This window comes from Acutalibacter sp. 1XD8-33, from assembly GCF_003612555.1.
GTDB lineage: Bacteria > Bacillota > Clostridia > Oscillospirales > Acutalibacteraceae > Acutalibacter.
On record NZ_RAZF01000014.1, the window covers coordinates 1 to 57671 of the forward strand.

Genomic DNA, 57671 nt, shown 5'->3' on the forward strand with positions numbered 1-57671 from the left:
CATGCGCCAGAAACAGCAAATCGTGAACACTCTTTTTGAGCAAGGAAACGCTTAGTTTTGTTACCCCCCCCCCGCCGAAAAACTACAAAATTTCTTCGGCGTTTTCTTACAATTTCAAATTGGCGTTGACACCCTATCCTGATGAATGCCTTTATAGTATCTTCTGCCGCTATTTTGTGCGGAGTGGCAGTACATCGAATAAAAGGACGGTTTTTGAATTATTTGGCGAAGCACAGAACCTTGCTTCATTAGTGTACCTTCCCCGCAGGCTGGAATTGGTTGATGGATGGGTTGGCTCAGGCAGCCTAATCACAAGGGAGGGACTTGCCGATAACAACAGCTGCTATGGCTATTTTTCCGTTGCTTTTACTGAGACGATGCTACAGGAGATGGAGGAAAAAATCGTTACAGGAGGAAGCAACCGCAGCCTGGAAAGGCAGATGATCCAGAAATGCAGTAGGAGCTATTGGCCGGAATATCTGCAGTACTGCCCGGAATGTACGAAGGAAGACATTGAAAGCTTCGGGGAGACATACTGGCACAGGCTGCCTCAACTGCCAGGAGTCGAATACTGCCCTAAGCATGGTAAAGCAATCCAGAATAGCAGCGTCTATTTGAAAGAAACTACGATGCGGTTCCTGCCGGCATCCCATACGTTGCGCAGGATGGATGAGAAAGAAAAAGCCGAGAAATGGATGCACAAAGAGAAATATCTTATGATAGCCAAGGACAGTGAATGGCTTCTGATGAATGGGCGGAGGCTGAAGGGATGCAAGGAAGTCGCCAGAAAGTATAAGGAACTGTTTATGGAAAAGGGGCTAACAACAGCGCAGGGCATACGCTACAGCTTACAGTGAAGGAATTGAATGAGCTGGTTCCGGGAGCTTATGCATGGTTTAGTAAAAATGATTTCCAGTGGCTAAAGGATCGGTTGGTAACGGATCAGGAAAAAGTGTACTGGGCAGAATGGGAACAGGAACAGCTGGAAAATTTAAAAGAGGCGTATGCAACAATCCAAAAGGAAGGAGATCCGAACAGACGTGTCACGATTGGATGGCTGTGTACAGTTGCTGGATTGAGGGAAAGTGAGATTAAGGGGCGTTTGCACCGTTTTGCAGATATCCGTGCCTTTATAGGAGAAGTAGTTGAAACTAAAGAAGAATGGCTGGGGCGTAGATTCTCTAAGATTGCAGAAAGAAAGAGTAGGGCCGGAGAAAAGATAGGTATTAATGATGTACGGCAGGAGATGAGTTTGAAGCCAAACACATATCATAAATATAGTGAATTTATCGAGAAGCTGATTAAAGAACTAAATGGAGGTGTTCATAATGGATTTATTTGATTATAGGGATTGCTTTACTGGAAAGAATGGAGTATAATTTCAAAAAATAATCATTGGTAGTACAAAAGTAATTTGTATTATGTACATAGGACAAGGAGGATAAATATGGCACAGAATAGTGATAGTGTTGAATTTGTAACATCAAAATCTTTAAGGGAGATTGAAAAGGCTCTTCAAAAAGCGTATAGACGGGCTGGAGTGGAAAGTGTAGAACAAAAACCAGGGACATCATCTTACAGTGTTGCCTTATATGGAAAACCAGCACCCCTTTCTCCCTTCGTTTTTGAAGTGGATGTAACAATATGGTCAGAGAATGATGGAACATATACAGTTGAGTTGGAAGCGGTTGGTGATGGTGCCGGAAAATATTTTGGAACAGCATTGACAAGAGAATATGGAACATATAGGGAATTGAAAGCCAGTAAGAAACGGAGAGATATTATACTGAACGAATTAAAGAGGAACCTATGAGTGATGAAATTTGTAAGAAAATTAGCAATATATGCAGTTTTATAGGCGTGGTGTGGATGACTTATGGAGCATGTTATAATGTCCTGGTGTATAATATAACATTTCCCCAGATATTTCTTTGGGATCCGATAAGCTATGCCACGGGGTTTATTCCAATTATTGCTGGAGGTGTATTAAGAGCTTGGTATGTTGTCCGAGAAGGATTTCATGGATCTTCGACAGTAAAGTTTGTTTGTGAACCTCTGACATACCTGCTTTTTTTGTTCATTGACCTATTGATTATAAGGCATTTCGAGATGCATAGAGGGTTTGCCTTGGCTTTTAGCTGGAATTTTTTTGTTGGCTTTGTTCTTCTTCTTATTTTTGCTGTGATACAGGCTACTGTGTTCGCATATTTGGAACACGAGAGCATACATGAGATTTTTTCGGGTAGAACGTTATGGATTGCATGGCTTACGCTTGCTGCAGTTAACGGATGTGTGGAAGCATATGAATACGTCAAAGGATATGGTGAATTACTCCAGGAAACTATTCAAATGTGGGTAGTTGTATCTATTGTTTTGACTTTGCTCTATATGGTATGGATAATTATATATTTAATATTTTCAGTTCCGTTTGCATTGTTTGGAATGTTAGAGTGAAAAAGTTCTTGTTCTCGAAGAAAAAGGAAGGCAGCCAACTGTATTCGAGCAAGACAGCGAGTGAATTAGTCGGTATTGTGAAGGTCGTAATTATAATGACGGTGAATAGTTACCCCCAAAAATTTACGAAAGACTCGTTGGAGATTTCAGCCCGATAAGCAGATGTTTCGTAGAATTTATAAGTTTACTAAAGTTATTGGGATGTTCAGTGAATACGGGCAGGTAATATAATAGAATAGTGAAGCTGCACAAGGCTTGGAAAAGATGCTATTACTGTAAAAAGTAAGAGCATCTTTTTTTGTACAAAGGAGGCGATGCCATTGAATGTTCAAAGTGGATAGTATGAAATTTAATTTACAAAAAGAAGGTAATTAGTATGAAACTTATTTTTGAAAGGACAGTTTATTCGATGGAATAGGTGTGTTTCCCCTGGCGGCTAAACTGAATGGAATCGAGCCAGTCTGGGCCAGCGAGATAATGAAAGCGCCTGTTTCCATCACCAAGCGCCATTTCCCCAACATGGCGCACTTGGGGGATATCACCCTGCTGGACGGCGGGAAAATCCCGCCTGTTGACATTATAACCTTCGGCTCGCCCTGCCAGAATTTTTCACAGATTGGCGACCGTGCAGGGCTGGCCGGGAAGAAATCGAACCTGTTTTTTCAGGCTATCAGAATCATAAACGAAATGAGGGATGCCACTGGAAATCTATTTCCAACTTTCGCTGTTTGGGAAAACGTCATGGGAAGCCTTTCATCCGGAAACCGGCTGGATTTTGGAGCCGTGCTCACAGCTTTCGCGGGGTGCCCGGTTCCAATGCCTGCTTCCGGGAAGTGGGCAAACGCCGGGATGGTTAGAGGGGGACAGCCTGATCTGGCCTGGCGGCTTATGGACGCCCAATATTGGGCAAGGCCCCCTCTGGCCCGAAGAAAGCGCGTGTTTCTCCTGGCAGATTTTAGAGGGCGGCGTGCTGCAAAAATACTGTTTAGGCCCCCGGGCGTGCGCCCAATTTCTGGAACTGGCGGCCCGGGCGGGAATCCCGCCGCCCCCGGAGATAGAAGCCCTTTTCTTGAAGCAGGGGGGCGTGTACCCATCGTCTACCCTTTTCAAATGTATAGAATGAGGGCAGCAGCAGCAAACCAGAACCATGCGCAGTTTATAGGCGGCTTTGGCAGGAGAAACGACCCGTTCCCCACCATCCTTGCCAGCCGAAACGCGCCTTTTGCCTTTTGGTACGAGGATGACCCGGCGGGCGGTTGTGTCCGCTATCTGACGGAGCGGGAAACCGAGCGGGCTATGGGCCTGCCCGATGGCTGGACGGAGTTCGGCGCGGCGGGCGAGAGGATAAGCCCGGCCCAAAGGTATATGGCTTTGGGAAATTCTATCGCCCTGCCCTGTGCTTTTTACATTATGGAAGGTATCAAAAATTCAGTAAATTAGCGTGGAAATGCGTCCCAACTTGGGACGCATTTTTGCTTTATCCAGGAGGTGCATTTTATCCGAATCATACGAGAAAAAGACCCGTCTATGGTTATTAAGGCGAGCGCCCCTGTTAAGAAAAAACAGGGTGAAAGCGTCCTGCCAAAGCAGCGGGCGATGAAACTTGCCAGAGACAAGTTTACAAAGAAAATCCGTGATTCTGCCCAGCCGAACGATAGGGAGCAGCAGGACAGGCCCGCCGGCAATTTTGCCGTTGACAGCACCCAGCAGGCGGCTCAATTTGTAAGTGATAAAGCCGTGAATGGCAGTATGCAGAAAGCGAAAATTGCCATTCAGCAGCGGCAGAATTTCATTAAGGAACGCAAGGCTCAGGCCGCGGAGAAAAAAGCTCAGGTGGTGGAGGCTGTTCATAAGGGGCAGGATATTAGCAGGGCTGAATTGTCCCGTGGTATACAACCTTCCCCCACTGAAAACAGGGCAGGAATTTACCGCAGTGAATCTTCTGTACACATAGGGATAGATTATGCCCCGTTCACCCCTCAACCGAAGTATGCCGCCCATGACCCGGTACAGCGGCCAGCAGCCGAATCCGGTTTTTCGCAGGCTGCCTATAGGGAAACTCCTGTGCAAAAATCAGAACCATTCACCCATCGCCCCATAGCCACAAACAGTAACCTACACAAAAATCAATCAATCCATCGATCCGTCCAGCCGCCCGCCGGGGAGGCTGGACGTTCCTCTATTAAGGAGCACAATTCCGACGCTTTTGCCCCCAAAGAAAAGCCGGTTCGCGGCCCCTCTGCCATTAAATCCCGCCGCGCCGAGGAAACCGTGAAAAATTTGACTGATCCCATCAAAACAGATATGATTAACACAAATAGAGCTGCAACTTTCCCGAAACTGAACAATTCTGTGAAACCCGTAAAAAGCGCAGTGCCGCGCCGTTCAGCAGGCAAGGCCCTGATGGAGCGCGCCGCCCGGAAAATGAAGCTCCACAGCCAGAAACAGCTCGCCCAAAAAGCAGGTAAAACCGCTAAAGCCACAGGAGCCGCCACGAAAAAGGCCGCTGTCGTTACCGTCCGGGCCGCACGCGCTCTTATAAGTGCCCTTGCCGGGCTTGTAGGCGGGACAGGCGTTTTCATCCTCCTGGCCGTGGTACTGCTGGGCGGTGCATTGTCGGCCTTCGGTGCTTCTCCTGGTACTGGTATCTACACACCTGTCAGCGCAGAGGTAGAAGCCTTCGAACCCACCATCCGTATATACGCCACCCAGCACGGAATCCCCGAATACGTGGACTTGATAAAGGCCGTGATGATGCAGGAATCCGGCGGCAATGTGGAGCTGGTGGGCGGCGATGTTATGCAATGTGCCGAGGGAATGGGCCTGCCCGTAGGGACGCCGGTTGACCCGGAGCGCTCTATTGATTTCGGGACAAGCATTATCGCCAACAACCTACAGCTTGCGGGCGCCACAGGCCCTGGAGATATCCCGCATATAAGCCTTGCTTTGCAAGGCTACAACTTCGGCAACGGCTACATATCCTGGGCGCTGGCCCGGGGCGGTTACTCCAAGGAAAATGCCCGGGAGTTTTCTGTCTGGCAGGCAGGAATCCATGGGTGGAGTGGGTACGGCGACATCGACTATGTAGACCACGTCCTGCGATACTATCCTCTGGCAGCAAATCCTCTGGGCGGGGCCAGCGCCATAGCCGAGGGCCGGTTTGCTTTCCCGTTCCCTGGCCACACCTGGGACACCTATTCGGGGCACAACGGCATAGATATTTCCTTTGCAAACTGCTATGGGGAGCCGGTCTATGCCTGCGCCCCCGGCACTGTCCGCTATATCCAAGATGGGTGGACGCCTGCCCATGGGGTAAATAATATGTGGTCTTTTGGTAACTGTGTGGTGGTAGACCATGTGGACGGGTGGCAGTCTGTCTATGCCCATCTATCCAGGCTGGCGGTTGTCCCCGGCACGCCTATCCGCCAGGGGCAGCTTGTGGGGAACATTGGTAGCACGGGCAATTCTACCGGGCCGCACTTGCACTTGGCGTTGTACTATCACGGCAGCCCCGGCGAGAATGGCATGAACTATGCGGAGATGGCGTGGCCGCAGTATAGGGGGTAGGGATGTGGCCTGAGCTGGGCAATACCATTAAGTTTAGCCTAGCAAACATAATCCGTTCTGCATCCACAGCACCGTAATCATAATTGATTTTTACTATAGCACAAATGGATCATAAATATAAACAAGCCGCCTGCCTTTCCCATTTCTTTAGAAACTCTTTAGAAATCCCCTCCCACCCCGTAAAAACGCCGAAACATTTCCTTGTTATAATAGTCACAAAGGAGGAATGACTTATGTACCATATCCTCGTGGTAGAGGATGACCAGGAAATCAATCGTCTGCTATGCCGCTTACTGGAACAAAACAATTATTGCCCTATCCCAGCCCTCAACGGTTTGGAGGCACTTCAAACCGTTGAGCAAGAGACCGTTGACCTGATACTATTGGACTTGATGCTCCCCGGCCTCCATGGTGAGCAGCTTCTGGCAGAAATCCGCAGAGCGAGCACCGTGCCTGTCATCATCGTTTCCGCCAAGACCAACATGGAGGGTAAGGTGGAACTGCTCCGGCAGGGTGCGGATGACTACATCACCAAGCCCTTTCACACAGGAGAGGTACTGGCCCGTATCCAGGTCTGTCTGCGCCGGGCGCTTAGGGATAATGCCCCGCCTGCCGTTCTGCATACCCATGGCCTGACTTTAGACACCTGTGCTAAAGCGGCCAGCGTGGAGGGCCATACCGTCCCCCTCACTGCCAAAGAGTATAAGCTGTTGGAAACCTTGGCGCTAAATCCCCATATGACTTTTTCCAAGCGCCAGCTTTTTGAAGCCGCTTGGCACGAGCCATACTTAAATGGGGACGCACTCAATACGCACATTAGCAACCTGAGAAAAAAGCTGAAAGCCAAAGGGGCTGACTGCATAGAGACGATATTCGGTATTGGCTACAAGCTGCGGGAGGAGGAACACCATGGCAACGGTATTTGAGGCTCAGGCCCTCATCAAATGTTACCGGCGGCGTACAGTGCTGGATAACCTGCATCTTTCCATCCCCCAGGGGAGCGTCTATGGCTTGGTGGGGGGAAATGGTGCGGGGAAAACCACCCTTATCCGCTTGATGGCCGGGCTGGATTTCCCTACCTCCGGTGGCTTCTCCCTTTTCGGGAAAGCGGAAAATCAAGTGGAACAACGCCGGCGTATGGGCTTTCTCATCGAAAGCCCGGCCTTATACCCGGATATGACCGCCCGGCAAAACCTGGAGCTGGTGCGTATCCAAAGGGGCATACCAGAAAAGAACCAGGTGGATGAACTGTTAGAGCGTCTGTCCCTGCAGGACACGGGCCGCCAGCGAGTAAAAAACTTCTCTTTGGGGATGCGCCAGCGGCTGGGCATTGCTGTGGCGCTGTTAAATGAGCCGGAATTCCTGGTACTGGACGAGCCCATCAACAGCCTGGATCCCACAGGCATTTTGGAGATACGCAGGCTGCTGCAGGAGTTGAACCAGCAAAAGGGCACCACTATTCTGATTTCCAGCCACATCCTGCCGGAACTGGAGAGCTTGGCCACCCGGTATGGGTTCCTGCATCATGGGCGGCTGGTTCAGGACATCTCCGCCGGGGAACTGGGAGAACGCTGCCGTCAGTACATCCTTCTTCGCGTACCTGACCCGGAGCGGGCGGCGGCCCTGCTGGAATCGGAACTGCATACGGCGAAATTTACTGTGTATCCTGATCGTTCCTTGCACATTTACGACCTTATGGGGCGCACCGTGGAGATCAGCGCCTGCTTGGCCCATCATCAAATCCCCGTCCAGGAATTGACCACCAAAGGCGATGACCTGGAAACCTATTTCCAACGGTTGATAGGAGGTGGAGCAGAGTGAAAGCAATATGCTACCGGTTTTTCCATAGCCCTGGGGTGGGCGTGTTCTTCCTGCTTTATGGGGTGGTAAGCTGCCTTTCCCTCATCAGCGACTTTTCCTCTCCGGGGGAGCTGTTTGTCCAGAATTTGGGGGATATGGGTCCGCCCGGTTTGGGGCTATCCGTATTTTCAGCGGTATATATGGGGGCGGCATTTAGCCGCCGCACTTTCCAAAGCCAAATTGCCCATGGAGCGTCCCGGATAAAGCTGCTGAGAAATCACTTTCTGCTGTTAACACTGGTATTCTTGTTCCTGGCCTATCTTAACGCCGGGCTGCCTGCCCTGCTTTGGGCTATCTGGCGGGGCGGTATGGGCGGCGCGTATCCAATGGAATATTTGCTGCGCCTGTGCCTGCCCGCTGCCCTGCTTACAACAGCCAGGGGCGTGGGGCTGCTGATATTCCCTTTCCTGTTCCGGGACTCGGTCAAGACCCTGATGATATCTCTTGTGTACACCCTGCTGGTATCCGTGCTGACCCAAAGCGACCGGCATACCTTCCCATACAGCTTCTACGGTCTGGCACCTTTCCCTCTGTGGGCAGATGTTACCGTAGCCATTTTGTCCCTGGGCATACTGGCCCTAACCTTCGGCCTGCTGGCACTATACTTCCGCCAGACGGCTTTGAGGTGACGCTATGCGGATACTTCTTACAGAATTGCGCCGGGTACTTTTTCAGCGTTTTACACTGCTGTGCATTTTGGGAGGGACGGCCCTTGGCGCGCTTTTCCCTTGCACAAACCTACGAAACCCAGACCGCACGATAGAACAGCTTTTTGGCACTCCGGGGATTATATACGGCCTGTTCCTTGTCATGGCAATGATGGTAGTCCCCTTAGGCCGAGATTTTACTCAGAGGACTTTCCAGCAAAAAATCGCCCAGGGCGGCAGGCGTGTCCCTTTGGTGTTGGCTGCCTTTTCTGTTTCTTTGTTGGGTGCTGCAGGCGGAGCGCTGGTTTTCCCTGTCAGCGCCGTCCTGTTCACCCGGATTTACAGCGGGTGGCAGACTGTACATGGCCAAAACTTAGGTTATCTGCTGGCAGACAATCGCTTCCACACCTGTCTGCTGGCCTATGGCGCGGGTTTACTGGCAGCAGGGACAGTGTGTTTTCTCATTACGTCCTTATGCCGGGACTTGGTAAAAGCATTGGGCATCTCCACAGGATATGTGGTTTTGCTGGTAATGCTTTCCCAAAAAGCCTTGGACGGGGAAAGCCTGGCCGTCTTTCGCAACTTTTTCAAGTGGACACCCGTGTACCAACTGCTTGCGGGCATCCGGCAAGTACTTATCACCTCGGCGGATATGCAGTTTTTGCTGGTTATCTCCGGACTGACCTTACTGGTGACAGGAGCAGCATCTTGTGTGGCACTGTTCCATGCTAAGCTGAAATAGGAGGGCGGAATGATACTCTTTTTGTGCATTTCCTTGCTGGCAGTGTGCCTTATCTTTTTGTCCTACTGCTGGGAGATAAACAGCCTGTGCCGTCAGCTTCATGCGTATAATCAGGGCCAGCGCCGTGCCAAGCTGTCCAACCGCGGTCTATTCCCTGGTATGGGAAAGCTGGCAGGGGAAATCAATCAGGGACTTAGAGCGAGTGAAAAACTGCGGGAGGATGCCGCCTGCCAGGAAAAACGATTGCGGGAGTCCATAGGTAGCTTGGGCCATGACCTGCGCACTCCCCTGACTGTCCTCCAAGGCTATAGCGAACTGCTGGAGAGCAATCCGGAACACCAACAGGAATATCTTTTCGCCATGCGGCAAAAGTGCGCCCAGTTAACCGAAACCATCGACCAGTTTACCCAATGGCACAAGGCTGAAAACCCGGAGACTCCTCTCCATATAGAGAGACTTGATTTAGCCGAGCTGCTGGCTGTCTGCTTGATGGAGCAAGCACACCTGTTCTGTAACGCTGGGGTGGAGCCGGAGGTGGAACTGCCGGAGCAGCCAGTATATATATATTCTGATAAAGGAGCCTATCGGAGAATATTGGAAAATCTGTTGACCAACGCCCACCGCCACACCACGGGGCAGGTATATATCAAGCTGGACCCTCCGGGAGAATCCGTACACCTTGTAGTTGCTAATCAAGCAGAGGGGCTGAAGCCGGAGGAAGTGCCCCTGCTTTTCCAGCGCTTTTATCAGTATGATTCTGCCAGGAGTAAAGGCGGCAGTGGACTGGGGTTGGCGATTGTTAAGGCATTGACGGAAAGGCTGGGGGCCGGGCTTGATGCTGGGGTGGAGCGAGGATGGTTTTGGGTACAGATCAGGTTATAGGCGGCGGACGTTTAGGGATTTTCCTCAAAGCGGTATAAGTGAACTCTTGTACAATGAATAACTTTTATGCGATTGGGTACCTTTATACAAAAAGATTTCGTGAAAGTGGCTAATCCACAAAAGCAACCATTCTAATCAAGGCGCCCCAAAGCGTATCAAAGAGTATGCTTTGGGGCTTTTCTTTATAGAAATGAAATTGTTTTCAAATACAGCCTAAGAGATTATTTATTTTCGCCGATATCCCTAAATTCAAGCGCGATAGCCCTCGCTGAAGCGAGGATAGCCCGTTGGCCTTCTTCAGATGAATTTCGATAAAGCACTGCAATTTCTTGAATGTTCGATTCCTCCGTTAGGTTCGCGCAGGAAAACAAAGAGTCAAAGGATATTCCTAAAAACCGCACCAATATAGAAAGAATTTCATAAGACGGATTCATCTTTCCTCTTTCAATTTTAGATATCGTTCTTACGGCAATCCCAGAGATATCTGAAAGAGCTTGTTGGGTCATATTGCGGTTTTCCCGCGATATCTTTATATGGCGGACTAACTTGACCAAAATATCCTCTGGCACTATTGTTCACCTCAACCATATTCTATCGGTCAGGCCGTGTATTATACAGAACCTAATCGTGCTAGATAACTAGAATTATAATTCTATACAACTCAGAGAGTCCAAAACTTGTCAAAAAAACGGCAGCTTTTTGGATTGCTCACCCGTGTTCAAAAGACATAACTGCCATTTGAGGAGGCAATTATGTCTTTTTCTTCTAACTGGCTAAGACTAACAGGGTATCGTTTCACAAAAAAATATGTAAAATTTCTCGGAACACTATTGTTTCAATTATAGTATTATCGTTCCATAATTCATGCACTAATAAGCGTATACACAGTAAAAAGGCAGGGTTTCCTATAGGGGCACCCTGTTTTTTTCATAAACTCAAGAAACTTTCCCCCTGCGCCAGCTACTGGCCCAGAGGCCCTCCATTTCATTTTCTACTTTTCATCAAAAGACAAAAATGAAATGGAGAGAGCAAAATGTATGACAGAAAAAGTGACTATGCCTTAAACAAAACCGACCCTGACGCTATCGTATTCAAGACGGCGACCGGGGCCTACATACGCTTGCACCGGGAGGACTTTTCCTCAGAGGAAGAATTTGACCGATGGAAAGGCTGGTCTGACGAGGACTATAGGGTTGTGGATGTTCAGAACAACGCCTATACGAAACAAACCGTAAGCCTGGAGGGTGTCCCGGAACAGGCAGACAGTTTGTCCCCGGAGCAGCTTTTAATCGAGCAGTACGATCAACTGGACAGAGAGCAGTTTTGCCGCCTGCTTTCGGAGGGTATTAACACCTGTTTGTCCGAAACCCAGCGCCGGAGACTCTTGAAGTTCTATTTTGAAGGCCAGTCAGAGGCGGAAATCGCACAGGCTGAAAAGGTTGCACAGCCGAATATAGCGGAAAGTCTGTGGCGCGCAAAAGAAAAATTAAAAAAATTTTTCAAAAAGGCCATATAGTTAGCCGCTACTTTGACGGTAGGTGAGGGACATTTTTCCTGCCTGCTGTTTGGCAGGGGTAATGCGTCCCAACTTGGGACGCATTACTTTTTGTCCTCGTGAACTTTGAAAACTGAATAAGGCAAAACAGACACATTCCCTGTGCGGGGAGCTATACCGCAAGGTGCGCCAAGATGTTTCGTGAGCAGAAAGGTGGTGAACATAGCCACAGAAACGGAGCGACCACACCAAGCGGCAAACTGCCCTTGCAAGGCAGCAGGCCATAATCCGCACCAGGGGGACAATGATACTTGCGCCGGCTGTCCGTCACGGGACAGGGCGCCCCGCCACAAGCATGGGGGGAGGATGAAAAAACTATGGAGCGGCTGCTACCCGCCGTCTGTATGAGCCTACAATTTTTCTTTAGGAGAACTCACTATGCAGAAAATAGAACCAGAAACTGGCGTGACCTTTGTGGATAAGGCCCATAATACGATATATTTAAGCGTATGCGGCTGCCAAGTCATCGCCACCTGTGCGGAGCACGATAACACAGACCTGTACGAACAGGTAAAAGATATCCTGGTGGACTCCTTTTTCCACTCCCCCACCAACGAGCGGCAGACAGGTATTCCATAAATATGGATAAAAACCTTTCCGCATTTTCGGCAATATAGCTTGCAAACCAGCCCCAAAGATAGTATACTATGAGTAAAGGAAGTGGTACCCATGCCCATCAAGCCATTTAAGGATCTAAGCCTTGTGGATGATTTCATGTTCTCAGAAGTCATGCGAAGGCCGGAAAATATCAAGCCTTTCCTGGAGGCCCTGCTTGAAAAGAAGATAGAGAGTGTCGTGACCATCGACAAGCAGAAGGACTTGAAGGACACCTATGACGCCCACGGCATCCGATTGGACGTATACCTGGAAGATGAACACCAAACCAAGTACGATGTGGAAGTCCAGGCCCGCCTGCACCGCAAGCTGGAAAAGCGCATATGGTACTACACCAGCGGCATCGACCGGCACAGCCTGGAAATGAACACGGACTATGAAGAACTGTCCGACTGCTTTGTGATTTTCATTTGCGTGGAGGATTATTTCGGCGCTGGCCTAGCCGTCTATGAGCGGGAGAGCCACATAAAGGGTGCGCCGGAGATTCCCTATGTGGACGGCTCCCATGCTTTCATTCTCAACACGGATTTTAAGGCAGAGAACGGCAACCCCGCCGTGATGGATTTTCTTAGATATATTCGGGCAAGCTATAAGGGCGAGCGGTACGATATTTCAGAGTCAAGCTATTTGCGGCAGATAGATGAAGCGGTCAGCGAGATCAAAGAGGACAGCGGAAGGGAGATGGAATATATGACCATAGCCATGAAGATGATGGACGAACGCAAGGAAGCCTTTGAGCAAGGCGAGGCCAGGGGCCGGGCTGAAGGTGAACGTGCCAACCAAATCAAGACCATCAAGCGTATGCTTTCCCGTGGTATGAGCCTGGAGGACATCAGCGACATGATCGGTCTTGAACTGGAAGAAGTCAAAAAGTTGGCCGCACAAGAATAACTCCCTGCATTTTGTTTATATGAGCACTCCACAAAGAGTGCTCTTTTCTTTTGTGAAATTTGACAGAATCCTCATAATATGAGATAATACTATTGGAGGAATACTCCATCTGTACCTTGACAATTTCATATTGGGATATGCTGGTCTGTCATTTTTCATGGATTAGAAAAGGATGGACTGTATATGAAAAACACAAGCATTTTCCCAAACCATGTTTCAGAAACCCTCATTTTTGATAAAGACACTGGCTGGCGGGAGAATATGCCCACCTACATTGAACCGGGTACAAGGGTGCTGTGCCTTTACCGTGTGTCCACTGACAAGCAGCTATACCACACGGACAACAACGAGGCGGATATCCCCATGCAGAGAAAGCGCTGCCGAAAATACTGCGAGTCCATGGACTGGACGATAGTATGTGAGTTGCAGGAAGAAGGCGTTTCCGGGCACAAGGTTCGGGCCGAAAACCGGGACAAGATACAGCTTATCAAAGAGTATGCCAAGCAAAAAAAGTTTGATATCCTGCTGGTGTTCATGTTCGACCGGATAGGCCGTATCTCCGATGAAACTCCTTTTGTAGTGGAGTGGTTCGTGCGCAACGGTATCCGCGTTTGGAGCACCCAGGAGGGCGAACAGCGCTTTGACAATCATACGGACAAGCTGACAAACTATATCAGGTTTTGGCAGGCAGACGGTGAGAGCGAAAAGACCTCTATCCGTACTGCTAACAGCATGGGCCTTTTGACCGAGGACGGATGCTTTACCGGCGGGCGCTGCCCCTATGGGTACAATTTCGTGAAAACTGGGCGCATGAATAAGCGCCGCCAAGAGGTCAATGACCTGGCTATCTGCGAGCCAGAAGCCGAAGTTGTTCGTACTATGTTCCAGCTTGCCGCAAAAGGAGGCTATGGGGCGCAGCGAATTGCCAATTATCTCAATGAGCGCGGTATCAAGAACCATTCTGGCAAGAACTGGCACCCGGCTTCTATCCAGGGAATGTTGCGGAATATCCTCTATACTGGTGTCCTGCGAAGCGGGAAAAGTCGTTCGGAGCCGCTGGAACGGTTGAAAATCGTCGAGGACAGGGACTTTCAAACTGTCCAGGATATGCTGGCAGCACGCTCCCGGGCCACTGAAAAAATACGCTCTAAGCCACTGAATACACGGGGTCAATCGCTGCTGTCCGGGAATATATTTTGCGGGCATTGCGGGGCGAGGTTGTGTATCACCACCAGTGGAAAAGGGCGGCCCAAGGCTGATGGCACGGACACCGTGCGTATGCGGTACACCTGCCAGACGAAAAGCCGCACCTATGGCGATTGCGACGGCCAGACCGGGTACACGGTGGAAAAGCTGGACGGTATGATTGATTCTATTATCCATACCATTTTCGCCAAGGTAAGCAGCTTGAGCCGTGACGATATTATAGCGGAGCGGTTCCAGTATGACCGCGCCGCCAGGAAAGCTGCTCTGGACAAGGCAAAGAAAGAATATGAAAAAGCCGAAAGCGAGTTGAAAAGCCTGAAAGGGGAAATCATCAAGTCCATTTCCGGCGAGAGTCCCTTTGCCCCGGAGCTATTGAACAGCGTAATTGGGGAGCAGGAGAGCAAATGCGGCGAGCTAAGACAAGCCTGCATACTCGCCCAGCAGGAATTGGACGACAACGACTCCGCCCTTGCCAGTATGGGGCAGCGTTATGACGATATCCTGGAATGGTCTGCGGTCTATGACCATGTGACGATACCGGCGAAGAAAATCATTGTCGCCCATATCATTGAGCGGGTGGACGTTTGCCGGGGGTATCAGCTCCATTTGAAGCTGAACCTAAGCGTTAAGCAATTCCTCTGCGGGCTGGACTGTATGCCCGATGTGGAAACTGCCCTGCGCACATCTGCATAATTTCTCCATAGAACATATTGGCTTTCAAACAAGGAAACATCCTTTCTGTAGTGGGGGCGTACATGATACGCCTGCACGATGGGGGCATAGAAAACATGATTTGGGAGAGCGCTTGAATGGCATTCAAGAGGTCAGCGGTTCGATCCCGCTTATCTCCACCAGAAAGTAGAGAGGGATTTTGTCCCTCTCTACTTTTGTACACAAGGGAAAAGGCTTGTTTCAAAAGGAACGAGCCTTTTTTCGTGTGTGTGTTTCGCAGACTGGCATATCCCGGCCACGCAAGCACACTCCCTTATGGGGCGTTCAGACTTTTTGAACGCCCCTTTTTGTCTATCGAAACCCACTCGCTTTGCGAGTGGTTCAAAAGAAGGCTTATGGAGATGATGTAGAAAGGAAAACTCCTTTTGGTGTAAAAAAACTTGCGGTCTGGCAGCTGCAAGAAAAAAGACCAAAAGGAGGACATACAGATGGATGTCACAAACAGTTTATCACACACAAGATGGAATTGCAAATATCAAATCGTATTTGCGCCGAAGTACAGAAGGAAGGTATTCTATAAGGAAAAAAGGGGAGAGGTAGGAAAAATACTGAGGACCCTTTGCGAGTGGAAGAAGATAAAGATAGTGGAGGCGGAAGTGTGCCCGGATCACGTACATATGCTGCTGGAAATACCGCCCAAGGTATCGGTGTCCAGCTTCATGGGGTGCTTGAAAGGGAAGAGCAGCTTAATGATCTACGAGAAGTATCCGGAGTTAAAGTATAAGTACCGGAACAGAGAGTTCTGGTGCCGAGGGTACTACGTAGACATGGCAGGCAAGAATGCAAAAAAGATACAGGAGTACATCCAACACCAGCTGGACGAGGATAAGGCAGGAGAACAACTGACGATGGGAAACTTCTAAAGAGCCCGTTTACGGGCGGCAGATAAGGACTATACGCAGGTGTCAGACTGCACCAACGTGACGTGACGCGTGGCTAGCATCATGGGGTTATACCCGCATATGAAATCCCCCGGCTCCGCCGGGGAATTTTTATTCATGCCCATTTTTTAGATACCATCATAACAGAAAGGAGTTTTCCCTATGAAAGACCGCCCTGACTTTGAATATTTTTACGGCGGGGAGTCGGAACAATTCAGCTTCTACCGCATCCCTCGGCAGCTCATTGTGGGCTCGGAGTTCAAGCACGTCTCCACCGACGCCAAGCTGCTTTACGGCCTTATGCTTGACCGCATGGGGCTTTCCGCCCGTAACGGCTGAATAGTAAACGTGCTTGAAATCCGAAAATCGTGATTTCAAACAGCGGTAATACCGCCAGGGTAAAAGAATTATAAATTCTTTTACCCTGCGTTAACTATATGACGATGAAAACCGGGTGTTCATCTACTACCCACTGGACGCAATCAAGGTGGCCCTTAATTGCGGCAACGATAAGGCGGTCAAGCTGCTGGCAGAGCTGGACAGCAGCAAGGGCATTGGCTTGATACAGCGGGTAAAGCAGGGCCAGGGCAAGTCTGCCAGAATTTACGTCAAGCGGTTCACGACCAGGGAAACACCTGATAGTGATAACTGCCCCCCTCGCCCCGAAATCCAGACTTCGGAAAATCGGAGTGTAATTATACTTACAAGAATCAGACCGAAAGGAGCTATACCGATCCATCTATCCAGCCATTGACCGATGGGATGGATCAGCAGGCTTGCCGGGAGGGGGTGATGGAAAATATTAGTTTCGACCAGCTTCTGGAGGAATATGGCAGAGAGGATGTGGAGGGCGTTGCAGACCTGATTACAGACAGCTTGCTGGGTCTCAGAAACGTTCCGACCAGTAGGTGGACAAAAAGGAAATGCCATTTAACACGGCGGTAGAACTGTCTTACCTCAAGCCCGAGGAACGGGAAAAGGTGGTGGATTTCATCAAGAAAGAGGGCGTCGTTCCTACCATGGCCCAGGCCACGGAGGTAAAAAAGGCCAGCCAGGATGCCGCGAAAGCCGCTCCTGCGCCGGAGAAAACAACCTCTGCCCCTAAACTGCCTCTTGCGGGTAACTCTCCCCAGGCTACAGAAAAAACTGCTCCCCCTGCACCCACCAAGCTCGCCAAGGCCCCCGCGGTCAGCGAGGTTAAGCGCAAAGTTTTCAATGCCCTTGATTTACAGAAAAAGGCCGAGGAAAGGCAGAAGGCTAAGCAAGTGGTAAAAGACGCCGCGAAGAGAAGGTGATAGCCTTTGGCGGATAAAGAGAAATTCTATACTGCCTATAGCCACGGAGATGAGCGGCCGGGGAGTGAACTCAAATATAGCTCCACTATCTATCTTCAACGATACTGTGGATTTTTTGCGGCCCTTTGCGGAGGAATCCATGGAAACGCTTACGGCCTGGACGGAGAAAAGCATTTCCACTGAGAAAGCGATTTATGAAGAATTGCAAGAGGTAGCGGGGAAATGGCGGGAACAGGCGGCAGTCACCTTGCTTTTGCAAAAGGCGGTGGAGTGTCTGATAACGCCCCAGGTGCAGCATACCGGCAATGTGTGGGAAAAAGACTCTGATATATGGCCCCGGCTTTTGGCTCAGCGGAGAGGTTCGGAAAAGCGCTGAATGAGGAATGACAAGATACCCATTATTGCCGCGTCTATAAGCCGGTATGAGGGGATGGACGTGTTAATCGGTAAAGACGAAAAGCTCTATATAGGCAAGCAGGAAAATTACCATACTGTCATGTCTGAACACACCGCTTACTATGACAATTCCGACGGCAGCCTGCGCTTTGTTTCCATAAACCAAAAGCTGTTTCATATTTTGTCAGGCAGTGATGGATATGTCTTGAGCCAGGATGAAATGGTACGCCGCGGATATTTCAGCGTACATGATTATAGTGAATTTGCGGCTTTGCAAAATGGCACACTATCAGACCTTGTTTTAACAAAGCTGTTGATGTTTGATGGTATACCTTTCAAGCCGCCGGAAAAATCATCTATGAGAAGGAAGAAAGGCGCCCCGAAAAAGTCCAGAAGCCGAGGCCAGCCCATGGAGCGTTGACACTGTCCGCCGCAGCTTTCCCTGCCAACACCTTTGGTGTTGGCGTCCCAGCAAGTACGGGATTTTGACAGCAAAATCCCACTTGTTAGGGGAGCGGCTCGCCTGCCGGCTCGGTCAGTTGCTGGACGCGTGCTACTGGCACGCAGCAACCCCCTAAGACCCCGGTTTCCATAGCGCCTGGAGTGGCGCGTCAGCCGCAAAAGCCCGCTGTCCTCTGGATCACCCCGCAGGCGATTTTGGTGCCGGAGTTGCCGGAGGGCTGTGTTGTGAAATCGTCGGGGTGGTCGTGTATGATAACGACTTTCCCAATGACATCTTCCACCAAAAAACGGTCAGTCAAAACGGCGGACACCGCGAGACCCTTGTTTCCAAACAGCGGCGGCAGGTCACCCGCATGGTAGGGGTGTTCACATTCCTTTGGGTTATAGTGGGACATGGCGTAGGGGAACGGTTCGTCCCCGCTACCGCCGCAGTCCGTCCCCTGATGGATGTGAAAGCCGAAAATCCTCTCCTGGCAGGGCTGGCCGGAAACAGGCAGGCCGCTGACCTCGGCATAGACGATAATGCCTTCGTTCGTCTGGTAAAAGCGCACCCAGCCGGTTATGTTGGGGAAGTTCTCGCTGCCGGAGATATGGGCTTCTGCCTGGGGCCTGCCACGCAAGGCGGGAATGAGATGTACTCTGGGGGAATGATTCATATGCGACGCTCCTTATCTGCAAAATATTCGGTAAAGTATCTTATGCAGGTATGGGGAGCAGTGTCAGCGAAATGCGTCCCAACTTGGGACAGATTAGCAGTAAAAAAGAAGGGTGTTGATAGGTACACATAATTATAGATAAAAACCTTTCTTCATTTTTGTCAATATAGCTTGCGAACCAGCCCCAAGGTAAAGGAAGTGGTGCCCATGCCCATTTAAGCTTGTGGACGATTTCATGTTCTCGGAAGTCATGCGTAGGCCGGAGAATAGTAAGTCTTTTCTGGAGGTTCTTCTGGAAAAGAAAATATAGCGGGTCGTAACCATCGACAAGCAGAAAGACTTGAAGGACGCCTATGACGCCCACGGTATCAGATTAGACGTGTACCTGGAAGATGAACACTACACCAAGTACGACGTGGAAGTCCAGGCTCGGTTGTACCGCAAGTTGGAAAAGCGTATACGGTACTATACCAGCGGTATCGACCGGCACAGCCTGGAAATGAACACGGACTATGAGGAACTTTGTCCGACTGCATTGTGATTTTCATTTGCGTGTAGGACTACTTTGGCGCAGGGCTCGCCGTCTATGAGCGGGAGAGCCACATAAAAGGCGCGCCGGAGATTGCCCATGAGGACGGCTCCCATGCCTATATTCTCAACGCGGATTTTAAGACAGAGAACGGCAATCCCGCCGTGATGGATTTTCTCAGATATATTCGGGTAGGCTATAAGGGCGAGCGGTACGATATTTCAGAGTCAAGCTATTTGCAGCAGATAGATAAAGCGGTCAGCGAGATCAAAGAGGACAGCGGGAGGGAGATGGAATACATGACGCTGGCAATGAAGATGATGGACGAACGCAAGGAAGCCTTTGAGCAAGGCGAGTCTAAAGGCCGTACAAAGGAGCAGATTAAAATTGTTAATCGTATGCTTTCCTGTGGTCTGAGCCTGGAGGACATCAGCGACATGATTGGTCTCGAGCTAGAAGAAGTCAAAAAGTTAGTTGGGCAAGAATAACTCCTTGCATCTTGTTTGTTTAGTTAATTCAGTTCAAAAGAATCTTTTGAATCGGGCGGTAAAGCCGCCCAGCTTTAGAATAGGCTTAGCCGGTTCTAAAGTGAATTTACTATTGAGCACCTCCACAAAGGGTGCGCTTTTCTTTTGTGAATTTTGACAGAATCCTCATAATATTATCTTGCGTTTAGGGGATTTCTATTCTGACAATATTCCTTCAACCTGCCGGCCTCAGCTTCTGTCGGAGAAATGCCCCGCCGCCCCTCTGCCGTGGGCAGTTCCGTCCAAAATCACACCCCCATACACCTCCGGCGACCTGAGAATGCCCGCGGGCTTCAGCTGGTACTCGTAGCACCACAGATCCCCGGCGCTGCGCCAGGAGTTGGGGCTCTGATAGAAGTACACCCCCTGGGTGTGGTGGAGCTGGCCAAAGCCGTTCTGCCTTGTGCCATAGAGCCGCAGCACCACAAAATGTTCCCCTGGCGCGGCCTTGACCCGCAGGGCGTAGGGCGAGAACGCGATGTTCCCTCTGTCCTCTCCGTCCACCAGCACCTTCACGAGCCCGCCCCGGTAGTGGGGCACACGGAGGGTAAAGTCCCCCTCGCTCCGCACCCGAAAGCCGTACTCCACATTGCCCGTGTAGAAGGGCAGACCCTGCCGGGTGATGTCCCCAAAGGCCAGACTGCGCACTGGGGCGGTCAGAAGTTTTTTGCAGCCGTTGACCCCCACGCCGAAGTCCCCCAGCAGGTAGAAGGCCTCCAGGTTCGTGCGGGGGCCGATGGGCACCGTGATCTCCAGCCGGCTCTCCCTCGCGCCCAGCTCCGGCAGGGGGACGGTTTTTATGCTCTTGTCCACGAACCAGCCGTCAGGCCGCAGGGTAGGCACATGCAGGCCGTTCAAAGCGACCCGGGCGCTCTCAGGGCACTCCAAGGCCAGCTTCGCCCCGGCAATGTGTACCTCGCTGCGTATGCGGAACAACAGCCGCAGTCGGTCCTTCGGCTCCTCCTTGGGCAGCAGGTAGGGCTGGACCACCTCTTTGCGGCGCAGGGGAATGCCCAGCTCCCCACGGATGATATTGTCTATACGCAACAGCTCCTCCGCTGGTCGGAAGTCCCCGTCGTTCAGGGCGTACTCTGCCATGTCAAGCAAAAGCATATTGGGCTCGCTGAGCCGTATCTCCACTGGTTCCAAGGTGACGGCTGGCGCACTCTGGCTCTCTGCCCGCTCCGTAGCGCCTGACGCGCCCCAGCCCGGAACCAGCTGCAGAAGCAGGCTGTCGTGGATGTGCCAGGGGCGGGAGAACACCGTCCAGCCGTTTTCATATTGAGCGGGCAGGGGCGCGGTCTCCCCGGTGAGGGTGTCGAACACCTCCAAAGCGTACTCCCTCCGCAGGGCAAAGCGCAGGGTGGGCGCCGGGTCCACGTCCGGGCTCTCGGGTGTCTTGCCGTTGCAGATAAAAAGCCATTTGCAGTCATCGTCCTCACGCAACTGATAGAGCAGCCGGTCCGCCCGCTTGCCGTCCTCATGGCGGATATCTATCGTCCGCTCCGGCTCCAGTGCCGCCAAAATGCTCTCTCGGTCAAAGCCCAAATGCTCCGCTCGGCTGAACAGCTCCCGGCACCTGTCGGAGGGTTCACCGTCCACATACGCCGGGCAGGGGCCCAGGAAGATCACCCGCCCGCCGCCATTTAGCAGGGCCTCCAAACGCTCAACGGTAGAGCTCCGCAGAGTGCGCACCGGCGGCACCAGCACCACCGAGTAGGCGCACTCACCCACCTTTAAGGGCGCTCCAGGGGCCGGGCACTGCTCCGGGAACCGGGCCTCATTGATATAGTCAAAGTCTATATTCCCGAACAGCAGCCACTCACACAGCCCCGCGAACTGCTCCTCCATCTGCCCCCTGGCCCCGGCGGTCTGGGCGGCGGGGCCGAACAGCAGCCAATAGCTCTCGATGGGGTGGACCACCCCCACCGTCACCGCCGGGCGGCCCCGGGTCAGGGCCGTGTTCAGCCGGGCGAAGTGGTCCTCGATAAGGGGGAACTCCTCCCACCAGGGGGACTGATAGCCGATGGACGCCGGGTAGTCCCGCTTTGCCTCGCCCTGCATGGTGTACCAGGAGAGATGCGGCACCCGCAGGGTCACCCCCTCCGCCCCCTGCTGACGGGCCATAGACTGGGCCTGCTTGGCGGTGGTGTACTCCCTGAAATCGCAGAGTATGTCGATGCCTGGCAGGCCGAACTCCGGGTAGCAGCGCATGGCGTCCCCCACGGCCTGGGTCTGACTCTCCAGGGTTGGCTCGCCCATCAGGTGGCCGGTGAGCAGTAAATTGTTCTCCCGGCACCAGCGGCCGATTTGCTGGCAGTAGCTCTCCAGAAACCGGTCTGTGACCAGGTTCTGATACCGCCACCGCGCCCGGGAGAGCCTGCCCCCGGGCAGCTCCCAGATGAGCTCGGGCAGCACGTCCAACAGTTCTTCATCATAGCGGACCCGGTACAGCTCCGGCAGGCAGTCCGTCCAGGAGAGGAACAGGTCTTTTTGCTGGGTAGCAAAGTCCAACGCCTGCTTGGGGGCGAACTGGGGCTCGTCTGTGAAGATGCCCAGGGTCGTGCCGCCGAAGTCCCCGCCCACCCATGTCTTGTAGGCCTCGTGGGTAGTCTCGATGAACTCCCGGATGGCCTGGGGGTTCAGGGTGTCTACATAGGCCTGGTCGTTGAACCAGGGGTCAGCCGCGGCGTGCTCTATGTAGGCGTACCACTTTGCACCCTGAGCGGGGTCGCACTCGTCGACGCGCCGGTATTCCTTTAGACAACCGTTTCCGTCCAGCACAATATCAAAAACCGCAAGGAGCTCCCCGTTGTCCTGGCGCACGCTGTTTTGCCCCCGGCCCGGCTCGGGCTCCTTCGCCTGATGGGCGCGCCCCGGTACTCGCTGGCGGGATTCTTGAACAGCTCCGGCGAAAGGGCCTTTTCCTTTGACTTTGGGTACAGCATCCTAACACATCCTTTCCTTCAGCAGCGCAAGGCTGGCCCTCGCGTCCTCCTCAAAGCGCTCACAGCCCGCCTCAATGCTAACGCGCCCTGCATATCCCGCTTCATTCAGCACCGCAAACAGCTCTCCGTACTCACCCCGCCGGTCTGCCGGGTCGCCGTCCTTGGGGAACAGCCGCCCCTGGGGGCAGGCGGTGTGTACATGCCAAAGAAGCTCCCCCGCGTCAGCTAGGGCTGTCAGCGGCTCGCCCTCACAGTGCATATGATAGGTGTCGCCCAGCACGCCCACATGGGGCAGGTCCAGCAGGGCCGCCAGCTCCACCGCCTCGCCCACCCGGTTCAGGATATTGCACTCCTCCCGGCGCAGGGGCTCAATGGCGATGCACAGGCCGTGTTCCCCGGCAAGGCGGTCCGCCAAGGTCAGGTAGTCCCGGAGCTGCCGCCAGGCCTGTGCCCAGGAGAAGCCTTCCGGCACCCGCCTACTTCCCCCGGACCCAAAGACGATGACCCGCGCCCCCAGTAGTTCCGCCCGGGAAAAGGCGGCGCATAGATAGCTTTCTGCCCGGGCAAGGTCTGCCGCCCCGCCCACCACAGGCAGGTCTCCCGGGAGCATACCATTCACGGCTTCGCACCGCAGGCCGGACCCCTCCAAAGCCCTCCGGGCATTCTGAAATTCCTCCTCAGGCATGCCGGCCACTGCCGAAAGGCCGGTCTCTATGTAGTCATAGCCCAGCCGGGCCAAAACCCCGGCGTTATCCAGGGACGTGCAGACTCCTAATTTCATTTTATTCACACTTTCCGGCTTATGCCGTTTATTATTTAGGGGGAAGTTCCCCGCTAGAGATATTATAGCATAGCTCCAAGCCGCTTTGCGTCTTGGGAAATCGCTTACACGATTTCTGGAACTGCTTCGCAGTTCTGCTCTACTGAAATAGCCTGTGGCTATTATAGCATTTTCCATAGAATTTGTATATATGGAACCGCTTTAGCGAACGCAAAACCGCTGGTAAAATCCCGTGGGATGTGGTATAATAGCTTCAAATCATCCTACATACAAAGAAGGCATAATCATGCAAAATTTGGAGGTTCAACTGACAGAGATCACACCGGATGGAGTCACCGTCACCTGGGAGCCTGTCCCCGGCGCGCGCACCTACCGGCTCCTTTGGAGCGACCGTAACATCCCCGCTCAAATCTACAAGAAGTCCGACGAGACCAATGGGACCAGCCTCCGGTTTGACAGGTCCACTCACATTCCATACTACTTAAAGGTGCAGGCTCTGGATGATTCCGGGGCTGTCTTTGCGTCCGGCGGGCCTGTCCCCACGCCGGTAAATCGCACGCTCCGCCCCCAGTTGGAGAAGCGGCGAATTTCCCCCGGGCTGCTTGACTTTTCTGGGTAAAACAGGTATAATAAGAAAAGAAAAGCGGTGTAGGGCACTCCTTACACCGTTCCTTTTTTCAAATATCAGGAGGAAGAAGCATGGTTCATATTGGCGTGTTGGGCGCCGGAACATGGGGAACGGCTCTGGCAAGAATGCTGGCGAATACCGGGAACCAGGTAACGGTCTGGTCTGCCATAGAGAGCGAAATTCGGGATCTGGCTGCGGGGAAGGCGCACCCCAACCTGCCCGGCGCGGAAATTCCGGAAAGCATCCGGTTTACCACAGAGATTTCAGAGGCCTGCGCGGAAAAAGAGATGATACTGTTTGCGGTGCCGTCTCCTTATGTAAGGGAGACTACCAGGCGCGCCGCCCCCTATATTGCCCAAAAACAGATTCTTGTGGATGCGGCAAAGGGAATGGAATCTGGCACTCTTTTCACAATGACCCAGGTAATACAGGACGAGCTGTGCCGGGAAAACCCCGCCAAGACCGTGAGGCTGGTTGCTCTTTCAGGCCCTACCCACGCGGAGGAGGTGGCCCGGGACATGCCCACCACCATTGTGTCCGCCAGCGGCGACCCAGCCGCCGCGAAAGCGGTGCAGGACACCTTTATGAATACCTGCATGAGGGTTTACACCAACCCGGATATCCGCGGGGTGGAGCTGTGCGGGGCGGTGAAAAACATCATTGCCCTGGCGGCGGGCATGTCCCGGGGGTTGGGCTACGGCGACAACACCAAGGCGGCCATCATCACCCGAGGGCTGGCGGAGATCACCCGGCTGGGCTGCGCCGTGGGGTGCCAAGAGCAGACCTTCACCGGTTTGGCGGGAATTGGCGACCTGATTGTCACCGCGACCAGCGTCCACAGCCGGAACAACCGTTGCGGCGAGCTGATTGGCCAGGGAATGCCACCCCGGAAGGCAATAGAAAAAATCGGCATGGTGGTGGAGGGGATCAATGCCATCCCGGCCGTGCGGAAGCTGTCGGAGCTCTATGGGATTGAGATGCCCATTGTAGAGGCGGTGGATTCCATTGTCAACGGCGGCGTGGCTCCAGAGGCGGCGGTAGAAGAGCTGATGGGCCGGGGCAAAAAGGGAGAACGAGGCCTGTAGGCACAGACGGGAAAGAGGAGGAACCCAATTGTATCAATTGCTGAAAACGGAGGGAATGGCCCGCCGGGGCAGGTTTGTCACGGTCCACGGCACGGTACAGACTCCGGGCTTTATGAACGTAGCCACCGCCGGAGCCATCAAAGGGGCGGTTTCGGCCTATGACCTGAAAGAGCTGGGCTGCCAGGTCCAGCTGTGCAATACCTACCACCTCCACCTGCGCCCTGGGGACGAGACGGTGAAGGCTCTGGGGGGCATCCGGAAGTTTACCGGGTGGGAGGGCCCGGTCCTCACGGACAGCGGGGGGTTCCAGGTGTTTTCCCTGGCAAAACTGCGGAACATCCGGGAGGAGGGAGTGACGTTCGCCTCCCACATCGACGGCCGGCGGATCTTTATGGGGCCCGAGGAGAGTATGCGGATTCAATCCAATCTGGGCTCCACCATTGCCATGGCCTTTGACGAGTGCGTGGAGAATCCCGCGCCATACGACTATGCCAAAAGCTCCTGCGCCCGCACCGCTCGGTGGCTCCGGCGTTGTAAGGAGGAGATGGCCCGGCTCAACGCCCGGCAGGACACCCTGAACCCCAGCCAGCTGCTGTTTGGCATCAACCAGGGCTGCACCTACCAAGACCTGCGGGTGGAGCACATGAAGGAGATCGCTGCCCTGGACCTGGACGGCTACGGGATCGGCGGTCTGGCGGTGGGGGAGACTGCGGAGGAGATGTACGCCGTGATCGAGGCCATCGAGCCCCATATGCCCAAGGATAAGATCCGCTATTTGATGGGCGTGGGGACTCCGGCCAATATCCTGGAGGCGGTGCGCCGGGGGGTAGACCTGTTCGACTGCGTGATGCCCACCCGGAATGCCCGCCACGGCCACGCCTTTACGGCGGAAGGATGCCGGAACCTGATGAACGCCAAGTACCGGTTGGACCAAGCCCCTCTGGACGAAAGCTGCGGCTGTCCGGTGTGCCGCAGCTTTACCCGGGCCTATGTCCACCATCTCTTGAAAGCGGGGGAGATGCTGGGGATGCGGCTGGCAGTGATGCACAATCTCTATTTTTATAACCATCTGCTGGAACGGATCCGCGCCGCCTTGGACGAAGGCCGGTTCGAAGCGTTTTACCGGGAAAACATAGAGGTTATCAGCCGGAGAATCTAGGGTATGTTCACATAAGCGTTCGCACACGCCTTTTTGGCAGATTCAAGACAAAAATCCGCTCAAAAATCCGTATACTCAGCATATGTGAGCATGCCCTGGGCGGCGTCGCCAGGAGAAAACACGCCTGGGAGGAAATAATCTGATATTTTGCTTGCAACTTGGCGTGTTTCCTGTTATAATCTGAAGTAATTATTGGAAGGGATGTGTTCACACAAGATGTACAATCTGAAATTGATGGACGCGGCGGCCAATGCCGGCGGCGGGATGAGCCTGATTATTATGCTGCTGGTATACGGACTGTTTTTTGCGGCGCTGTATTTCATTTTCTTCCGTCCCCAGAACAAGAAAAAGAAAAAAGAAGCTGAAATGCGCAAGAACGCTCAGGTCGGGGACGAGATTACCACCATTGGCGGCATCTGCGGCCGGATTGTAGCTGTCAAGGAGGAATCGGAGTCCGTGATCATTGAGACCGGCAGCGATAAGTCTAAGCTGCGGGTAAAGCGCTGGGCAATTGGCAGCGTGGATACTGTGCATGAGGATGACGCCTGATCTCCTCGGGAATCCCATGGAATAAAAAATCCCCTTTGCTCATAGGTATAGTTAACGCGGTTTATAAAGAAGCAAATCGCCTCTTTTAGATAGGCGGCATAGCCGCCTACGGGAGTCTGGTATCTGCCGGATTTCCGGCGCGTTTCCGATATTGGGATATCCTATGAGCTGAGGGGTTTTTTCTATGAAATGGATTCGGGCATTGATTTTATCCGGGGCGGTCACCGCCGGAACCAGTCTGCTGCTGCTGTCGGTGCTTGCGTTTGCGGTGTGCAGGATGGGCGCGCTGCCTAGGGGGTCGCTATCCCTCATCACCACCCTGGCGGCCTGTGGGGCGGTATTTCTGGGAGGCTTTGTCCCCGCGCTGTCCCTGCGGGAAAAGGGGATCTTTTTGGGCCTGGGGGCCGGGGCTTTGTTTTTGGTCTGCGCGGTTTTGGTATCGGCTCTGGCATTTCAGCTGGAGGCCGGCCCTGCCAGCATAGGAAAAGGGGCGGCGGTCCTGCTCAGCGGTGCAATCGGCGGCATACTGGGAGCCAACCGCAAGCACAAGGTGAGATTTTAGATGCCCGCAGACCCCTTTCCGCCGGCGTTACAATTCTGTAATCCCAAGTTACAATTATGCAATAGGTCTTGAAATTCCTTCTTGATTCGGCTATGATATTGTTAAATTACCCAGGAATTTAAACAATAGGAATATTACGCGGTCCAGGTACGGAAAACTTGGCCATGCCAAGTTTGGCGCCTGGTAGGGTTCTTAGGGTGACAATCGCCGGCCGAGCCGGCAGGCGAGACCAAAGCCACTAAGCCGCCAGAGGCCCAACCGTACTTTTACGGGCCGTGGTCCTGACAAGGGAGTTCCTATCGTTTGTTGGCGAAGTAATATAACGAATCAGCGGGTGAGGAGAGGATTTCGAATGAAAAAGGCGGTTTGGGAAAAGTGTGGTATTTTGCTCTTGGCGGCGCTCCTGCTGATAAATTTGGGGGCCTGCGGAGGCCAGAATGGAAAAGGCGGGGATTCTTCCAGCAGCCAGGCCTATAGCCAGACCACAGATTATGAGTCTCCCGCTGTGGAATCTGAAGGGGGCGCCCCTGAAAACGGAATGGAGGAAGGCGCGCTGGGGGAGAACCCGGTTCCCAGGGGGGAAAACCGTAAGCTGATCACCACGGTGAATCTGGAGGCGGAGACAAAGGACTATGATGAATTTCTGACTTGGCTGGAGAACAGGGTGGCAGAAGCGGAGGGATACATCGAGTCCTCAGACATGTACGCTTACAACGAGGAGAGCCGCAGTTGCCAGCTGAAGCTGCGGATGCCAGCGGAAAAGCTGAATGGGTTTCTGGCGGCAGTGGGGGAGAACTGCCATGTGCTTCAGCGTTCTACCCAGGAAGAGGACGTGACCCTGGAGTATGTGGACGCGGAGAGCTACCGGGACGCGCTGCTGGCTGAGCAGAAGCGTCTGATGGAGCTATTGGAGCAGGCGTCCAGCCTGGAGGATATTCTCAGTATTGAGGACAGGCTGACCAATGTGCGCTATCAGCTGCAAAACTATGAATCCACGTTGCGGGTGTACGACAGCCAGATCAACTATAGTACGGTGAACTTCTCTTTGAATGAGGTCCGTGAGCTTACCGAGCCGGAGCCGGAAAGCTGGGGCAGCCGGGCCTGGGCTGGCATGAAGAGCAACGCAAAAGATCTGATGCGCTTTTTCCAGGAGCTGGGATTGTTCATCGTTGTCCATCTGCCTACGCTGATTTTCCTGCTGGCTATCGCCGGGACGGTCCTGCTTTTGACCGTGAAGCCCCGCCGCCGGGCCAAAGAGCGCAGGAAACAACAGAAGGCCCTGGTTCAGGCGCGGCAGCGCGAGGCCATGGAGGCGCTGAAACAGGCCAGAGAACGGCAGGGGGAACAGGAGAAGGAATAGACCACTGATATGCTTCCAAAGCATAGGTATCTATAGCCTACGGGTATTTGCATTTTTGGGAAAAGTGGAGTATAATGGTAGACAATCAAAAATGCAAGAAGCTGTGCCGATAGGATTTGTGTTCCGATTTTCGAGCAAGTTCAGTTGGGAGCAAGGCGTGGAGATGCCGGCAATCTGGCGATTGGCAAGTTTTCACAACGCCGCTTCCCGGCTGAATTTGCCGGAAAAGGGAATACAAATCCTATTGGTACGGCTTCTAAACCTCTGATAGGAAAGGAAGCGGAAAGATGGATTTTATAGAGAATAAAACCCTGGATGAGGAGCGGGCTCTGTATGGCAGCCAGGAACTTACTGTGCGGAACTGTTCTTTCAACGGCCCCGCCGACGGGGAGAGCGCCTTCAAGGAGAGCCGGGACCTGACGGTGGAAAACTGCTTTTTTAACTTGCGCTACCCCTTCTGGCATGACAGCGGGGTGACAATTTCCGGTTCTGAGATGACAGAGCTCTGCCGGGCGGCCCTCTGGTATTCCCAGAACGTGGAGATCTGGGACACCAGGCTTCACGGCATCAAGGCCCTGCGGGAATGCGGCGAAATCAGGATGCGGGACTGCCATATTGTTTCTCCGGAGTTTGGCTGGTTCTGCCGCGGCGTAGAAATGGCGGATGTGTACGCGGAGAGCGAGTATTTTATGATGCGTTCCCGGAACCTGCGGTTCAAAGACGTGACCCTCAAGGGAAAATACTCCTTCCAGTATATTGAGGACTCTGTGTTTGAAAGCTGTACTTTTGACACAAAAGACGCTTTCTGGCATGCCAGGAACATAACGGTACGCAATAGTACCGTCAAGGGGGAATATCTGGCCTGGTACTGCGAGAACGCCACCTTTGAGAACTGCAAGATTCTGGGCACCCAGCCTCTTTGCTACTGTAAAGGCTTAAAGCTGGTAAACTGCCAGATGATAGATACGGATCTGAGCTTCGAGAAATCAGAGGTGGAGGCCAGTCTGACCGCGCCTATCCTCAGCATCAAGAACCCGCTGTCCGGCCATATCTGCGTGCCCGGAGTGGAGGAGATCATTCGGGATGACCCTGCCTCTCAGGGAGAGATCATCGTTTGCAAAGAATGCTGCCGCGTATAAGCAGCATTGATAATCAGAATCATCCTATTAGGTAAAAAGCCGTCCTGCATAAAAAGCGGGCGGCTTTTTTGTGTGGAAAGGCCTGGAGGGCGGCAAATCTCACTTGGGGTGGGATTGTCGCCCTGCCGCTTTTTCATCGTGCACACCAGGGATAGCCAGGGCTTTCATTGGGATCCTGGCAAAAGAATCCGGAAAATTTTACGGAATTCAAAAATACCGGTGGACTTTTTCTGGAATTATGCTAAAATAGTAAACAGGAACGCTTTTTGGAAGAAGGGAGATGAGAGAAAATCCGTTTTTTGGACTTACCGGGGAGGAAAAGCAGGAGTCTAATAGGAAAGGCTCCGTGTTGATAGGAAGCGAAAATAGTTTTGGGAAAGGAATGAATACAATGAAAAAAAGCGGCTTTGGGAATTGGGCTTTTGGAAATAAAGCGAGACAGCACGGCAAAAGAGGCCTGGCACTGTTTCTGGTGGGCTGCGCTCTGACAGGGGCCCTGTCTGCCTGCGGCAAAGATGAAGAGGGAGAGGACAACAGCGGTACGGGCAGCGGGCTGTCCTCTCAGGCTCCCATTGCTACTCCCGCGCCGACTCCGGCTACGGCCAAGGGTGTAAAGGTGACGGGCGACGTGGTGAACGTGCGCAAAAGCGCTTCTACAGATAGCGACGCCTATGGAACGGTAGAAGAGGGGGACATCCTGGCCCTCCTGGCGGAGACGCCTCAAGACGGCTGGTATCAGGTGCAGTTTTTGGGCGGGCCGGCCTATATCTATGCGGAGTTTGCGGAGGTGGTCACCATCACGGTGGAGCAGTACGCGGCATTGATGGCCAGCCCCACAGCCACTCCCACTTCCACCCCCGAAGCCAACGCCAGCCCGGATCCCAACGCGTCCCCGGCCCCCAACGCCGGCGGCCAGGAGGGAAATGCCGGCGGCAGCCCCACGCCCTTCATTGACAACGAGGACGGGGAATGAATGTACTCATCATAGGGGGCGGGCTGCTGGGCCGGGCGGTAGCCCAGCGGCTGGACGCCCAGGGCCACGGCGTAGTGGTAGTGGACGAAAGCGGGGATAACCTGGCTTTGCTGGATCCCGCTTTTGGCGGTGTAACGCTGGTGGGCTTTCCCATGGACTTGAACGTGCTCCGCCAGGCGGGGATTGAGAGCTGCGACGCGGTGGCGGTGACCACAGCGGACGACAATCTGAACATCGCTGTGGGGCAGATCGCCAAAAAGTATTTCAAGGTGGAGCGGGTGGCGGCCCGGATTTCCGACCCGGCCCGGGAGGATATCTTCGACCGGGCGGGGCTGCGCACCGTTTGCCCCACCAATATGGCAGGAGAGAAGCTGGCTTCGGAGCTGGTGAGTCCCTGGCAGAACCGGCAGGTGTCCTTTGGCACGGCCAGCGTGGCCCTTGAGGTTCAGCCGGTGGAGAAGCGCTACTTTGGCCGCACCACCCGGGATCTGGATTTGCCGGGCCGAGGTGTTTTTGCCGTGCTCAAGGAGGATGGCCGCTTTGTGCTGAAAGAAACCATCGGGGACGTCCCCCTTTCCGAAGGGGACATGCTGGTGCTGAGCAGGAGGATCGACTGATGCGTATGATTATTGTGGGGGGAGGCCAGGCGGGGCGGAGTCTGGCCCGCCTGCTGTTGGAGCGGCGGCATGAGGTCTGCCTCATTGAAAAAGATGCCGCCCGCTGCCGGGAATTGGCAGACGACCTGGATGCGGCAATTTTTCCCGGGGACGGCACCAATGTGGCGGTGCTGGAGGCTGCGGGTGCCCGTAATGCGGGCTGCGTGATGGCGGTGACTGGGGTAGATCAGGACAATCTGGTCACTGCCCAGTTGGCCCAAGGCCATTTCTCGGCAAAAAAGGTGATTGCCCGGGTAAACGACCCCCGCAACGCCGAAACTTTTCGGGCGCTTGGAATCCAGGACGTGGTAAGCAGCACAGAGATCGTGGTACAGCTCATTGAGCAGGAGGTGGATTCTGCCCATATGCACCTGATTGCCAGCCTGAATCAGGGAAAAGGGGAGATCTTCTCCATGACCCTGCCCTATGACACCGCCTGGGAGGATGTGGCCCTGAAGGACGTGCGCTTTCCCAAGGGGACGCTGGTGATCTCCCTTATCCGGGGCGGAGAGCTGACCATCCCCAACGGCTCCACCGTGCTCCACGCGGGAGACGAACTGGTGGCTGTCAGCGAGGACCGCAGCCGCAAGGCCCTGCATAAGGTTTTGGGAGAAACGAAATAGGCGTTCTCTTGGGGCTGGGGCTTGCGCCGCGGGCGCGGGGAATCCGGCGGGAAAAAGAGTTAGGCGCGCCCAGAAATGCCAGCTTCGGCGCGGATAGGACAAGAATATCAGGCAACGGTTTGCGATACGCGCCGTTGCCGTTTGTTATACTTTTCTAGAGTAATACTGTGTGGCCTCCGCCGCAAGGGGTCTCGTCTGCCGACTCGGTCGGCGACGGGAAATCGCCACTGGCGATTGTCGCCCCCTAAGAACCCCACCACTTTTGAGAAAAGTAAGACATTCGCTACGCGAAGTCTACAAAACTTTTATCCTGGACGGCTTTGGCCGGACCAGCTTAAGGCCAGCTGTCAGAGGCCAACACATAACTATATTAGGAAAGGACAGCTTCTCAAACTTTAATAACGATTCCTACTTTACAAACAGGAAAATTTGTGATATAATATTTGGCAGATGTCCCTTGAGGGGAGAAGCCTCAAAGCACGGTTCTTTTCCCTTTGTTTCGCAAAATGTGGGAAGGAAGTGAAGCTATGCCGCCCAAACGGGAAAATTTCAGCCGCAAACGGGCCGCGATCCTTGCAGCCCTGCGGGAAACCAAGACCCATCCCACCGCAGAGTGGATTTTCCGCCAGCTCAAGCCCCAATATCCAGACTTGAGCCTGGGCACTGTCTACCGGAATCTCAATCGTTTTCGAGAAAACGGATTGGTCCTTAGCGTGGGCGTGGTGGACGGCTATGAACGCTTTGACGGCAACACCGCTCCCCATGCGCATTTGATCTGCAAAAACTGCGGGGCGGTGCTGGATCTCCCTGCCCAGGTGCCGGAGCTGAAAGGATTAAGGCAGGCTTCCCAAGGGATAGGCTGCCGGATCGACTCCGCCAGTGTCACTTTGCGGGGGCTTTGCCCTTGCTGTGTGAAAAAGGAGGAGACAGATGGAGCTTCGTAAAATCACCTTTCGAAACGTGAGCGAGATTGCGGCGCTTTCTGTCCGGGAGGATCAGCAGGAATTCGTTGCGCCCAACTGGCTGAGCCTTGGAGAGGCCTACGTGGTGCTTAGCGACGGGGCTTGGGCCCGGGCCTTCGGCCTTTATGAAGGGGACGAGCCTGTGGGATTCGCCATGTTTGGCTATGGCCCTCTCCCAGAGGAGTCGGAGGACGTCCAGGGCAGCTACAGCCTGTGGCGGTTTATGATCGATCAGAAATATCAGGGCAGAGGCCTTGGGAAGCAGGCGATGCAGGTCTGCCTGGGCTATCTCTCTACCCATCCTTTCCGCCCGGCGGAGAAGGTCTGGCTCAGCTACGAGCCGGAAAACCAGGCGGCTCGGGCGTTATACCACAAATTTGGCTTTCGAGAAAACGGCCGGATGTGCGGGAAAGAGATTGTGGCGGAACGGACGCTGTAAGAGCCGGGCCCGGGAAAAATTTGTTAAGAAGCGCATAGCGCTTTGAAATATCCATATACTATTATTCAAAATAGGAGGAATTCACTATGAAATTTGTTTGCAGCGTTTGCGGTTATGTGTACGAGGGTGACGCCGCCCCTGAGAAGTGCCCGGTGTGCGGCGCGCCCGCAGAGAAGTTCACCCAGCAGTCCGGCGATATGGCCTGGGCCGCCGAGCATGTGGTAGGCGTGGCCAAGGGCGTAAGCCAGGAGATTCTGGACGGCCTGCATGCCAACTTCCAGGGCGAGTGCACCGAGGTGGGCATGTATCTGGCCATGGCCCGGGTTGCTTTCCGGGAGGGCTATCCCGAGATCGGCATGTACTGGGAGAAAGCCGCCTATGAAGAGGCCGAGCATGCCGCCAAATTTGCAGAGCTTCTTGGCGAGGTTGTCACCGACAGCACCAAGAAGAACCTGCAGATGCGCGTGGATGCGGAAAACGGCGCCACCGACGGCAAGACCCAGCTGGCCAAGCTGGCCAAGGAGCAGGGTCTGGACGCTATCCATGACACCGTACACGAGATGGCCCGGGACGAGGCCCGTCATGGCAAGGCTTTCAAGGGCCTGCTGGAGCGGTATTTCAAGTAAGCCATGGATATTAAGGGAAAGATCGAAGAACTGGTAGAGAAGATCAAAAGCGACAAAGCGTTGCAAGAAGGTTTTCTCAAGGAGCCCATCCCCACGGTGGAAAAACTTTTGGGGATTGATCTGCCGGAAGAGCAGCTGGGGCAGATCGCCGAGGGCGTAAAGGCCAAGATCAACCTGGATAAGGCGGGAGATCTCATCGGCGGATTGTTTGGAAAAAAATAACAGGAAAAGCGAGGTTATCACCATGGACAAATATGTATGTCCTTGCGGCTATGTGTACGATCCTGCCGCCGGCGATCCGGATAACGGGATTGCCCCCGGCACCCCCTGGGAGCAGGTCCCGGAGGATTGGGTATGCCCTGTCTGCGGATTGGGCAAGGACTCCTTTGAAAAGGAATAGAAAATGAAAAAATCCCCTGGTTTTGCGTGATATCGCAAAGGGAGAAATTAGCAGATGATATGTATCCGAAAGGCAGTAAGCCTTTCGGATACTGCCTTTAAGCAGTCTTTTGAGGCAGAGGCACGACCTTTTCTATGGCAGGCGCCCCATTCTGCTCCGGCAGCTGGAACGAATAATGGATGACAATTGGGTTGCCGCAGGTGCGGGAATACTTTTCCAGCTTTTCATACACTTCGATCCTGCGGATAAACACCCGCAGCAGTTCAGGCGTCAACTTCGGCATTTCGATATAATCCCGGGCCTTGGTCATGAACTCCCGGATGCACATTTCCCTCATATCCATTTCGTTGATGCGGACGGTGATGGATTTGAGCTCCTGCCGTAGTTCAGCCTGTTCCTGTTCATAGCCACCCGCCATAGCATCATACCTCTCCGGCGTGATCCGTCCGCAGACACGATCCTCGTACAAGCACCGGATGATGTTGTCAAGCTCCCGGACACGGCTCTCGAGCTGGACCTTTTCACGTTCCGCAGTTTCATAAAACTTTTCCGCCTCTCTCTCACCATTCCGCGAGGCCATCTCGTAAAATTCATCGGGCTGCTCTCTCGCAAAGGCGGTCACCGTTTTCAGGTTTTGCAGGACGATCTGGTCGAGCACGCTCTCGCGGATATAGTGCGCGGTGCATTCCTTTGTTCTGGTCTGGAACCCGCCGCACTGGAAATTATTGTTTTCCGGCCTGATTGTCTTCCCCCTGTGCAGATAGAGACGGCTGCCGCATTCGCCGCAGTAGAGATATCCTGCGTACTTATCCATCTCGCCCTGCTTGTCCGGGCGCTTTCGCCCGGCAAAGTGCTTTTGTACCATCTCAAAGGTCCTGCGGTCAACGATGGCCTCATGGGTGTTCTCAAAGATTATGACATTTTCGGGCGGGCTTTTCAGCCTCTTTTTCAGCTTATTGGACTTGGAGTAAGTTTTGAAGTTGACGGTATCACCCGCATATTCCCTGTTTGCCAGCATTTTGCGCACGGTTGTCTGCGACCAGTGGTACGGCCTTGCCATATCAGGTTTCCCGGAACGGCTGCCTGTCTTTCGGAAAGCGTATACGCTTGGCGATACAATCTTTTCCGCAGACAGCCTGTCGCAGATTTTTACGATCCCGATACCGCTGGCATACATTTCAAAAATGCGCTTAATGATGGGCGCTGTTTCGGGGTCGGGGATATACTGCCTGGGGTCGTCGGGACTTTTCATATAGCCATACGGAACCGTTGTACCTACCCGCTCACCCCGCTCGCCTTTGGCACGCTGTACGGCCCGGATCTTGCGGCTGGTGTCCCTGGCATAAAAATCGTTGAAATAATTTTTGATGCCGGAGAAGTCGCTGACGCCCTCCGCGCTGTCCACGCCGTCGTTGATGGCAATGAACCGCACGTCAAACTGGGGAAAGGTGATCTCCATCAGCATTCCTGTCTGCAGATAGTCCCTGCCGAGGCGGGATTGGTCTTTGACGATCACAATGCCTACTTTTCCGGATTCCACGTCGTTCATCATCCGTTTGAAATTTGGACGGTTGAAATCCGCGCCGGAAAATCCGTCATCGATATAAAACTGTGTGTTAAGGAACCGGTGTTCTTCCGCGTATTTTTGCAGGATCATTTTCTGATTGGTGATGCTGTTGGACTCCCCCTGGAGCTGGTCCTCCTGGCTGAGCCTGCAGTAGAGCGCGGTTATTAAATTCGTATTTTCGGTTGATCTCATTTCACTTTTCCTTTCCGAGCGGGATACCGCTCTGTCAAACCGAATAGGATACGGTTACAGCATACCCTATACCGGAGCGAAAGTCCAGCGAATCTGCAAATAAATCCGCTAATTTTTTCCGCCGTTTATAAGGTACTTCAATTTATCTTTAGCGCTTTCCTCCGTGGCGGCAGGGAAGCAGGCCATCACCGGATAGGTTTTTCCATCCAGCGTTACCGCATAGCAGACGCCGATGTGCTGTGGCTGCTTCTTTCCCTTGCGAAGCGCCAGGATCTTTTCACGTCTTTTTCTGAGCAAAGTAAGATCGATATTTTTCATATTATTCCTTTCTGCCTTGCGGCTGGTAGAGTGTTTTTTGATGGGGTGTTCCTGCAGAGAAAGAAATGCGGGCCTAAACCGGCAACCCCTGAATATTTGCCGTTACACAGCCAATTATGGGGTTTGCAACCCTGTTTGTTGAAAAGCGGGGAATCAGCAACCCTATTTTGCATTGCGCTCCTGAAAGCCCGAAATCCCTTGAAACGACCGGCATTGCCGGGCGTTGTGACCCGGAGGTGGGGAGCATAGCAACCCCACCTCCTTTCTCCTGCTTTCTTTTCGACCCTGGCAAAACTACCCGGAATACATGGCTGTTGGGGCCTGACTTACTTTGCCGTGTATCGCGCGGTTTGGGCGTACATACTGCGCAAAGGTGTAATCCCCCGGCCATTTGCGTATGCCGGGCACAAGGGCCGCCAGAGGCCGTACAACGGGCTTGTGGCAGATGGCTGGCTCGCTTAGTTCTTTCTGCTGAACGGATAACCTTGTGTTTAGTTCTATGGGTTTTCTTCCTGATAGGAAATCTTAACACTATCCCAATGGAATATTTCCACTATTCCAGAAGGTTCTCCACATGATACAGGTTGCTTGCCCTCGTTCCGTCCCGGCGGTATCTGCCGACCTTTTTTACAAGCCCAAGCGTAGATAAATTTTCAATGGCTGTGTCGACGGTCTTTTTATCCATGCGGCATTCCGCCGCTATCACTCGCCGTGAGGGGAAACAGGAACCGTCCGCGCCGCTGTGCCGTACCAGGCAGCAGTAGACAGCAAAATCCCTTGGCTTTAGCCCCAGGTCGAAGATACGGTTGGCTACCATAAAGAAATTTTTGTGTTTCATTCGCTTTTCCTTTCCTCGATTTTTGCTGGAAGCTCAAATTTGATACAATCATTTGCATCTCACCTTTCGTAAAATATGTACCCCCTTCGGAGAGAAAACAGAAAGACTCGCATACACGCAGGACAGAAGCATAAACAGGCGAACCTCCTCGGTTCGCTTTGATATGCTCTGTACCTATGTGTTACGAGTCTCGAAATTTTAAGTGGGCCGCTGGCTGTTTGATTGGCAAACAACGCGGCTGGCATTCAGGTACTTGATTTTGTAGTCTTAGTCTAACATGGATTTTTTGATTTGTCAATAGATTTTCTAAAATTGGGCAGAGCTTAGATAAAGCACAACTTAATAAACACCAAAGTATCGATTTCAGAAATCAAGTGTTCCTTTTTCGCGGATTTCATTCAACCTACCCAACTTAGGGAGTGTACATTTAAGTTTCTATGCTGTATAATGTGATATCATAGGTTTAGAGTGTCCATCCAAGCCAAGATTTCACAAAAAATTCACAGAAAAGGGGTTGAAATTTCAAAATGAGCGCAAATAATTGTTTAGCAAGCAAGCAAGCAAGCAAGCAAGCAAGCAAGCAAGCAAGCAAGCAAGCAAGCAAGCAAGCAAGCAAGCAAGCAAGCAAGCAAGCAATAATTGCGCCCATTTTGACCCCATACACGTAAAAACCGCAGGAGCGCCCAGGCGCAGCCTGTGGTTTTTTGCGCATATTTTTAGGACGGAGGTGTTAAGCATTGGAGCAGTACATCATGCCGGGGAGCGCGTACCGCAAGTTGAGAGCGGCAAAATCTCTGGGCCAGATTGCATATATTTATGGTGCCACAGGCTACGGCAAAACCGCCTTTGTACAGAAATATTTCGGCAAGCGCCGCTATGCTTACTTTGACTGCGGAGACCGGCGCTGGGGCAGAGATGACCTTCCCTGCTCCGGCACCGTGGTTCTGGACGGTCTGCATCGGTTGGACAAAACGCGCCGGGAGCTGGTTCGGGAACTAATAAACAGGCCGGACATTTGGCTCATTTTTATAAGCCGCAGCCCGGTACCGGCCTGGCTAATGCCTGAGTATGTGAACGTGGGATTCATGATGATCCACGAGAGCGACCTGCACCTTGGGAAACGCGAAATTGCCGGATATCTGGACGGCATGGGGATAGCATACACGGCAAAGGGACTGGAGTGTTTGACGGAATCCTCTGAAGGAAATGCCTATATCATCCGTCACGCGGCGCTGAAGATGGATGAGGGGATGGAGCCGGGGCCACAGATGCAGAAAGAGATTCATGACGCTTTCGCCAGGTATCTCCGTGATTATGTGATGATTGATTGGGACAGCGACCTGCTGGAATTTCTCATGGAGATAAGCGTTGTGGATGAATTTACCCTACCGCTGGCCGAACTCATCACCGCCAGCAAAACCGCCTCTATCATGGTGCAGAAGGCTGCGGAAACCGGCAACTTCCTCTTTCAAAATGGAGGGGCGTACCGCCTGCGGCATGTGCTGTTAGACGCTCTGCGGGAACGGGCCGCTCTGACCCTGGGAGAGGAACAGCTCAGAAACTGCCAGAAAAACGCTGGGGTCTGGTATGAGATGAACGGTCAGATCTCTCAGGCGTTGGAGATGTACGAGCGCTGCGGGGCCTATGCCCAGATCCGAGAGCTGCTGGTGCGCAATGCCCGGGTGAACCCCGGCGCGGGTCACTACTACGAGCTGCGGCGGTATTATCTGAATATGGACGAAGCTGAGGCGGCGAAAAGCCCGGTGCTCATGGCCGGGCTTAGTATGCTCCACTCCATGCTGATGGACCCGGAAAAGAGCGAATACTGGTACGATAAGCTGTCGGAGTTTGCCAAGACTGCCCAGGGCGGGGCAAAGCGGGAAGCCCGGAGCCGCCTGTACTATCTGGACATCGGCCTGCCCCATAGGGGGAGCCAGGACGTGCTGAAGATCATGTTGAAAGCTCCCGCTATGCTCTTTGACCAGGGCATACACTTGCCGGAGTTTTCTGTCACCAGCAACGTGCCCAGCACCATGAACGGCGGCAAGGACTTCTGCAAGTGGAGCCGGTCGGACAGGGCATTGGCGCGGACAGTCGGCCCATTGGTGGAGCGGGTGCTGGGACGGTACGGCAAGGGGCTGACAAAGATTGCCCTGGGGGAGAGCCTGTTCGAGAAAGGAGAGGACTCCTTCGAGGTGCTGGCCCTGCTCTCCCGGGGGCAAATGGAGACTGAGTGCGGCGGCGCGCTGGAAATAGCCTTTTCAGCGGCAGGCCAGCGGGTGCGGCTGATGGTGCTGCAGGGCGACCTCATGAGCGCAGGGGCGATACTGGACTCCTTCCAGGCTGCGGTAGAGGAACAGCGGGTGACACAACTGCTGCCGAACATTCGGGCTATGCGGTGTAGGCTGGCACTTTATGCCGGGGACATTGAGGGCGTCAGGGAATGGCTGTCTGAGGCACCAAACGAGGACAAGGAGTTTATCACCATGGAGCGCTACCGATACCTTACGAAAGTCAGGTGTTATCTTGCGTTGGGCGAGAACCTTAAAGCCCTTTCTCTGCTGGAAAAACTCAGCGATTACGCGGAACGCTGCCAGCGCACATACATCCGTATGGAAGCCGGAGTGCTGGGGGCCATCGTCCGACGCAGGCTGGGGACGGAGTGGGAGCCCATGCCGACCGACGCCTTGGACGAAGCTGAGAGCTATCAGTTCGTGCGGCTCATCACAGAGCTTGGCCCGGCGATACTGCCGCTTCTCAAGACCCAGAGCCGGGCGGGGCCATGGTTCAAAAAAGTGCTTGAGGAGACACAACAAATGGCCCGGCGGTACCCTGGGTACCTTTCGCCCAGGAACGCCGCCCGGGAGGATTTTTCAAGCACGGCCCTGGAGATTTTGCGTTTGCAGGGCGAGGGGCTTTCGGCCACGCTGATCGCTGAACGGCTGGGGATGAAGGTGGACAACGTGCGATATCACATCAGGGAAAACTACCGCAAGCTTGGGGCCGGGGGCAAGGCCGAGGCCATCGCCGCCGCCCGGGGCTTGGGGCTGATATAAGAACGGAGGTATTCAACATGAAGAAATTATTGGCGACTATTGGAATTCTGGCACTGTTCCTTTTCGGGCTTGCTGTCGGAGCAAGTGCGTCGGAGGCAGCCACACAGGATAAAATTATTGACCTGACCAATGATACTTCTCCAAGCTCCGGCCCCGGCTGGACATGGACAGTTGACGGCACAACAGGAACGCTGACATTAAACGGCCTGAATATGAGTGCCAAGCCTAATGCGTTTGAGGAAGGGAGACCCCTGATACGTTTCCCAGAATCAATAAAGACGATAAATCTTGTCTTAACCGGAAACAACAAAATTATAAAGCAAGAGACTTTCCAGTGTAACATTTTTTATGCCAAGGAGAAAAATGTCACCATCAGCGGCACGGGCTCTTTAGCGTATAGTTCTGAAGACACAACCAGCACCTTGTTTTACTGTGATACCCTTACGATGGAGGGCGGCACAATAACTATAGCGGAAGGTAGCTCGGCAGCCTACTTGTTCCACACCCAAAAGAACCTAACCATCACCGGCGGCAGTATGACTTTTAACTCTACCTATGGCATCCGCTCGGAAATGGGCCCTCTCAACATCAGCGGAGGCGATATAAACCTCACGATGACAAATAAGGGCTATGGAATATGTGCGGGGCCAAACGCGTCAGGTGATGCTGCCGGTATGGGTTCCCCAGCCATCACGATCTCCGGCGGTACGATAAAAACCGACGGAAGTATCTCCGACGCCTGGTTCAAGGGCCTGTCCATCACCGACGGCACGATAAGCGCGGATAATGAAGTAAGGGGCAACTTATTCTACAATGGTTCACCTGAAAGAATGGTTTTGCCTGAAAACTTCTCCACCGGGCAGCTGTCCACTACAAACGCCTTTGCGCTGGAAATCCCCGCAGGCAAAACTCTGGAAGTTCCCGCAGGTGTGCATATCCGCACAAACCATCTGATAAATGGTGGAACGCTGCATAATCACGGGCGAGTGACGGCAAACAACAGATATGCGGGTGAGGGGACAATTACCGGCGGAGGGCTTATAGATTTCACGTCATACTATTGGGAGGCTGTGAACAGTCATGCGGTAAACGCAGTGCTGAATCGGAGCGGTACAGGTAGTATTGATGGAACAGGGTACTGCTACGTTTATGGAAACGCCACATGGAACTCTATCTGGGGCTATGCTCCCAAGAGCATGTACATCCCTAAAGATGCGGTGTTGACTGTTCCCAGCAGTACGAACATACAAGTGACCGGCGCGATTACCATCCACAGTGCAGACAGCCTTAATGGACAGGGCACTGTCACCAGTGCGGCAAACAAATACTATATAGAGTATAGTGCTGACAGTCTTACCCCAGCAGATGAGATGGACCTGACCTATGACGGAACCAATCTGCGTCAGCAAGTTAAGGAGCAGGCAAAAAGAAAAACTCCTAACCAGACTATATTGCAGAAAACATTTTCTTTGGACGGAGATAATCTTGCCGTAGGTTATTTATATGGAGGAAGTGCCTGCCCCGCCGGAGGAGGCGGCAATCACTATATTGAGTATAACTATGATGTGGGGCCGTCCCACCGTCTTAATTACCGTCACTATTTCACCGTGAAGAAACTTACAATAACCGATGATACCGTGCTTGAAAAGACACTAAACTTAGGTACTTCTTATACAGGTTCGCCTGTTAATTTCCCGGAAACTTTTTTGAAAGTAACGCATAACGGGAAAAATATTCTTATCAACGGTAATTTTGACGTAACCTACACCAACAATGTTGAGGTCGGAAACAACGCTCTCATCACCCTAACCGGCAAAAACAACGTGGAAGGAACTCTGACCCTGAATTATACAATCAGCCCCAAAAATCTGTCCACGAAAGAGATTATAATCGCTCCACCAGAAAAGGTTTATGATGGAACCACAGCAGTCCAGGCAAAGGATGTGCTCTCCCTGGCAAATTTGGATATTGTTGAAAGGGACAAAGGGTTTGTGGGGATAACTGCCGATGTAGCCTTTGACACAAAGGATGTTGTCGAGGGAAAAAACGTCACCATTAGCAATATTAAGCTGACCGGGGAAAAAGCTGGGAATTATGTGTTTCCTTCCTACATCACTCTCCCCAGCAGCACCACAGGCAAAATCACCCCGGCCCCGCTGTCTGTGAAGGTTATAGGAACGGATAAGCCCTACGATGGCAGCACCTCCGCCCAGGTCATGGTAGAGTTTGAGGGGCTCCAAAACGGCGAGACCCTGGCAGATGGCGACTATACCGTAACAGCCGCGTTTGACAGCCCCGATGCTGGAACAGATAAATCTGTTTCCGGCAGTGTTACCTTAAACGACACCGATACCGCAGGAAACTACACGCTGGAAAGTGAAGTTTTCCAAACCACTGCCGATATCACCAGAGTCAACCTTACACTGACAGCGCCCACAGCTTTGGCTATTGAGTACGGCCAAACCCTGGCAGACGCTCGACTTTCGGGGGGCAGCGCTGAGAATGGGGGGCAGACGGTAGAGGGGACCTGGTCCTGGGCACAGCCCCATACCCGCCCGACGGAAAGCCAGGATTATCCTGCCAAGTTTGCTCCAAATGACACAGCAAACTATGCCGTAGGAGAGAGCCAGGCGGCGGTCACCGTAAACCCTGCCCAGCCCAAAATCGTCATTACAGCGCCCAGCCACCAGCAGGCCGGGCATACCGTAGCTGTGGCAGCACGGTCGGTAAACCCCCATGACCCGGACTTCACGGATGGACTCCCTGTGCCCAGCCTGACATATAAAGTCGGAGAAAACGACGAGGAAAAGCCGCTTACGGACGGAGTACTGCTCATTCCGGAGGGCACAGTGAAAGGAACGGTCATCACCATAAAGGCATCGACAGCCGAGGTTAGCGGGAAATACAGCTCTAATCAAAGCACATTTACCATCACTGTGGTGGACAAAGCGGCAGTTACCATCTCAGGCATCGTGTTGGAAAACAAGACCTATGACGGCCAACCGGCAGCTTATAGCGGCACACCAACTGCCATAGATGAAAGCGGCGCCTCGGCAGATGGCCTGACATACACTTATCAGTGGAAGGACGCAGAGGGCAGCCTTCTGAATGAAGCTCCCAGGGACGCTGGCAGCTATTCACTAACGGTTACCGCGGAGAGCGATACTCATATGGGTGAAACTACGCTCCCCATCACCATTGCCAAGCGTCAGCTTGCCTGGGACGTTTCAGGACTTGCCGCCTCCAAACCTCAAACCAGCCAGGGGGAGGCGGCGGTTTACGGAGAACTCAACCTTTCTGGTGTGATAAACGGCGAAGTAACGCTGAATGTTACCGGTTCACTGACTACAGATGGACTGGCAGGTACAAAAGAGCCCGGCAATTACGATGCCGCTGTACGTGGCACTTGGAGCTTTGACCCGGCAAGCCCCCGAAACTATGAGCTTCCGGATGAAAATGAGCCTCCCATGGTGAGCGCCAGGGTTACCGCTGTTCAGAATTTGGAGACCCCACCGGAATCGACCCAGGATAAGCAGTTCAAGCTGGAGATGGAAACTGGGATTTCCACCGTCCCAGCTGGATTGAAGGACATGGATAATCTGAACACACCAGCAAAGCTAGAAATAGCCATGAAACTTGAGGTCACAAAAGCAAACAGTGCCGTTGTTGAAGAAAACACCGTTGTATACGACGTGTCGCTGCTTGTCAGCACGGATGGCGGTACTAACTGGACTACAGCTACAGCGGACAATTTCCCGGCGAACGGCCTCACCGTTACGCTCCCTTATCCAGATGGGACGGGGCAAAACACCCATGACTTTGTAGTGACCCATATGTTTACCACCAGCGACTTTGGAAAAACTCCTGGCGAAACAGAGAAACCAGTCGTTACCAAGACAGCTAAGGGGATTCAATTCAAGGTCACCGGCCTATCTCCTATCGCGGTGGGCTGGGTAAAGAAATCAGGCGGCTCAAGCGGGGGTGGCGGCTGGTACCCCTCTGTCAGCTATTATGATGTAAAGGTCGAGAAAGCGGAGCACGGCACAGTCTCTGCCAGCCCGGCAAGCGCAAGCTCGGGTAGTACCGTGACCCTGACCGTAAAGCCCGACGAGGGCTATAAGCTGGACAAAATCACCGTCACCGACAGCCAGGGCAAGGCCGTGGAACTCATCGAAAAGGACGGCAAGTGTACCTTCAAAATGCCTGCCCGGAGCGTGACGGTACAGGCCGGGTTTGTCCTTGAGCAGACAGTAACGCCCAGCCCCTCGCCGAAGCCCTGGGAAAACCCTTTCCCGGATGTGAAGGACAGCGAGTGGTACATCAAGGCCGTTGAATTTGTGTGTATGAACGGCCTGATGAGCGGCTATACCAACGGCAGGTTCGGCCCGAACGACACCCTCACCCGGGCGCAGTTCGCGCAGATAATCTACAACAAGGAGAGCAGGCCCCAGGCGGAGGGCGGTAAGTTCAGCGACGTAACCACCGGCTGGTACGCGGACGCTGTGAACTGGGCGGCGGCAGAGGGCATCGTCGCCGGGATAGGCGGCGGGAAATTCGCCCCCGACCGGCCCATCACCCGGCAGGACCTGGCGGTTATGCTCTGGCGTTATGCCGGAAAGCCCGAGCCGGGGAAAAATGAGCTGGATTTCGAGGATTCCAATCGGGTCAGCGGATACGCCTGGAAAGCTTTATGCTGGGCCAGTGAGAACGGCATTGTCAGCGGCAGAGGGAACGGCGTGCTGGACCCGAAAGGGAACGCGACCCGGGCTGAGGCGGCGCAGATGGCGATGAAGTATTTAGGAGAGAGGATAGACCAAGAGTAAGAAGATAAAGAGGTCCATGAAATCCATGTTGAATTTATCACACTAACTATGTAAAGATAAGGAAGAATGCCTGGAGACAGAAAGTCCCGCTTGGATGAATGCTGTGCACTTCATTAATCCAGGCGGGACTTTCTGTTTTTCTTACCCTATTCGGTCTTTTTTACTTCTCCCCTAAGAATATCACGCTTTTCCGGGGGATTTTACTTTGCGGATTTCGGGCCGATGGACTATATAGTAAACGCACTTGAAAACCGCGTGGATTGCTTTTCACTAGAGCCTGTTCACACAAGTAGAATATTCAGATTTTTGAGGAGGTTTGGCCAGGTTCAAGAAAAAAAGCGCAGGCAATCTCGTGATTGGCAAACTTTTTCGACGCGGAAGCTGGCCAAATCCACCGAAAAGATGGGTATGATTACTTTGTGTGAACAGGCTTTAGATCGTGCAGAAATGGAAGCCCTTGTCCATCTCCTGAGATAGCCGAACCAAAAAGGCGCTGAGCAGGTGGATGCAGTTTTCGATGTCTTTCCAGCTGCCCACCTCCACAGAGCTGTGCATATATCGCAGGGGGATGGATACCAAAGCCATGGGGATGCCCTCGCCAACCCGGTTTACGGTGTCTCCATCCGTGCCGGTTCGTCCAGTGGCCACTTCCCACTGGAGGTCCAGTTGAAGCTCCTCCGCAGTTTCCCGGAGCAGGGCGTTCATCTTTTTGTTCACGACAGACGCGATACATAGAACCGGCCCGCCGCCCAGCTTGACTTCCCCTGTATCGTTGGGGCTTGTGCCGGGAGCGTCACTGGCCCAGGTTACATCTACGGCGATGGCGCAGTCAGGCAGAACACGGGTCGCGGCATAGTACGCGCCCCGTCCGCTGGTTTCTTCTCCCACGGTGGTAGCCGCGTAGATGCCAATGGACGCGCCTTGCTTTGCGGCCTCCTTTGCAGCCTCCAGCACCACGAAAGCCCCGGTGCGGTCGTCCAGAGCCCGGCAGGTAAAACAATCATTCAGCAGCTCCCGAACCTGTACGTCTGCGCAGACAGGGTCGCCGACAGAAACCGCCTTTTGGGCTTCCTCCTTAGAGACCGCGCCAATATCCACCAGGAGATCGGAGGCCTCAGTCTTGTCCTTTTTCAACAGATCGGAGGAAGTGGCGATCACGCCGCTGACCATGGTCCCCTCATGCCACACCTGCACGGGAGAACCTAGATAGAGCCGGGGTCGAACGCCGCCCGCGCCGGTGAGATGAAGCAGGCCGGAGCTGTCAATGTGCGTGACCACAAAGCCAATTTCGTCAATATGGCCGCAGAGAAGGATCTTATGCTCGGCGTCAGGATTCACCACAGAGATGGCGTTGCCGCTGGGGTCAGTGTGCTGGGCATGGGCGAAATCTTTGCCAAAGTCCAGCGCTTTCTGCTGGATGGCGTCCTCATAGCCGCTGATGGAGGGGGTAGATAAAAGGTCTTTCAGAAATTCTCGGTTCATAGTGTTCCTCTTTTCTGGGGGTATGATGATTTTAATAGACATTTTTCAGATAGATGATGGAAGGGGGAGGGGACCGGTGGAGCCTCAGTCTCTTGTGAAAAAGGCCACCGCAATCGCGCCTGGCCCTACATGGGTGCCAATGGTTCCGCCGACCGTACAAACCGGAAGGGCGTCGGTATGATCCTGCCAGAGCTGGCGGCTGTCCGCAATATATTTTTGCAGCAAGGCGTCGCTCAGTCCTGTGTAACCCAGACGGTAAGGGCGGTGGAAGTCCACTCCGGCGGTCTTTTCGATTTCCTGAACTAGCAGACTGTTGCCGTTTTTAGAGCCTCGGGCTTTCCCCAGCACCACCACTTCGCCCTCGCGCACCGCCACCACCGGCTTCACAGACAGCAGGCCGCCCACCAAGGCGGTAGCGGGGGAGATCCGTCCGCCCCGCTTGAGATACTCCAAAGTATCCAGCAGGGCTATAAGCCGGACCGCCTTTTTTTCTTTCTCCAGGCATCCGGCGATTTCCTCCGCGCTTTTCCCTTGGTCCAGGAGCTCGACAGCTCGCTCCACCAAGATCATCTCTCCAATGGTGGCATTTTCGCTGTCCACCACATAGACCTGCCCCGGATAGTCCTGCGCGGCCAGACAGGCGCTCTGCCAAGTGCCGGAGAGCTTTTTCGACAGCGTGACCGTGACCACGGTTTCCCCAGCCGCCACGGCGCGCTGAAAGGCCTCGGAGAATTCTCCGGGGCTGACCTGGCTGGTAATCGGCAGCGTGTCCCCCTCGATTAAATATTCATAAAACTGTTGGTGAGTCAAATTGACTCCGTCCTGATAATGCTGGTCCTCAAAACTGATCGTCATGGGCAGCACGGTGATTTCTTCCCGCTGAGGGGATACGATGTCAGAAGCGGAGTCGGTAATAATGCGAATCGGCATACGAACACTCCTTTCAAATCAGGATAGCGGATGGAAGCATGGGAAGCCCCCCCGCTGTTTCCATATTATACTTTTAAAGAGTATTTATGGGGGAACGGCGCGCGGAGCAGCTTGGCGACAGGCACACAGCTGGGCACACCGCGCCAAGCAAGACGAAATGAGCAGGCTGGGTTTCGCGGTAGTGTCAAAAAGATAAACACTCGCGCAGCTCGGTTTATCTTTCCGTTTTCCTGAGCAAAACTCGCCAAGCTGGGATACTGCGCCCATAGCTGGCTGGCTCCGCGAGTCTTGCCTGCCGGCTCGGTCGGTTCGTAGCTTGTCTGCCACTGGCACACAGCGCCCCCCTGGACCCGGCAATGTGATCGGCTTTTGCGCACTCAGCTAACCAGGGTAAAATGTTTTGCAGACTTCGCTTTGCGAAGTCTTAGCTTTCTTCAAAAGCTCGCGGGGGGTGGGGCGGAGCCCCATGACCTTGTAACACCTGAGAAGCGCATTTTGGGCGTGTGAATAATAGTTAACACTCGCTGTGCTCGGTTAACTATCCGAGTTTTGCGAAGCAAAACTCTTAAGAGGCCCCTTTTTGTAAGAGAAAAAGGGGCCTGGTCCTGGAACATGCTAACTGCGCGCACAGTATCGCGGCCAAAAGCTCCCGTCCGGCCGTGTGCCTGTTCCCCCAGCCACCTCGCGCGCCGTTCCCCCCATAAAAAACTCAAAAAGTATAACAAACTGTACCCGCAGGATCCGGCTAATTTCGGGAATCTGCCGCCAGGAGCTTTTCCAGTTCCCGCAGCAGATCTTTTTTCATGCTGGCCAGATCATCTTCTGTGGGGCGGTTCTCGTCCTGATACATCAATTCCATGGGATACCACCAGACAGGACCCGCGCCATGATTGCCATATTCTCCGATATCCCCTTTTCTTCTTGGATATAGATGCCAGTGCAGATGAGCCGCTCCCTGGCCCAGGCACTCATAATTCATTTTCTCCGCGCCAAAGGCGTTCTTTACAGCCTGTGAAACCAGGATCATTTCTTCCATGAATTTTGCGGCGAAATCCTTTTCCAGATAGAAAAGCTCAGTCTGGTGCTGCTTGCAGAGAAAGAGGGAGTACCCCCTAAAATGCTGGTTGTCGCCGATCACGACATAACCGGTTTCCAGCTCTTTGACAAAGTATGGATTCTGTCCGGCCTGTATCATCTGAATTCTATCGCAAACCAGGCACATTTCAAAAGCCTCCTTTCATGAAAAAAGCCCGCCGGTCGTCCGGCGAGCCTTTTTCATCTTGTGTCAGCCAAAGTCAACGGGAACAAAACCTCCGGCACTTTCCAAAAAACTGCCACAGCCATAGACCGTCAGTTCCCGTCGGCCCCGCGTTCAAAACAGAAAGCAGGGAATGAATTACTCGGCCATCTTCTTCAGCTTGGCGTATTTCTCTTCGGCAAACTTCTCAGCGTCGGCGAACAGCTTTTCGGCGCGCTCCGGGAAGGAACGGGTCAGGCTGTTGTAGCGCACCTCGCCCATAATAAAGTCGCGATAAGAGGCGGAAGGCTCCTTGCTGTCCAGCTGGAAGGGGTTCTCGCCAGCGTCAGCCTTACGGGGGTCGAAGCGGAAGTTGTGCCAGTAGCCGGCGGCAACCGCCTTCTTCTCTTCCACCATGGAGATGCCCATGCCGCCCTTGATGCCATGGTTGATGCAGGGGGCATACGCCAGGATGATGGAGGGGCCGTTGTAGCTCTCGGCCTCGTGGAAAGCCTTAATGCACTGGTTCATGTCCGCGCCCATGGCAACCTGAGCCACGTACACATAGCCATAGCTCATGGCGATGGCGGCCAGGTCCTTCTTCTTGGTGGACTTGCCGGTGGCGGCAAACTGGGCCACAGAGCCGCAGGGAGTGGACTTGCTGGCCTGCCCGCCGGTGTTGGAGTACACCTCGGTGTCGAATACCAGCACGTTGATGTTCTCGCCGGAGGCCAGGGCATGGTCCAGACCGCCGAAGCCGATGTCATAGGCCCAGCCGTCGCCGCCCAGAATCCACACGGACTTCTTGGCCAGATAATCCTTGTCTTTCAGGATCTCGTTGCACAGGTGGCAGGCCTCGCAGTCGCAGTACTTCTGACCCGCAGCCTTCTTGGCCTCGCACTCCTTGATATGGGCGTCAGCGGCCTCCCGGCTGCCGAACACCTTCACGGCGTCGTCGGACTTGGCCCAGTTGATGACCCAGTCCAGAGAGGCGCGGCTATACTCCAGAGCGGCGATGTAGGCCTCTGCGGCAGCGTCGTTGGCCTTAGAGTCGTTCATGGTCTCCAGCCAGGCCTTGCCGGTATCCTTCACTTCCTGCTCCACATAGTCCACGGCAATGAGCTTCTCAGTCAGCTCAGCCAGACGGCCGCGCACCGCGTTCTGGGCCAGGCACATGCCCAGACCAAACTCGGCGTTGTCCTCGAACAGGGAGTTCTCCCAGGCGGGGCCGTGACCCTTCTTGTTCACGGTGTAGGGAGTGGCAGGCGCGGAACCGCCCCAGATGGAGGAGCAGCCGGTGGCGTTGGCGATGAACATCTTGTCGCCGAAGAGCTGGGTGGCCAGCTTGGCGTAGGGAGTCTCGCCGCAACCGCCGCAGGCGCCGGAGAACTCAAGCAGGGGCTGCTTGAACTGGCTGCCCTTGACGGAGGTCTCCTTGAACTTCTCGGCCACAGCCTCCTTGGCGGGCAGGTCGATGCCGTAGTTGAACACGGCCTGCTGAGGACGCTGGGAGTCGATGGGGGCCATCTGCAGGGCCTTTGTCTTGGCGGGGCAGGTGGTGACGCAGCTGCCGCAGCCGGTGCAGTCCAGGGTGGAGATCACCATGGCAAAGTGCATGCCGGGCACGCCGGTCATGGGCTTGCTCTTGGTGCCCTCGGGGGCGGCGGCCAGTTCCTCGTCGGTCATGGCGATGGGACGGATTACCGCGTGGGGGCATACATAGGAGCACTGGTTGCACTGGATGCAGTTCTCGGGAATCCACTCGGGAACGTCCACGGCCACGCCGCGCTTCTCATAGGCGGCCGTGCCCTGGGGAGAGGTACCGTCGGCGTACTTCTCGAAGGTGGAGACAGGCAGATCCTTGCCGTGGAAGGTGTTCACCGGGAATACCACATTGTTCACATAGTCCACCACATCCTGACGGCTGCCGGTGGCAACGGCGGGGGTGGAGTCGTCAGCGGCGTTCGCCCAGTCGGCGGGCACGTTGACCTTGGTATAGCTGTTGGCGCCGCGGTCGATGGCGTCGTGGTTCATCTTAACGATGGCCTCGCCCTTGCGTCCATAGGACTTGGTGGCGGCGTCTTTCATATACTGGATGGCGTCGGCCTCGGGAATGATCTTGGCAATGGAGAAGAACGCGGACTGGAGCACCGTGTTGATGCGGGTGCCCAGGCCAATCTCTTTGCCGATCTTGAATCCGTCGATGGTGTAGAAGTTGATCTCGTTGTCCGCAATAAACTTCTTGACCATTCCGGGCAGGCGGGCGTTCAGCTCCGCGTCGTCCCAGGCGCAGTTCAGCAGGAAGCTGCCGCCCTTCTTCAGGTCCTGAACCATGTCATACTTATCCAGATAGGCGGGGTTGGAGCAGGCCACAAAATCCGCCTTGGAGATATAGTAGGTAGACTTGATGGGAGTATGGCCGAAACGCAGGTGGGAAACCGTCAGGCCGCCGGACTTCTTGGAGTCATAGTCAAAGTAGCCCTGGGCGTACATGTCGGTATGATCGCCGATGATCTTGATGGAGTTCTTGTTGGCGCCCACGGTGCCGTCGGAGCCCAGGCCCCAGAACTTGCAGCTGGTGGTGCCGGCGGGGGCGGTGTCGGGATCCTCCTTCACCTCCAGGGACAGATGGGTCACATCGTCCACAATGCCGATGGTGAAGCGCTTCTTGGGCTCAGCGGCGTCCATGTTCCGGTATACGGCGATGATGTCGCTGGGCTTGGTGTCCTTGCTGCCCAGGCCATAGCGGCCGGTGTACACGGGGCACGCGCCGAAGGGGGTGCCGTTGATGGCGGCCAGCACGTCCAGGTAGAGAGGCTCGCCGATGGAGCCGGGCTCCTTGGTGCGGTCCAACACGGAAATCTTCTTTACGGTGTCCGGCAGCGCGTCCAGGAGATAGCTGGCCACAAAGGGACGGTACAGATGCACTTTCACCAGGCCAACCTTCTCGCCGGCGGCGGTGAGATAGTCGATGACTTCCTCGATGGTCTCGCAGGCGGAGCCCATGGCGATGATCACCTTGTCTGCGTCAGGAGCGCCATAATAATTGAAAGGCTTGTAGTCGGTGCCGATCTTCTCGTTAACCTTGTTCATGTAGTCCACTACAACGGCGGGCACGGCGTCATAGTACTTGTTGCAGGCTTCGCGGGCCTGGAAGAAGATGTCGCCGTTCTGGGCCTGGCCGCGCAGCACGGGATGCTCGGGGTTCAGGGCGTGGCGGCGGAACTCGTTTACAGCGTCCCAGTCCAGCATATCGCCCAGGTCCTTATAATCCCAAGTCTCGATCTTCTGAACCTCGTGAGAGGTGCGGAAGCCGTCGAAGAAGTGCAGGAAAGGCACCTTGCCCTTGATGGCGCTGAGATGGGCCACGGCGCCCAGGTCCATAACCTCCTGGGGAGAGTTGGCGCACAGCATGGCGTAGCCGGTCTGGCGGCAAGCGTAAACGTCGGAGTGGTCGCCAAAGATGTTCAGAGCGTGGGTGGCCACGGTACGGGCGGATACATGAATGACGCTGGGCAACAGCTCGCCGGCAATCTTGTACATGTTGGGGATCATCAGCAGCAGGCCCTGGGAGGCGGTATAGGTGGTGGTGAGAGCGCCCGCGGCAAGAGAGCCGTGCACAGCGCCCGCAGCGCCGGCCTCAGACTGCATTTCGGTGACGCGCACTTCCCGGCCGAACAGATTTTTGCGGCCTGCGGCGGCATACTTATCGGTTTCGTCGGCCATCACGGAAGAGGGGGTGATGGGGTAGATGGCGGCAACGTCGGTGAACGCATAGGAAACATGCGCGGCGGCGGTGTTGCCATCCATGGTTTTCATTTGTCTTGGCATTTTAACGATTTCCTCCTTATGGGATGATCGGAACTGGGCGTTGCCGGCGCGGCAAAGCCGGTCCAACCTGCGCCCTTACAAGTTCTATTCTACCATCATTTCCGGGCCGTGTAAAGGTCCAAATCTCATATTTTGTGATTTTTTTATGGCTCGTCACAAAATAAACTGGGGATTTCCGGCCTTTTTGAGGGCAAAGGGGAAAGAGAGGCCTTGCAGAAGGAGAAGCGCCGCCCGTTTCCCCAAAAAATCTTTTCAAAAAGAAGCCCCTTTTGGGGGAACTTTATTTTATTCTTTGTCTTTAGTCCTATTATGTCCACCCGATACACCGCCTGATCCCCTGCGCGCGGCGGCGCATTTCCAGATTTCTCGCCGGAAACTCACTCTACACTGTCATATAGCTTCGCGCCCAGGATTTCAACCACAATGCCATCGCGATATGGCTTAACCTTTCCTTCTTTTTCCGCCTCTTCTTCAGGAATCAGCGAATGCACCTTCGTTACCCGGTACGTTAGGGATCTGTATTGGACGCTTCCGCTGCCGTCCAGCCGCAATCTGACGGGAAAAACAAAACCGCTAAAGCCAGGACCATTGCCAGCGCGATCAGCAATCCTCTTTTTTTCATAATGGAGTCCTCCCTCGCGATTATACGCTTTGCGTACATTATATCATGGAGAATTCTCGGTTTCAAGAAGCCGTTGGCAATGAAATCCCCAAAGGGAATGTCCAAAACGAGGAGTTATTTTTTGAGTAATGGAAGGCCTCCGTCGCAAAGGGCGCGACTACGGCAAGGTCGTGGGGCTTTGCGAGTCGACAGACGAGACCAGGTGAGAAGAACCCCTGAACCGCCGGAGGCCAAAACATCATTCAAAAAATGCGCTCTCTGGACACTCCTATCCCCAAAGCCTCTGTTGACAGATTCCCTGTTTTAATATACAATTACAATAATCAAGAAATTCAATTTGGAAAGGAGCCCGAACCGCCATGCCAGAAGACCCTGACGGTTTATCTATTTTTACTCTGCTGCTGATGTTCGCCTGTCTTGCTCTTTCCGCCCTGTACGCCGCCGGAGAGTCGGCTGTGAACAGCCTTTCCGCCTCCCAGGTGAAACGGGATGCGGAGGCGGGAGACAAAAAAGCCAAATCGCTGGCAAAGACCATTCAGGCCCAAGTCAGCGTGGTTTCGCCGCTGCAGTCCGGGCTGTTCTTTTGCGGCCTTCTGGGGCTGTCTTTTTGTGTCGCCGCTTTTTACGGCCCCTTATACAGCGCTTTCTATGCCCTGGAGGGGCATCTCCGGAGCGTGCTGGCGGGGCTTCTGCCCGCAGCGGCCTACATCCTGGTGTTCTTTATGTTTGCCGATCTGCTTCCCAAGAAAGCCGCCCGTCATTCGGCGGAGCGGTTTGCCTACCGTCATGCCAAGCTAATCCGGCGGATGTCCAAGTCCGCCATGCCCTTTTTGTGGTTTACCAGCGGGGTGGCCAACTGCTGCCTGCGCCTGTTCCGTATTGACCCCCACAGTCTGGACGATGCCGTAACAGAAGCGGAAATCCTCCAAATGGTAGGGGAGGGGGAAGAAAGGGGCGTCATCGAAGAGACGGAAAAGGACATGATCGCCAATATCCTGGACTTTAACGATACGGCTGCGGGGGAGATCATGACCCACCGCACGGATGTAGCCGCTGTTCCCGACGACGCCTCTATCAGCCAGGTGGTGGCCGTGGCCATTGAGCATGGCTGTTCCCGGGTTCCGGTGTATCATGAGGACATCGACTCGGTAGTGGGCGTCTGCTATGTGAAGGATCTGCTGCCCTATGTAGGAATCCAAGTGCCGGAGGCCGCCTCGGTGGTCCAGCTGATGCGCCCTGCGTATTTCATCCCGGAAACCAAGAAATGCAGCCAGCTCTTTACCGAGATGACCGAGCGGAAAGTGCAGATTGCCATTGTGGTGGACGAGTATGGCGGCACGGCGGGGATTATCACCCTGGAAGACCTGGTGGAATCCATCGTTGGCAATATCCAGGACGAGTACGATCACGAAGAAGAGGAAATCCGCCAGGTAAGCGAAACAGAATTCACGGTGGACGGCACGGCCTCTATCGATGAGATTTCCGATCTCACCGGGGTGGAGCTGCCGGAGGGCAATTATGATACCATCGCCGGGCTGGTTACCGAGATTTTGGGCTATATCCCAAAGCAGGGGGAGCATCCCCAGGTACGGGCGGAGGGGCTTTCCATCACGGTTTTGGAGATTGATGACCAGCGGCTTTCCCGCCTGCTCATCGTGAAGGAACCGCCTGTTGTGGAAGAGGAGGATGAGGATTGAATATGGATCGGGCAAAAGAGAAGAAACAGGGGCGGGACCTGGGCTCGGACAGTATCGGCAGGCTGATGTTTTCTTTGGCTGTGCCCGCCATCACGGCCCAGGTGGTGAACATGCTCTACAATATTGTGGACCGGATTTACATCGGGCATATTCCGGAAACCGGGGCGCTGGCCCTGACCGGGGTGGGAATTACCTTTCCCATCATCATTCTCATTATGGCGTTCAGCTCTTTGATTGCCATGGGGGGCGCGCCCCAGGCGGCTATCGCCATGGGGGAGAAGAACCTTGAAAAAGCGGAAAAAATCCTGGGCAACTGCTTTGCGGCTCTGCTGGGGTTTTCCGTTGTGCTGACAGCCGTGTTCCTGGTGTTTGGAGAGCCCATTCTCCGGGCGTTTGGCGCCAGCGGGAATACGATCGGCTACGCCAACAGCTATATGCGGATTTACGCCTGCGGCACGGTTTTTGTGCAGATCGCGTTGGGCATGAACATGTTCATTACCACCCAGGGCTTTGCCACCACCAGCATGCTCACGGTGGTAATCGGCGCCGCGCTGAATATCGTCCTGGATCCTCTTTTTATCTTTGTGTTCCATATGGGCGTGCAGGGGGCGGCGCTGGCCACGATCCTGTCTCAGGGAGTTTCGGCGGCATGGGTGCTGAAATTTTTATTGGGCAGAAAAACCGCCATCAAAATCCGTAAGGAGCATATGCGGATCGACCCCAAAATCATTCTGCCGGTAATGGCCCTGGGGGTATCTCCCTTTATTATGCAGAGCACAGAGAGCCTTCTCAGCGTGGCGCTGAACACCTCGCTGCTGAAGTATGGCGGAGACGGGGCGGTGGGCGCGTACACGGTGATTGCCAGCGTGATGCAGACGGCTAGCCTGCCCATGCAGGGGCTCTGCCAAGGGGCCCAGCCGATCACCAGCTTCAATTATGGCGCGAGGAATCTGGACAGGGTAAAGAAATCCATCCGGGTGCTGGTACTGTGTACATGCACCTTTGGCGTTCTGTTCTGGCTTGCGGTTATGCTGGTTCCCCAGGTGTTTGCCGGGCTGTTCACCAGCGATCAGGACCTGATGACCATGACGGTCTGGGCCATGCGGATTTTCCTGTTCGGCATTTTTTCCATGGGAGCCCAGATGGGATTTCAGCAGAGCTTCGTGGCCCTGGGACAGGCGAAGGCCTCTTTGATGCTGGCGCTGCTGCGAAAAATCGTGCTGCTGATTCCGCTGATCTATATTCTGCCGGCGTTTTTTGAAAACAAGCTTTTTGGTGTGTTTGTGGCGGAACCCATTGCGGACATTACCGCCGCCCTGGTTACCAGCGTTTCTTTCCTTACCTGGGCGAAAAGGCATCTGGACGCCGGCGGGAAGAGGGAAACCTGAAAGGCCGGAAGCGGGAACAAAGGCCCCGGAATTCACTTTGCCGGATAAGAAGGGAAAGCCAGATACCAACGCGGCGGATGTTCTGGCCTATCTGCGGGAAAACTGACTGAAACCGCTGTCAATATGTTAAGAAGCCGTACCAATTCTATCGGTACAGCTTCTAAGAGGAGGTCCCGCGCATGGCCATGCCCCTGAATCCTGAACGGTTCCACTGGACAGATTATGTGTCGGACGCAAAGCAGAGCTTCTATACGGCCGACCTTCTTTTGGACCCAGGCGGCGCGATTCTGCCCCATTGCCACGACTACTACGAGTTTTTTATTGTATTGCAGGGGGAGTTTTCTGAAATCTGCCGGGAGGGAAGCACGAAGCTCTCCCGCCGCCAGGGCCATATTCTGCGTCCCGCAGACAGCCATCTGCTGAGAAATGATTCCCGGAAGCCTGCCGTCCTGCGCAATATCGCCGTTTGCCGGGACAGCTTTGAGGGCCTGCTGTCCCATGGGGGCTTTCCGGAGCCGCTGGGACCATACCCGTATTTTTCTCTTGAGGAGAACGCGTTTTCCCAATACTGCTTTGAAACCGAACGGGCGCGGCAGCCGCAGATGCTGGCGGATACGCGGCAGTTTCTGCTGGGCCACGTATGCGGCACGGTTCTCATCTCCGCCTGCATTCCGGACAATCCTTTTGACGCGCCCCAATGGCTGCGGACTCTCCATGAGGAAATGAAGAAGGAGGAAAATTTCACCCTGGGAATCCGGCAGATGCGCAATCTCTCTGGGCGCAGCCAGGAATATCTGAATCGGGCGTTCCGAAAATACTATGGCCAAACGCCCAGCGCCTATGTGAACGGTCTGCGTCTTTCCCACGCCGCTTTTCTCCTTCAGACCACAAAGACATCTGTGC

At 53.9% G+C, this 57671-nt stretch carries 53 protein-coding genes and 2 pseudogenes (1 of these 55 running past the window's edge); 44 read left to right on the top strand and 11 right to left on the bottom strand.

The genetic code is table 11. The features are described 5' to 3' along the window. The first annotated feature begins 35 nt into the window (after positions 1 to 35). From D7X94_RS10325 to D7X94_RS10375, 11 genes and pseudogenes are all read left to right on the top strand, one after another. Entirely contained in the window at positions 36 to 857 is an 822-nt protein-coding gene (locus tag D7X94_RS10325) for a TniQ family protein (protein WP_120427642.1), read from the top strand. Positions 858 to 862: 5 nt separating this feature from the next. Next, positions 863 to 1342, top strand: coding sequence for a hypothetical protein (locus tag D7X94_RS10330; RefSeq protein WP_120427643.1), 480 nt, complete (start codon positions 863 to 865; stop codon positions 1340 to 1342). 105 nt (positions 1343 to 1447) lie between these two features. Beyond that, positions 1448 to 1813 carry a hypothetical protein gene (locus D7X94_RS10335; protein WP_120427644.1) on the top strand — a complete coding sequence of 122 codons (366 nt, stop codon included), beginning with the start codon at positions 1448 to 1450 and terminating at the stop codon, positions 1811 to 1813. Further along, positions 1810 to 2454, top strand: coding sequence for a hypothetical protein (locus tag D7X94_RS10340; protein WP_120427645.1), 645 nt, complete (start codon positions 1810 to 1812; stop codon positions 2452 to 2454). The genes D7X94_RS10335 and D7X94_RS10340 overlap by 4 nt, the downstream gene beginning before the upstream one ends. A gap of 411 nt (positions 2455 to 2865) precedes the next feature. Continuing rightward, positions 2866 to 3894: pseudogene (locus D7X94_RS10345) on the top strand (DNA cytosine methyltransferase); the annotation flags it as partial. A gap of 87 nt (positions 3895 to 3981) precedes the next feature. Next, positions 3982 to 6021 carry a lysozyme family protein gene (locus tag D7X94_RS10350; RefSeq protein WP_120427646.1) on the top strand — a complete coding sequence of 680 codons (2040 nt, stop codon included), beginning with the start codon at positions 3982 to 3984 and terminating at the stop codon, positions 6019 to 6021. Positions 6022 to 6254: 233 nt separating this feature from the next. Then, positions 6255 to 6947, top strand: coding sequence for a response regulator transcription factor (locus D7X94_RS10355; RefSeq protein WP_120427647.1), 693 nt, complete (start codon positions 6255 to 6257; stop codon positions 6945 to 6947). Beyond that, complete coding sequence (locus tag D7X94_RS10360) at positions 6931 to 7842, top strand: ABC transporter ATP-binding protein (protein WP_120427648.1); 912 nt, start codon at positions 6931 to 6933, stop codon at positions 7840 to 7842. Before D7X94_RS10355 ends, D7X94_RS10360 begins: the two co-directional genes overlap by 17 nt. Beyond that, positions 7839 to 8510 (top strand): hypothetical protein, encoded by a 672-nt coding sequence (locus D7X94_RS10365; protein WP_120427649.1) that lies wholly within the window; start codon positions 7839 to 7841, stop codon positions 8508 to 8510. Before D7X94_RS10360 ends, D7X94_RS10365 begins: the two co-directional genes overlap by 4 nt. 4 nt (positions 8511 to 8514) lie before the next feature. Beyond that, positions 8515 to 9270: a hypothetical protein gene (locus D7X94_RS10370; protein ID WP_120427650.1), complete on the top strand. Its 756-nt coding sequence runs from the start codon at positions 8515 to 8517 to the stop codon at positions 9268 to 9270. 9 nt (positions 9271 to 9279) lie between these two features. Next, a complete protein-coding gene (locus D7X94_RS10375; protein ID WP_120427651.1) occupies positions 9280 to 10152 on the top strand; it encodes a sensor histidine kinase in 873 nt (290 codons plus the stop codon). Positions 10153 to 10373: 221 nt separating this feature from the next. On the opposite strand, the gene D7X94_RS10380 is transcribed toward D7X94_RS10375, so the two are convergent. Next, on the bottom strand, positions 10374 to 10721 hold the full coding sequence (locus D7X94_RS10380; RefSeq protein ID WP_120427652.1) for a helix-turn-helix transcriptional regulator: 348 nt from the start codon (positions 10719 to 10721) through the stop codon (positions 10374 to 10376). Between the two features lie 464 nt (positions 10722 to 11185). Between D7X94_RS10380 and D7X94_RS10385 the strand changes: the two genes are divergently transcribed. From D7X94_RS10385 to D7X94_RS10435, 11 genes and pseudogenes are all read left to right on the top strand, one after another. After that, complete coding sequence (locus D7X94_RS10385) at positions 11186 to 11668, top strand: hypothetical protein (protein ID WP_120427653.1); 483 nt, start codon at positions 11186 to 11188, stop codon at positions 11666 to 11668. A gap of 417 nt (positions 11669 to 12085) precedes the next feature. After that, a complete protein-coding gene (locus tag D7X94_RS10390; protein WP_120427654.1) occupies positions 12086 to 12286 on the top strand; it encodes a hypothetical protein in 201 nt (66 codons plus the stop codon). A gap of 90 nt (positions 12287 to 12376) precedes the next feature. Further along, complete coding sequence (locus D7X94_RS10395; RefSeq protein ID WP_120427655.1) at positions 12377 to 13213, top strand: Rpn family recombination-promoting nuclease/putative transposase; 837 nt, start codon at positions 12377 to 12379, stop codon at positions 13211 to 13213. 183 nt (positions 13214 to 13396) lie between these two features. Continuing rightward, complete coding sequence (locus D7X94_RS10400) at positions 13397 to 15112, top strand: recombinase family protein (protein ID WP_243111261.1); 1716 nt, start codon at positions 13397 to 13399, stop codon at positions 15110 to 15112. A gap of 467 nt (positions 15113 to 15579) precedes the next feature. After that, positions 15580 to 16040: pseudogene (gene tnpA / locus D7X94_RS10405) on the top strand (IS200/IS605 family transposase). A gap of 154 nt (positions 16041 to 16194) precedes the next feature. Continuing rightward, positions 16195 to 16371: a replication initiator protein A gene (locus D7X94_RS10410; protein ID WP_120427657.1), complete on the top strand. Its 177-nt coding sequence runs from the start codon at positions 16195 to 16197 to the stop codon at positions 16369 to 16371. 115 nt (positions 16372 to 16486) lie between these two features. Further along, complete coding sequence (locus D7X94_RS10415) at positions 16487 to 16786, top strand: hypothetical protein (RefSeq protein WP_120427658.1); 300 nt, start codon at positions 16487 to 16489, stop codon at positions 16784 to 16786. A gap of 38 nt (positions 16787 to 16824) precedes the next feature. Continuing rightward, entirely contained in the window at positions 16825 to 16977 is a 153-nt protein-coding gene (locus tag D7X94_RS18470) for a hypothetical protein (RefSeq protein ID WP_158590992.1), read from the top strand. Then, entirely contained in the window at positions 16956 to 17327 is a 372-nt protein-coding gene (locus D7X94_RS10425) for a hypothetical protein (RefSeq protein WP_120427660.1), read from the top strand. The genes D7X94_RS18470 and D7X94_RS10425 overlap by 22 nt, the downstream gene beginning before the upstream one ends. A gap of 49 nt (positions 17328 to 17376) precedes the next feature. Continuing rightward, positions 17377 to 17703 carry a hypothetical protein gene (locus D7X94_RS10430; protein WP_120427661.1) on the top strand — a complete coding sequence of 109 codons (327 nt, stop codon included), beginning with the start codon at positions 17377 to 17379 and terminating at the stop codon, positions 17701 to 17703. Further along, the gene (locus tag D7X94_RS10435) at positions 17704 to 18144 is read left to right on the top strand and encodes a hypothetical protein (RefSeq protein WP_120427662.1); all 441 of its coding nucleotides are present in this window, start codon (positions 17704 to 17706) and stop codon (positions 18142 to 18144) included. 190 nt (positions 18145 to 18334) lie between these two features. On the opposite strand, the gene D7X94_RS10440 is transcribed toward D7X94_RS10435, so the two are convergent. Next, positions 18335 to 18841 (bottom strand): superoxide dismutase family protein, encoded by a 507-nt coding sequence (locus D7X94_RS10440; protein ID WP_120427663.1) that lies wholly within the window; start codon positions 18839 to 18841, stop codon positions 18335 to 18337. A 322-nt stretch (positions 18842 to 19163) separates the two neighbouring features. On the opposite strand from D7X94_RS10440, the gene D7X94_RS10445 reads away from it, so the two are divergent. Next, positions 19164 to 19382 (top strand): PD-(D/E)XK nuclease family transposase, encoded by a 219-nt coding sequence (locus tag D7X94_RS10445; RefSeq protein WP_120427664.1) that lies wholly within the window; start codon positions 19164 to 19166, stop codon positions 19380 to 19382. 224 nt (positions 19383 to 19606) lie between these two features. Then, positions 19607 to 19858, top strand: a complete 252-nt coding sequence (locus D7X94_RS10450) for a hypothetical protein (protein WP_147401706.1) — start codon at positions 19607 to 19609, stop codon at positions 19856 to 19858. Positions 19859 to 20086: 228 nt separating this feature from the next. On the opposite strand, the gene D7X94_RS10455 is transcribed toward D7X94_RS10450, so the two are convergent. After that, complete coding sequence (locus tag D7X94_RS10455) at positions 20087 to 22723, bottom strand: hypothetical protein (RefSeq protein WP_120427666.1); 2637 nt, start codon at positions 22721 to 22723, stop codon at positions 20087 to 20089. Positions 22724 to 22846: 123 nt separating this feature from the next. Beyond that, positions 22847 to 23626, bottom strand: coding sequence for a sugar phosphate isomerase/epimerase family protein (locus D7X94_RS10460; RefSeq protein ID WP_158590994.1), 780 nt, complete (start codon positions 23624 to 23626; stop codon positions 22847 to 22849). Between the two features lie 286 nt (positions 23627 to 23912). Here D7X94_RS10460 and D7X94_RS10465 point away from each other — a divergent pair, with 286 nt between their 5' ends. From D7X94_RS10465 to rd, 15 genes are all read left to right on the top strand, one after another. Continuing rightward, on the top strand, positions 23913 to 24245 hold the full coding sequence (locus D7X94_RS10465) for a hypothetical protein (RefSeq protein WP_120427668.1): 333 nt from the start codon (positions 23913 to 23915) through the stop codon (positions 24243 to 24245). A gap of 80 nt (positions 24246 to 24325) precedes the next feature. Further along, positions 24326 to 25339, top strand: coding sequence for an NAD(P)H-dependent glycerol-3-phosphate dehydrogenase (locus D7X94_RS10470; RefSeq protein WP_120427669.1), 1014 nt, complete (start codon positions 24326 to 24328; stop codon positions 25337 to 25339). Between the two features lie 28 nt (positions 25340 to 25367). Then, positions 25368 to 26498 (top strand): tRNA guanosine(34) transglycosylase Tgt, encoded by a 1131-nt coding sequence (tgt, locus tag D7X94_RS10475; RefSeq protein WP_120427670.1) that lies wholly within the window; start codon positions 25368 to 25370, stop codon positions 26496 to 26498. 216 nt (positions 26499 to 26714) lie between these two features. Then, entirely contained in the window at positions 26715 to 27047 is a 333-nt protein-coding gene (yajC, locus tag D7X94_RS10480; protein ID WP_243111262.1) for a preprotein translocase subunit YajC, read from the top strand. Positions 27048 to 27231: 184 nt separating this feature from the next. After that, positions 27232 to 27609 carry a TIGR04086 family membrane protein gene (locus D7X94_RS10485; protein ID WP_120427671.1) on the top strand — a complete coding sequence of 126 codons (378 nt, stop codon included), beginning with the start codon at positions 27232 to 27234 and terminating at the stop codon, positions 27607 to 27609. 352 nt (positions 27610 to 27961) lie between these two features. Beyond that, complete coding sequence (locus D7X94_RS10490) at positions 27962 to 28969, top strand: DUF4349 domain-containing protein (protein ID WP_120427672.1); 1008 nt, start codon at positions 27962 to 27964, stop codon at positions 28967 to 28969. A gap of 287 nt (positions 28970 to 29256) precedes the next feature. Further along, the gene (locus D7X94_RS10495) at positions 29257 to 30108 is read left to right on the top strand and encodes a DUF3737 family protein (protein ID WP_120427673.1); all 852 of its coding nucleotides are present in this window, start codon (positions 29257 to 29259) and stop codon (positions 30106 to 30108) included. Positions 30109 to 30499: 391 nt separating this feature from the next. Next, positions 30500 to 31081 carry an SH3 domain-containing protein gene (locus D7X94_RS10500; protein ID WP_158590995.1) on the top strand — a complete coding sequence of 194 codons (582 nt, stop codon included), beginning with the start codon at positions 30500 to 30502 and terminating at the stop codon, positions 31079 to 31081. Then, a complete protein-coding gene (locus tag D7X94_RS10505) occupies positions 31078 to 31698 on the top strand; it encodes a potassium channel family protein (RefSeq protein ID WP_120427675.1) in 621 nt (206 codons plus the stop codon). The genes D7X94_RS10500 and D7X94_RS10505 overlap by 4 nt, the downstream gene beginning before the upstream one ends. Continuing rightward, positions 31698 to 32360 (top strand): potassium channel family protein, encoded by a 663-nt coding sequence (locus tag D7X94_RS10510; protein ID WP_120427676.1) that lies wholly within the window; start codon positions 31698 to 31700, stop codon positions 32358 to 32360. The genes D7X94_RS10505 and D7X94_RS10510 overlap by 1 nt, the downstream gene beginning before the upstream one ends. 527 nt (positions 32361 to 32887) lie before the next feature. Then, positions 32888 to 33304: a Fur family transcriptional regulator gene (locus D7X94_RS10515; RefSeq protein WP_120427677.1), complete on the top strand. Its 417-nt coding sequence runs from the start codon at positions 32888 to 32890 to the stop codon at positions 33302 to 33304. Beyond that, positions 33291 to 33761 (top strand): GNAT family N-acetyltransferase, encoded by a 471-nt coding sequence (locus D7X94_RS10520; protein ID WP_120427678.1) that lies wholly within the window; start codon positions 33291 to 33293, stop codon positions 33759 to 33761. Before D7X94_RS10515 ends, D7X94_RS10520 begins: the two co-directional genes overlap by 14 nt. Positions 33762 to 33847: 86 nt before the next feature. Continuing rightward, positions 33848 to 34387: an NADH peroxidase gene (locus D7X94_RS10525; protein ID WP_120427679.1), complete on the top strand. Its 540-nt coding sequence runs from the start codon at positions 33848 to 33850 to the stop codon at positions 34385 to 34387. A gap of 3 nt (positions 34388 to 34390) precedes the next feature. After that, positions 34391 to 34609 (top strand): hypothetical protein, encoded by a 219-nt coding sequence (locus tag D7X94_RS10530; RefSeq protein WP_120427680.1) that lies wholly within the window; start codon positions 34391 to 34393, stop codon positions 34607 to 34609. Between the two features lie 22 nt (positions 34610 to 34631). Then, positions 34632 to 34787 (top strand): rubredoxin, encoded by a 156-nt coding sequence (gene rd, locus D7X94_RS10535; RefSeq protein WP_120427681.1) that lies wholly within the window; start codon positions 34632 to 34634, stop codon positions 34785 to 34787. Between the two features lie 97 nt (positions 34788 to 34884). Here the strand turns inward: rd and D7X94_RS10540 are convergent, their stop codons facing one another. From D7X94_RS10540 to D7X94_RS10550, 3 genes are all read right to left on the bottom strand, one after another. Beyond that, entirely contained in the window at positions 34885 to 36546 is a 1662-nt protein-coding gene (locus tag D7X94_RS10540; RefSeq protein WP_120427682.1) for a recombinase family protein, read from the bottom strand. Between the two features lie 108 nt (positions 36547 to 36654). Next, positions 36655 to 36864, bottom strand: a complete 210-nt coding sequence (locus D7X94_RS10545; RefSeq protein WP_120427683.1) for a hypothetical protein — start codon at positions 36862 to 36864, stop codon at positions 36655 to 36657. Between the two features lie 553 nt (positions 36865 to 37417). Continuing rightward, the gene (locus D7X94_RS10550) at positions 37418 to 37702 is read right to left on the bottom strand and encodes a helix-turn-helix domain-containing protein (protein WP_120427684.1); all 285 of its coding nucleotides are present in this window, start codon (positions 37700 to 37702) and stop codon (positions 37418 to 37420) included. Positions 37703 to 38439: 737 nt separating this feature from the next. On the opposite strand from D7X94_RS10550, the gene D7X94_RS10555 reads away from it, so the two are divergent. Both D7X94_RS10555 and D7X94_RS18475 read left to right on the top strand, forming a co-directional pair. Continuing rightward, entirely contained in the window at positions 38440 to 40758 is a 2319-nt protein-coding gene (locus tag D7X94_RS10555) for a LuxR C-terminal-related transcriptional regulator (RefSeq protein ID WP_120427685.1), read from the top strand. 17 nt (positions 40759 to 40775) lie between these two features. Beyond that, positions 40776 to 45581: an S-layer homology domain-containing protein gene (locus D7X94_RS18475; RefSeq protein WP_158590996.1), complete on the top strand. Its 4806-nt coding sequence runs from the start codon at positions 40776 to 40778 to the stop codon at positions 45579 to 45581. Positions 45582 to 46013: 432 nt separating this feature from the next. Here D7X94_RS18475 and D7X94_RS10565 read toward each other — a convergent pair whose 3' ends face one another. The 4 genes from D7X94_RS10565 to nifJ form a co-directional block, all read right to left on the bottom strand. After that, a complete protein-coding gene (locus D7X94_RS10565) occupies positions 46014 to 47063 on the bottom strand; it encodes a M42 family peptidase (RefSeq protein ID WP_120427686.1) in 1050 nt (349 codons plus the stop codon). Positions 47064 to 47147: 84 nt separating this feature from the next. Beyond that, entirely contained in the window at positions 47148 to 47993 is an 846-nt protein-coding gene (locus D7X94_RS10570) for a DegV family protein (RefSeq protein ID WP_120427687.1), read from the bottom strand. A 745-nt stretch (positions 47994 to 48738) separates the two neighbouring features. Further along, positions 48739 to 49215 (bottom strand): HIT family protein, encoded by a 477-nt coding sequence (locus D7X94_RS10575; protein ID WP_120427688.1) that lies wholly within the window; start codon positions 49213 to 49215, stop codon positions 48739 to 48741. Between the two features lie 174 nt (positions 49216 to 49389). Next, entirely contained in the window at positions 49390 to 53061 is a 3672-nt protein-coding gene (nifJ, locus tag D7X94_RS10580) for a pyruvate:ferredoxin (flavodoxin) oxidoreductase (RefSeq protein WP_120427689.1), read from the bottom strand. Positions 53062 to 54042: 981 nt separating this feature from the next. Between nifJ and D7X94_RS10590 the strand changes: the two genes are divergently transcribed. The 3 genes from D7X94_RS10590 to D7X94_RS10600 all read left to right on the top strand — a co-directional run. Beyond that, positions 54043 to 55380 carry a hemolysin family protein gene (locus tag D7X94_RS10590; RefSeq protein ID WP_120427691.1) on the top strand — a complete coding sequence of 446 codons (1338 nt, stop codon included), beginning with the start codon at positions 54043 to 54045 and terminating at the stop codon, positions 55378 to 55380. 2 nt (positions 55381 to 55382) lie between these two features. Continuing rightward, a complete protein-coding gene (locus tag D7X94_RS10595; RefSeq protein ID WP_120427692.1) occupies positions 55383 to 56768 on the top strand; it encodes an MATE family efflux transporter in 1386 nt (461 codons plus the stop codon). A gap of 179 nt (positions 56769 to 56947) precedes the next feature. Next, positions 56948 to 57671: the 5' portion of an AraC family transcriptional regulator gene (locus D7X94_RS10600; protein ID WP_120427693.1), read on the top strand. 125 nt of this gene lie beyond the right edge of the window; 724 of the gene's 849 nt are visible here — the first part of the coding sequence; the start codon lies at positions 56948 to 56950; its stop codon lies beyond the right edge, outside the window.

Bases quoted from the DNA above. Each gene is read 5' to 3' on its own strand.
- D7X94_RS10335 (WP_120427644.1), top strand. From the start codon at position 1,448: ATGGCACAGAATAGTGATAGTGTTGAATTTGTAACATCAAAATCTTTA.
- D7X94_RS10340 (WP_120427645.1), top strand. From the start codon at position 1,810: ATGAGTGATGAAATTTGTAAGAAAATTAGCAATATATGCAGTTTTATA.
- D7X94_RS10350 (WP_120427646.1), top strand. From the start codon at position 3,982: ATGGTTATTAAGGCGAGCGCCCCTGTTAAGAAAAAACAGGGTGAAAGC.
- D7X94_RS10355 (WP_120427647.1), top strand. From the start codon at position 6,255: ATGTACCATATCCTCGTGGTAGAGGATGACCAGGAAATCAATCGTCTG.
- D7X94_RS10360 (WP_120427648.1), top strand. From the start codon at position 6,931: ATGGCAACGGTATTTGAGGCTCAGGCCCTCATCAAATGTTACCGGCGG.
- D7X94_RS10370 (WP_120427650.1), top strand. From the start codon at position 8,515: ATGCGGATACTTCTTACAGAATTGCGCCGGGTACTTTTTCAGCGTTTT.
- D7X94_RS10375 (WP_120427651.1), top strand. From the start codon at position 9,280: ATGATACTCTTTTTGTGCATTTCCTTGCTGGCAGTGTGCCTTATCTTT.
- D7X94_RS10385 (WP_120427653.1), top strand. From the start codon at position 11,186: ATGTATGACAGAAAAAGTGACTATGCCTTAAACAAAACCGACCCTGAC.
- D7X94_RS10390 (WP_120427654.1), top strand. From the start codon at position 12,086: ATGCAGAAAATAGAACCAGAAACTGGCGTGACCTTTGTGGATAAGGCC.
- D7X94_RS10395 (WP_120427655.1), top strand. From the start codon at position 12,377: ATGCCCATCAAGCCATTTAAGGATCTAAGCCTTGTGGATGATTTCATG.
- D7X94_RS10400 (WP_243111261.1), top strand. From the start codon at position 13,397: ATGAAAAACACAAGCATTTTCCCAAACCATGTTTCAGAAACCCTCATT.
- D7X94_RS10410 (WP_120427657.1), top strand. From the start codon at position 16,195: ATGAAAGACCGCCCTGACTTTGAATATTTTTACGGCGGGGAGTCGGAA.
- D7X94_RS18470 (WP_158590992.1), top strand. From the start codon at position 16,825: ATGGAAAATATTAGTTTCGACCAGCTTCTGGAGGAATATGGCAGAGAG.
- D7X94_RS10425 (WP_120427660.1), top strand. From the start codon at position 16,956: ATGCCATTTAACACGGCGGTAGAACTGTCTTACCTCAAGCCCGAGGAA.
- D7X94_RS10430 (WP_120427661.1), top strand. From the start codon at position 17,377: ATGAGCGGCCGGGGAGTGAACTCAAATATAGCTCCACTATCTATCTTC.
- D7X94_RS10435 (WP_120427662.1), top strand. From the start codon at position 17,704: ATGAGGAATGACAAGATACCCATTATTGCCGCGTCTATAAGCCGGTAT.
- D7X94_RS10440 (WP_120427663.1), bottom strand. From the start codon at position 18,841: ATGAATCATTCCCCCAGAGTACATCTCATTCCCGCCTTGCGTGGCAGG.
- D7X94_RS10460 (WP_158590994.1), bottom strand. From the start codon at position 23,626: ATGAAATTAGGAGTCTGCACGTCCCTGGATAACGCCGGGGTTTTGGCC.
- D7X94_RS10465 (WP_120427668.1), top strand. From the start codon at position 23,913: ATGCAAAATTTGGAGGTTCAACTGACAGAGATCACACCGGATGGAGTC.
- D7X94_RS10470 (WP_120427669.1), top strand. From the start codon at position 24,326: ATGGTTCATATTGGCGTGTTGGGCGCCGGAACATGGGGAACGGCTCTG.
- yajC (WP_243111262.1), top strand. From the start codon at position 26,715: ATGTACAATCTGAAATTGATGGACGCGGCGGCCAATGCCGGCGGCGGG.
- D7X94_RS10485 (WP_120427671.1), top strand. From the start codon at position 27,232: ATGAAATGGATTCGGGCATTGATTTTATCCGGGGCGGTCACCGCCGGA.
- D7X94_RS10490 (WP_120427672.1), top strand. From the start codon at position 27,962: ATGAAAAAGGCGGTTTGGGAAAAGTGTGGTATTTTGCTCTTGGCGGCG.
- D7X94_RS10495 (WP_120427673.1), top strand. From the start codon at position 29,257: ATGGATTTTATAGAGAATAAAACCCTGGATGAGGAGCGGGCTCTGTAT.
- D7X94_RS10500 (WP_158590995.1), top strand. From the start codon at position 30,500: ATGAAAAAAAGCGGCTTTGGGAATTGGGCTTTTGGAAATAAAGCGAGA.
- D7X94_RS10505 (WP_120427675.1), top strand. From the start codon at position 31,078: ATGAATGTACTCATCATAGGGGGCGGGCTGCTGGGCCGGGCGGTAGCC.
- D7X94_RS10510 (WP_120427676.1), top strand. From the start codon at position 31,698: ATGCGTATGATTATTGTGGGGGGAGGCCAGGCGGGGCGGAGTCTGGCC.
- D7X94_RS10515 (WP_120427677.1), top strand. From the start codon at position 32,888: ATGCCGCCCAAACGGGAAAATTTCAGCCGCAAACGGGCCGCGATCCTT.
- D7X94_RS10520 (WP_120427678.1), top strand. From the start codon at position 33,291: ATGGAGCTTCGTAAAATCACCTTTCGAAACGTGAGCGAGATTGCGGCG.
- D7X94_RS10525 (WP_120427679.1), top strand. From the start codon at position 33,848: ATGAAATTTGTTTGCAGCGTTTGCGGTTATGTGTACGAGGGTGACGCC.
- D7X94_RS10530 (WP_120427680.1), top strand. From the start codon at position 34,391: ATGGATATTAAGGGAAAGATCGAAGAACTGGTAGAGAAGATCAAAAGC.
- rd (WP_120427681.1), top strand. From the start codon at position 34,632: ATGGACAAATATGTATGTCCTTGCGGCTATGTGTACGATCCTGCCGCC.
- D7X94_RS10540 (WP_120427682.1), bottom strand. From the start codon at position 36,546: ATGAGATCAACCGAAAATACGAATTTAATAACCGCGCTCTACTGCAGG.
- D7X94_RS10545 (WP_120427683.1), bottom strand. From the start codon at position 36,864: ATGAAAAATATCGATCTTACTTTGCTCAGAAAAAGACGTGAAAAGATC.
- D7X94_RS10550 (WP_120427684.1), bottom strand. From the start codon at position 37,702: ATGAAACACAAAAATTTCTTTATGGTAGCCAACCGTATCTTCGACCTG.
- D7X94_RS18475 (WP_158590996.1), top strand. From the start codon at position 40,776: ATGAAGAAATTATTGGCGACTATTGGAATTCTGGCACTGTTCCTTTTC.
- D7X94_RS10565 (WP_120427686.1), bottom strand. From the start codon at position 47,063: ATGAACCGAGAATTTCTGAAAGACCTTTTATCTACCCCCTCCATCAGC.
- D7X94_RS10570 (WP_120427687.1), bottom strand. From the start codon at position 47,993: ATGCCGATTCGCATTATTACCGACTCCGCTTCTGACATCGTATCCCCT.
- D7X94_RS10575 (WP_120427688.1), bottom strand. From the start codon at position 49,215: ATGTGCCTGGTTTGCGATAGAATTCAGATGATACAGGCCGGACAGAAT.
- nifJ (WP_120427689.1), bottom strand. From the start codon at position 53,061: ATGCCAAGACAAATGAAAACCATGGATGGCAACACCGCCGCCGCGCAT.
- D7X94_RS10590 (WP_120427691.1), top strand. From the start codon at position 54,043: ATGCCAGAAGACCCTGACGGTTTATCTATTTTTACTCTGCTGCTGATG.
- D7X94_RS10595 (WP_120427692.1), top strand. From the start codon at position 55,383: ATGGATCGGGCAAAAGAGAAGAAACAGGGGCGGGACCTGGGCTCGGAC.